The organism is Rugamonas aquatica (genome assembly GCF_009380215.1).
GTDB lineage: Bacteria > Pseudomonadota > Gammaproteobacteria > Burkholderiales > Burkholderiaceae_D > Rugamonas > Rugamonas aquatica_B.
Window position 1 is genome coordinate 57,672 of record NZ_WHUG01000019.1, and the last position, 57,671, is coordinate 115,342.

Sequence of the window (57,671 nt, forward strand, 5' to 3'; positions counted from 1 at the left end):
CTAGACGGGTCGGTTCAAGAATACCGTTCATAGCCATTAAATTTGCCTCCAAGTCATTTAACGTCTTCGGGGAAAATCGTAACCTCGATATCTCCCATTTCCTTACCGGTCGCAAGGCTAGTCTTACCTTGCCCATCAGTGACACCGTCGATAGTGCTGCCATCTGGAAGGGTCAGCCGATAGCGGCGGCCGACAACCGGCTCACCGTTCTGAGAGTGGAACAGGATGACGCGCTCATCTGTTTCAATTTCGGTGCTGGGGAACTTGATCTCACCAACGTCGCCACCGCCACCTGTTGTGTGAACGAATTTTGAAGACTTGATCGTATGTGTACTTTTGCTCTGTTGAGTGATCTCACCATTACCTAAATTAACTTGGGCCCCTTGAGCTGCAATTTTCACTTCTGGGGACATCAGCTCAATTCCCTTGCCTGCGCTGATTCTGATCCGACCAGTTGCAGTTAGATCGATATCTCCGTTGTGAGCCTGAACCAGCACATTGCCGCTGGCCGCTATTAGTTTCATTCCCAAGCCGTGAGCGAACATGCTTATGCTCTTCAGCGCTCGAACAAAAATATTCTTTCCAGCCGAAAGTTGGAGACATTGAGCACAGACCAAATCCAAGTTGGTCTGTGCTCCGATTGCGATATTCTTTTCGCTCCCCAGGAGCAGCCCATCAGGCGCACTGCCAGCAATAACTCCGAGCTTCGTTCCCGCATTCCAGCTTCGCACGCGAGAAATCAAGTCCGATAGTTGGGGACTCACGTCTTCGTCAGAAGCGTGAGTTTTTGCGAGGGAAGCGAGTTGATCTGCGATGCTGTTCAGCAGTTCTGAGGTAGCGATCAATTCCGTTCTGGCCAATTGGGCGCCAGAATCATCAAGCTTTGCTGTTAGCAAAATCCCGTTTCCGGCTCGGACCGATATGGATTCTGCAGTAACAAGTTCGGCACCTTCACCTCGGGTGGAGTCAGCACCTTTCTTACGGGTACCCGTAAGAAAACCTAAATTCAGTTGCGTGCCAGCGTGATCGCTTGATAATTGCGCATTAATTTTCCCCTTAGTATCATCCAACCGCAATTGGTTAGCCCGGCTGCCGTGAACTTCACGACTCTTGATTCCAGATAAGTAACGATTTTCCGGCAGATCGCCAGCGTTGTTTAGCGCAGGTGGCTGCGCTTGCTGATTGTAGAGTTGACCTACGATGATCGGTTTGTCCGGGTCGCCTCCCAGAAAATTGACCAACACTTCGGTGCCAATGCGTGGCAGGCCGATAGTGCCGCATTGTTGTAGGCTGCCAGGGCCGTTGCCGGCCCAGTTTGAGGCTACGCGTACCCAGGCGGAGTCGGTTTCCGTATCCGATGCACCTGCATTCGCGGCCTCTTCATGATCCACCGCGCGCGTGCCGGGGAAGCGGATCTTTACGCGGCCCATTTGGTCACAGTGGACTTCTTCACCCTCCGGTCCGACGACAATCGCACTTTGCATCAACGCCTGCGGCAGGTCTGTACGCGGATCGTAGGCCGGGACGATAACCACCCCACGCCGCACAGCAGTGAACTGGATATGCATGCGCAGCGGTCCCGACGCTACCTTGTCCGCCACATCCCTCTGCATCTGCAACTCCTGCGCACCCTGCATCCAGCGGCTACGGGCGAACAGCCGTTCCACGCGCGCGGCCAGCGCCTTGGGCAGGTTGTTCTGCGCGTTCACCTGTAGGGCAGTGACCACAAAATCCCGCTCCTCTGCCGGATGCTCATCCACCTCTGGATGCTCGGCAAGCGTGAAATACTCCCCCGCGCACAGGTCGCGTACGCTGCCTTCGCCGTGGAAGCATTTCGTCTCGTAATCGTGCCGCTGCATGCGCAGTTTGCCCAGGCGGCACAGGTCCTCATTGTCATCGCCCGCATGCGGCGCCAGGATCTGATAATCGTCCAGACTCGCTGCCAGATCGTTGCCGCTCACGCCCTGGTCCACGCCACTGGTGGCATCCGCCATCATGAAGTCGCGGCCTTGTGAATTGCGATAGTCCCAGCTATGCCTCGTGACCACGCCCGGTTGCAGGCTGCGTACCGCGCTCCAGGATGTGATCGTATCGCGCTCCTCGGTCGCTGCATCGCGGTGATAGCGGATGGTGCCGGCGGCGTTCTGGCGCAGGCTGTCTGCGTTGTTGAACAACACCAGCGTGTGCATCGGATACTCTCCGCCTTCCGCGCGCACGTACCAGCCTATTCCCCTCCGCTTCAACAAGCGCCGGATGAACGCCGCATCCGATTCATTGTGCTGCATGGTGAATTCGCGCTTCGGATACTCGCGCTGGCTGAAGGCCTCGTCCACCTCGTGCTTGAAGCACACACCCAGGATGGAACTTTTCTGTCTCCATTCATTCAAAATGCGCTGGACAATCTCCACCTCGTCCATGTTGCGGAATACTCGGGTGTTGATGCGCTTTTCCAGTATCGACAACGCATCGCGCAGCACCAACTGGTAGCTGGCCAGGCCGCCGTCACTGTCGCCCGAGCTGGCCTCGGTGACGATGCCGCAGACGCTGCGCAAGTCTCCCCGATCCGTAACGAATTCCAGCGCTGCCGGCACGGCGATCAGCTCCTTCAACGGCAGGCTGGCATTGGACGACACGCACAGCACGCGATACTCAATCCCGCCGCACAAGGCCTCCGTTCCGAACACCCGCTGCGGCAGCAGCATGTCGTCGTTGACGCCGCCCGGCAAATCCAGCCGCAAACGCAAAGGCCGGTTGCTGGTGACCAGTTCCTTGGCCAGGCCCATGAAGCTGAAGAAGTCATTATCGCTTTCCACAATCGCTCCTCAGGTATGCAACAGATACATCAGTTCTTCGCGGTCCTGCGGCTGCGGTCCATCGACCAAACATGTGTTGACGCCCAGCCTGCAACCACCATCCAGGCCCGGAGCGCGCACATCGTCCGCCCGCTGGATCAGGTACACCTCATACGTCATGCCCACTCCGCAGTGCAGACCCAGCATCGATTCGAGCCGTAGAGCAGCGCAGCGGCCGGGCAGGAAGTCTTCATAGGCATCACGACCCAGCGGACCGATACGCAGGCGCACGCGTGCATCGCAGCTGTAGATGCGCTCCCCCAGCATCACGCCCGCGCCAAGGTCCACGTGCGCCTTGCCCAGCTGCGCCTGGTCCGCGTCTGTCAGCGGCAGCCACTGGCCGATCAACTGCTCCACGACAAAGCGCACGCTGAAGTACTCCGAATAGATCCCCGCAATCAGCGGCGCCGACACGCAGCGGCTCCTGATCTGCATCGCGTAACGCGCCAGGGTCTCGCGATCAACCGAACCATCTGGATGCGTACCGGACAGAGCAAGCAGCATCGCGAGAAAACCATCCTCGCCGGCCTGCGTCGCCATGCATTCCGGTCTATGCTTGGACCACGCCAGATAGAACATGCCCAGCGACCGGTGCGACAGCATGTCCAGGAACGCACGCGGGCCGCCGTCGTTGTGAGTCCGCTCGTAACGGTTGATACGCTCCGAGTAGTGCAGCGGCAGCACCCCATGGCTGCCCAGCAGTCCCATGAAGGCGGGCGTGAGACGAATCACACCCTCTCCGTCGTCGCTGATGTTCTCGATCTGATTCGGCGGGAACGCCAGCGACAGCCGGTTGCGGTAGCGCAGCCGGCGCGGCGGCCGCGTCTGCTCAACCAGGCGCACCGCCTGGAAGAACTCGAAGCCCTGCGGCTCCGCCAGCAGTTCGCCGATCAGGCCAGCGTCAGCGCGCCGTTGCGAGGCAGGCATCGCAGCAACTCCTTTCCGCTGACATGGGACAACATGACCAGTTGCGTAAAACTATTCAAATGCACGTGCAGGCCGAACAGATGATCGAGCAATTGCGCGAACGCGTGCAGGCCGGTACCCGCATAAGCCTCCTCGTCCAGCGACACCCGCACCTCCACGCCACGCAGATACGCACTGCCCCGCGCCTGCCGCACCCACGCGGTAGCCGGCTGGTGCGACAGCGCCATGATGCCGTCGATCTGCCGCTGCGAGACGGCGCTGTCCTGCTGCGCGTAAAGACGCAGCATGACGCTCAGCGCCGGCAAGCCCTCCTGCGTCAGCGAGCGGTGATTGAGCGCCAGTTGCGTGATCAGTCCCCATTGATTGCCGCCGCTCCCCTGCCGGTACGACTGCGTAGGCCGCCGAAGCATGCGGATCGGCAGGCTGCCGGCGGCCGCCTCGGTACTGAGATCGCCGGTGGCGCGGCCATATTCCAGGCCGTGCGGCAAGTTGCGGTTGGTGCAGGTGAGGCGCACCGAAGCCGTTCCCTCATCCAGCTTCAACGGCGAAAAATCGCGGTCCACCAGCGTGAGCGAATACTCGTGGCCCGCCGCCGCATCGGCCAGCTCCTCGTCGCGATGAGCAAGCCAGTAGTGCCCCTTGCGGCTGGCCTCCTCGCCGTGGCGCAGCGAATAATAGGGAAAGAATTCGGTGATCGAGCTGCCTTGCGGCGTCTTGCGCAGCAGCTGCACCGTGTCGATGCTGTAGATCTCGCAGGCGCTACCCGGCATTTCATCCGGCATCAACGGGTAGCTGCTGCGGCGATGGTTCACGCGTATCGGCGTAGCCGACTGCGTGTACAGGTTGATGACCGGCGTACAGCCCAGCACCAGGTTGTCTTCCGACAGCGTGCGCAGGATGCGGGCGGACGGCGCATCGGGCCGCAAGTCGGACAAGGCAATACGCAACGTCAGGCGCGAACAACCGTCGGAAGCGGCAGCGAGCAACGCACGCAGGTCGATATCGAAAAAGTCGAACTTCTCCGGAAAGGCGAAGTACTCGCTCAACAGCCTGTAGGCGCTGTGCTCCGAAGGCGCAGCGGGCAGCAGGGCTTCTTCGGCGGCGAAACCGGCCGGTGCAATCGGCAAGCGATCCAGCATGCGCCACTGGCCGTCCGCCTCCACGCAGGCGCAGGCTGCGCGCATGAAGAGCGTATCGCGCAGATTGGCCCGCAGCGACGCCTCGCCGTCGATGAACACGCGCAGCGTGGGCAAGTCCAGCGCAGCCAATCCCCGCGCAGCAGCGGTACTTTCGATGGTGATGCAAATCGCCGACCCGGCCTCCCCTGGCAACGGCAAGGTCGATGGCGCCTGGATGTACGGCTCGAACCACGCAGCGCTGATCGTCACCGGCGCCACCGTCACATCGTAGACTGTGCGGAAGCGGCATGTCACCGCGCTGCGCCCCAGCGACTTCATCGCCGTGCCACGCGGCAGCGTGGTGACGCTGCTGACTTCATTGGTCCTGGCGCCGCTGTAATCGATGCGGGCGATGGAGCAGGAAGGAATCGGCCGCAGATAATGCGGGTACAACATACCCAGCAGCGCTTCGGTGAAGTTGGAATAGCCGTCATCCAGCAGCTTGGCGACGCGGGCGTTGAGAAACGCCGAAGCCTGGATCAAGCGCTCGACGTGGGGATCGGCGCAGGTTTCACCGCTCATTTGCAAACTGCCTGCCAGCTTGGGGTAGCGACTTGCAAACTCGGCGCCAGTACGCCGCAGCATGCTCAATTCGCGTTCGAAGTAAGGCAGCAGTTTTTCCATCGTGGCATCCGTGGCAAATTGCACGGTCCACAGAGATTTGTGGACCGCACAGGTTGCCGATCATGTCACGACAGCAGACTCTCCAATTTGATCTTCAGCAACGCAACCTACTTCGTCACCCGCTCCCAACCGGTACGTACCGCATCCTTGAACTTCTCCCAACTCGACTGCGCGTGCTTGCTCTCCCAGTTGCTGCGCAGTTCAGGCTCAACCTCTTCCCAAGGCTTATCCCTGTAACCCGGATTGCCGGCCATCGATTCGCCATAGCGGTACGCCGGATCGAACTCCTGATAGGTGTTGCCGCCATAGGACATGGTCTTTTCCCAATGCGTGCGGAAGTACACGGCATCGTCGTCGGTGTCGTCGCCGCGCAGGATGTTCAGGCTGTCCTGGTTGGGCGCACCCGTCTCGCGCGGATAGATGCGCATGCCGCTGCGCTGCACCGTGCTCTGCTCCGAAATCGGCACGTTCACCGCAGGAACGGCCGGCGCCGCCGTCTCGCCGCGCTGCATCGAACCCGGCGTCAACAAGCCCTGCTCGGAGCGGGCGAAGTCCACCGCCTCCTCGCGCGGACGGATGCCATGCTGCACCGGCGCACTTTGCTGCGCGCCCAGCGCCGTCTGCGACGTGCCGGCGCCGCTGTGCAGCACCTCGGCGCCGGTCCAGCCGCTGGCGCGCCACATGGTTTCATGTTCGTCGATGTCGATCGGATTGAAGTCGTCGACGATGTCCGCAGCGCGGTCGGCCGCTTCGAGGCCGTTGGTCTGGATGGTCAGCACCACGTGGCCGCGGTTCAGCGCTTCCGCATAGATGTGGCGGTCAGCATGCTCGCGCCCCAGCAGGCCGCTGAACATCTGCTTGATGCCGCTGAGGATGGACTCGTCGTCGTTGATGCGCGGCGTACCAGCCACGCTTCCGGAATCGGTCACGCTGATGCTCTCGGCGGCATAGCCGCTGTGGACCAATTCGTCCTTGGCTCGGTTGGCCTCGGCGCGGGTTTCAAATACGGCTGCCAATGTATGTGTCATGATGGGCTCCTGGTTGAAGACGAGACAGAGTTCAATTCCAGTCTACGTTCTATGCGGCGAGGGTAGCGCCCGTTTGCCAACAGGAAATCCGCAGACTGGGAAGGCAAGGATGCATCCGTTCAGCCAGCCAACAGCTGTTGCTGCAACGCCTGGTTGAAGGCGGGGATGTCATCCGGCTTGCGGCTGGTGATCAGCTGGCCGTCGACGATCACCTGCTCGTCGCTCCATTGCGCGCCGGCGTTGCGCAGGTCGGTCTGCAGGCTCGGCCAGCTGGTGACGCGCTTGCCTTTCACCAGGCCCGCGTTGATCAGCGTCCACGGGCCGTGGCAGATGGCGGCGATGGGCTTGTCCAGGCTGCCGAAGTCGCGGATGAAACCGATCGCTTCCTCGTGCAGGCGCAACTGGTCGGGGTTCGATACGCCGCCCGGCAACACCAGCGCGTCATAGTCGCCCGGCTTGGCATCGCGCACGTTCAGTTCCACGTCGAAGCGGTCGGCCGGATCGGCGTGGTTGAAGCCTTGCACCTGTTCGCCCTTGGCCTTGGTCGAGATCAGCGTCACCTGCGCGCCGTGCTCTTCAAGGAAGCCGCGCGGGCCAGTGTATTCAACCTGCTCGACGCCGTCCGTCATCAGTATCGCGACGTGCTTGCCTTTTAATTGGGAATTGTCCTGGTTGGCCATGGTGCCTCCTGTCTGAATGTGAACGGGAAGCGTGCCACACCCGCGCGGCAACGCATGTGCGTGCACGAACATAGCGGCATGGCGAATCGCGTACCATACACATGCCTTTTCACGGAATCGACAGATGGGAATCAACAAAAAATTGAAACATGCGGCGGCAGGATTGGCGGGCAGCTTCGTCGGTCGCAACAATGACGTCGGCGGTTACTGGGCGCCGGGGCTTTTGTACCGCGACGCCGCCGCAGACCTCACCGTTCAACTGCGGTTGGAGGACTGCACTGCAACGCCATCCACTCCGGCCACGATGCTGGTGGCACGCACCTATGCGGATTTTCTGCGGCGCGCCTTGCGCAGGCTTGGCGTCGGCTGGGAAGAGCTGGCACTGGCCACGGTGGACCTGCGTTTCAATGCGCCCCACACCGGGCCGCGTCTTGCCTGCGGCGAGCCCTTCACCTGCACCGTGAGCCTGGCGTCGAAAACGGACAGCGTCGTCACCGCCACCGCCGCCTCTTATTGCCAGCGATATGAAGCGGGCCGGTTCACGGCCAGGGGAGGCAGCGACGCATCCGTCATCGCCTCCCTGGTTTGAAAATCAGCCCTTGTTTTCGATAGCCTGGGTCAACTCCCCAGCCTTCATCGCACTCATCAGGCCCATCAGCGTGCCGAAGGCGTTGCTGTCGCCGCCGCCCATCTGCACTTGCGGCACTAGCGGCACCTTGGCCGTTTCAAACGCTTCGGCCAGGCGCAGCATCACGGTCTGCATCAGCTGCTTGTCCGCGCCCTCGCCCTGCATCGCCTCGGACTTGGCCTGGATCGCCGCCGCCTCCGCCTCACCCACCGAGCGGATCGCCGATGCGCGGCCAGCGCCTTCCATCTCCTGACGGAACTTGTCGGCCTGCGCCAGCGCTTCGATTTCCTGACGGCGTTTCTCGGCAGCCTTCACATTGGCCGAACCCTGGTTCTCCTTGATCGAGATATCCACCAGCGAACCGGTCAGCTCCTTCTGCTTGGCGGCGCGCTGCTCGGCCTCGTTCAGCTCGCGCTGCTTGTCGGCCGCGATCTGTTTCTGCGCGAAGGTTTCCACCTGCTCGCGGGCGATCTGACGGTCGCGCAACTGCGCCATGATGTCCTCGATCTTGTTGTCGCCAGGCTGAGGTTTCGGCGTGCCGATCAACACCTCCTGGAATTCCAGCGAGTACGCCTGGAAGCGCTGCTTCATATCGCTCGACGCATTGTTCTGCAACTCGCTGCGCGACTGGATCAGGTCGATGAAGGTCTTGGTCTGCGAAACGTTTTTAAAGTACGACGACACCATCGGATCGAGCGTCTGCTCGACCAGCTGCGCCACGTTGCCGAAGCGCTGCACCACCATCGGCGCCTTGCGGTAGTCGATGTGCACCACCACCGACAGCGGCAGCTGCGGCTCGAACGCATCCTTGGTAATCAAGGTAATCTCGCGCAGATTCTTGTCGAAGCTGGAGCCGCTCTCGCCGGACTTCCACATCAGCACGAAGTTAGTGGTCGGCACCAGTTCGATCTTGCCGGCATAGGTGTTGAACGCGTACTTGCCCGGCATCAGCGCATCGCGCCACACGCCGCGACAACCGGTTTCCACTAGCTCGCCGTGCGAGTAGTCGTTGCCCGACAAATCCGCGCCGGTACGGCCCGTGTACGACACCACCACGCCGACAAAGCCGACCGGAATGATGGTCTTTTTGATGAACTCCACCGTCGCAAACAGGCGGTTGATGAAGTAGGTACCCTCCACCAGCACGCGCTCCTGACGGCCGCGACGGCCACCGGCGGCGAGGAATTTCTCCGGCTCCTGGAAGGCGTTGTGCGTGTCGCCGACATCGGGCGCCAGCAGCTCGTCCTTCAGCAGGCCGGGGCCGTCCTGCACCGTCACCACGGCCAGCTGGTCCGAGTCATGCGAACCGGTCACTTCCTTGATAACCACCGGCTTGAAGCCGCCGCGCTCGTCGAGCACGCCGCGCATCTGCTGGTAGTAGGCTTTTTCCAGCGCATCGAGCGACATCGAATACGTCGTCTCTTCCGTCATCACGACGAACAGCGCGGGATTGATGATGTGGGTACCTTCACGCAGCACCATGCGCTGCGGGCCTTTCTGGCCGCCGTCGCGCAGGAAGTCGCGGACGTTGCGGAAGTCGACGATGCGCGAGTTATCGGCCAGCGTCTGGCCGGCCGGCAGGTCCAGGCCGTCGCGGGCGAACACGTAGGCGATGGTGCCTTGCGTGACCGACACCATGGGATGGATGTGCACCCGATACTGGAACGGTGCGAAGAAATGGAAACCGCCACGGCGCAGATCAGGCTGCAAACCGGCCTCGCCGTTCAAGGCCAGCAGGCCGTTCTGTACCGAACCGGACGAGCTCCATAGTTTTTCAATGACCCCGACACGGTCGTTGGGGATGTACTTGATGGCCCCGGAGAGCTTGATTAAGGCGGCGATCACAATCAATAAGACGACAACGGTCACTTCACTGCCAAGCAGGGTAAACATACAAACCTTTCGGTTGTGGAAAAAGCTGTGGATGCAGATGTAGCGTGTGCGGTCTGGCGAAGCTAGCGCGGCGGGCTGGCAAAGGTCAGGTTGGCGTATGGGGGAGTTGCTGCGGTTGCCGCGAGGGCACTGACGAGTGGGGTGAACACGATGTTTTTGTTATTACCGTTCAATGAGTTCGTGCTGCTCATTCTTGCACAACGCCGTCAAAGGTAAAGGTGCTGCGCCGCGATTAGAGCGCCGGCTCTAATCGCGGCGGAAGCCTTTAACCGTAAGGGGTATAGTCGAAACCCTTGCCGATCAGCGGCAGCAGCGCGGCCTGGTTCTCCGCGCTCTCGCTGAAGCTGAGCAGCAGCTGGGCACGCTCCACGCCGTTGTGCAGATCATTCATCCAGTAGTCGAAACCGGCCTGGTCCGGCGCGCGGTGCAGCACGTTGCTGTACAGGCTGGTGACGAAGTCCTTGTCGCTCGGCGCGGCGCCGTATTTGGTCTTGAATTCCGCGCTGTCGAGGAAGTTCTGCGCTACGCCCTTCAGGCCATAGCCGGAGTCGAGCGCGCGTATCCAGAAGCCCAGTCCCACGCTGTCGGGCGCGCGGTTGAAGGCGGCCTGGTACAAGCGATACGCCTGGCCGCCGGCGCCGTCGATATCGAGCGCCATCACGCGGTCGTTGAACATCAGGCGTTCGATGCCGGTCAGCGTATCGCCGGTCGCCGCGCCGTAATCCTTGACGTTCAAGCTGCCGTCCGCATTGCGCGTGATGCTGATCTGGTAGGCGCTCTGCGAGTAGTAAGCAGTATCGAGACCGGCGCCGCCGTTGAGCTTCAAGCCGCTGCCCGTGCCCAGCAGATAGTCGTTGCCGTCGGTGCCAACCGCCACCGGCTGCACCGTGGTGAAGGTATAGCTCTGCGCGCCGGCGTAATGATTGCCGGCCAGGTCGAGCACGCTGCCGTCGGGCAGGTTCAGCGTGTAGGTGCCGCCAGGCTTGAGGTACTGATGCGGATCGATGACCAGCGTGTGTCCCACCGCCGACGCCAGCGTGCTGCTGTAAGGCGCCAGCACCGCGCGGCCGAGGCTGTCCGTCAGCGTGATGCCGCTGCCCAGCATGATGGTCTCGTTGAACGTCAGCGTGATATGCGGCGACAGCGGCACATCGACCGCCCCCGACGCCGTCGACGCCGACAGCAGCAGTGGCGCGGCCACGTCGCCGCTGGTCTGGGTGGCTTCCACCGTGTAGGTGCCGGTATGGTCGCTGCTGCCGCGCACGTCCAGATAGAAATCGCCGGTACTGGCGGCGATGTAGGAAATCCGCTGCTCGCCGCCGACGCTGACGCCGTACGCCAGGCTGCCGCCGTTGTTGCCGAGGAGCGTCATGCCGGCAGACGAGGTGCTGGTATCGAGGCTGCCGCCGCCGCTGGCCTTGCCATGCAGGTCGAACACATAGGTGCGGCCCGCTTCCAGGCGCACCTTGACCCAGTCGTGGTCGTCGAATACGCCGATGTTGCCGCTGAACGTGGCGCCGGGCGCCACGACGGCCGTGGTCTGCGCCGAGGCCGCGTAATCGTCGCGCCCCACGTCGGTGGCGATCAGCTTGTAGCCGCCGGCCTGGCCGTTGCCGGCCAACGACGCGCCCACCGTCAGGTAGTAGTCGCCCGACTTGCTGGCCTCGAACAGCTGATAGATCTTGTTGTTGTTCGAATACTGGCCGCGCGTGTACACAGAGGCGCCGTTGCCATCGGTAACGCCGAGCGTCGTATAGAAGTTCCAGTTGGCGCTGCTGACATCGGTCGGCGTCATCTCCAGCGCATAGGTTTCGCCGGCGACCACGCTCAGCTTGAGGACATCGCGGTCGCTCGGCAACTCCAGCCTGCCCGTCAGCGGGATGCCGACCTGGAGCACGCCGGCGTGGGCGGCATCGTTGCCGTAGTCATCCTTCTGGCCCAGCTGCGCCGCCACCGTGTATGTGCCGGCCAACTGCGGCGCCGATACTTCAAGGTAGTACGTGCCTTTGACGGCGGGCGTAAACGGCATGATCGCCACGGTGGCGCTGGAGCCGCCGTTATCGGCCACGGCCACCACCTTGCCTGCGCCATCGATCAGTTTGTACACCGCGCTGCCATAGCTGCCGTTCAGCGTGCCGGCGCCTTCCTTGGCCGCCTTCAGCGTGAACCAGTAGGTCTGTCCGGCGTCGAGCGCGACGGCGAACCAGTCGCGGTCGCCGCCGCCGGGCTCCAGCTCGGCCTTGATCGAGCTGCCGATCGCCAGCTTGCCGGCGGTGGCGGCGCTGGCGCCGTAGTCATCCACCGTCTTGCTGGCGGTGACGCTGTACGAGCCGCCGTAGGGCGACACGCTGCTGTAGCCGGATGCCTGCAGATAGTAAGCGCCGTCCTTGGTCGGCGTGTAGCTGAAGCTGTTGCCGGAGTCGTAACGCGGGAAGTACAGCACACCGCCTTGTTCATCCTCCAATTGCAGTTGCTGCGTGCCTTTGGGCAGCGAGCTGTCCACGTCCATGTTGAACGTGTAAGTGACGCCGGCGGCCAGATCGATCTTGAACATATCGACGTCACCCTGCGCTTGCACCCGGCCGCTGATCGGCACGTCCAGCTCCAGCGCTTGCGCGGTGGCGTGCGTGTTGCCGTAGTCGTCGGACTCCGGATAGCCCAGGCGCACCGTGTACTGCAGGGCGCTGTTCATATCGGAAGAACCGTCGATGCGCAGCAGGTAGGTATCGGCCTTGTCCGCCAGGAAGCGTATCACCATCTGGTTGTTGACCAGTTGGCTGCCGTAGGAATGCGGGTAGCCCGTGCTGTCGACCAGGTAGGCGGAAATGCTGCGGTTGTCGCCCGGTTGCGTGTTCAGGGTCAAGGTATAGACCTGCCCGGCTTCGACATCCATGGTGAAGGAGTCGGTGTCGCCGCTGTAATCGAGCGCGCCGCTCACGGCGCCGCCGGTGGTGAGCTTGCCGGGGCTGCTGGTCGGGAAATCGTCGGTCAGCACGCGCATGGTCTCGGTGTAGCTGCCGACGTAGCCTTTGCTGGCGACGGCCAGGTAGTAGTCGCCGCTGGCGGTAATCTTGACCGGAGTGTTCGATGCATAGGCGACATAGCGGCCGTTGGCATCGTACACCGAAGTGTCGGCGGGCATCGCGCCGGCGCCGCCGGAACTGAAGCCCAGCAACTGCCCGGCCTCGGCATGAAACTTGAACCAGTCGACATCGGTGCTGCGCTCGAACACGCCGCTGACGCTGTCGCTGCCGGCGAAGTTGCCGCTGCTGCCGGTATCGGCGCGGAAGTCGTCCGCCGCCGGCAGCGACGCCCTGACCGTATAGCTGCCGGCGGCGTTGGCGCCGCCATTGGCCCCCGCCGCCAGGTAGTAGGTGCCGCTGGTGGCGGCCGTGTAGGTCAGCGCCGGCCCGATAGTGGCCGTCCCGCCAAGATTCATCATCCATTGCCCCTGGGCGCCATACAGGGTGAGCGAAGTCGCGCCGAAATCGGTCAGCGTGCCGCCGCCTTGCGCCGCTCCGTCCAGCGTGAACACATACGTCACCCCCGCCGTCAGCTGGATGCGGAACCAATCGCTGTCATAGGAGGTCTCAAAGTTAGCGCTGGTGCCGGAGCCTGCGGCCAGGCGGCCGGTGGTGTTGATGTCGTTGCTGAAATCGTCGCTCATGGGGAGGTGTATGAAAAGGGACGGGGGTAACATCCTACCAATATTTCACAGGAGACAAACTATTCAATTGTCACCTGCGGCGGCATTGCGCGCAGCGTCTATAATTGGTTTCCACGCCAGTAATGGAAAGTGCATATGCCCAAGCTCCTGCCGTCCTTGTCAGCGATTGTGCTGGCGGCCCTGCCGCTGGCGGCGCGGGATGCACCGGGAGAACTCGTGATGCTGGCGCCGCTGGACCAAACCATGCCCATCGTCCGCTTCAGCAACGGCGTGCTCACCGGCGGCATCATCAAGGATGTCGGCGACGCCCTGGCCCAGCGGCTGGGCCGCCGCGCCGTCTACCTCAACGTCGACGTGGCCGGCGTCACCCCGGCCCTGAGCAGCGGCCGCGCGGACGCCATGTGCTACGTGCTGCCGTTCTGGATAGACGGCGACTACGACTGGACCATACCCCTGCTGCCCGATACCGAAATGGTGGTGGCGCGCGCCGACGCGCCGCGCCTGCGCTCGCTCAAGGATCTCAAGGACACGCCGATCGGCACCGTCGCCGGCTACCGCTATCCGCGCGTCGAGCGGGTGCTGGGCAAGCAGTTCGCCCGCCGCGACGCCGCCACCATGGACCTGAACGTGCAGCAGATGATCGCCGGCACGGTGCAATACACGCTGGCCGGCGAGAGCACGCTGTTCTACCTGCAACGCATCCACCCACAACTGAAGCTGCGCCCCGAGCTGGTATTCTCCTCGTTCAAAGCGCAGTGCGCGTTCTCGCGCAAATCGCAAGTCCCCTTCAACGACGCCAACCGCGCGATCGACGCCTTGCTCAGGGAAGGCGTGATCGACCAGATCCTGGCGCGCTACCGTTAGGAGTCCACCATGTCCGCTGCAGCACTGATCACCGCCCTGCAAGTCCACAATGCCGGCCGCGAGCCGGGCCTGCTGCGCCAGAAGTACCTCAAGATGGCGCAGAACGCCTTCCTGTTCCTGCGCGGCGCCGACCACCTGTTCTACGACGCCCTGCCCGACCATCCGCTGTTCCGCGAAGCGCCGCTGGCCTGGAGCTGCGGCGATCTGCACGTGGAAAACTTCGGCAGCTACAAGGGCGACAACCGCCAGGTGTATTTCGATATAAACGATTTCGACGAAGCGGCGCTGGCGCCGGCCAGCTGGGATCTGGTGCGCCTGCTGGCCAGCATCCAGTGCGGCGCCGAGTCGCTGCGCGTCACGGCCGACGACGCCGTCAAGCTGAGCCGCCGCTGCCTCGATGCCTACCGCGCCGCGCTGGCGGAAGGCAAGCCGCGCTGGGTCGAACGCGAAACCAGCGTGGGCCTTATCAACGAACTGCTGTGCGACCTGCAAGACCGCAAGCGCGCCGACTTCCTCGACAAGCGCACCACGCGCAAAAACGGGCGCCGCACCCTGAAGCTCGACGGCGAGAAAGCGCTGCCGTTGCTGCCCGGCCAGGACGAATTGCTGACCACCTTCATGCAGAACTTCGCCGCCACGCAGGACAAGCCCGGCTTCTACACCAAGCTGGACGCGGCCCGCCGCATCGCCGGAACCGGCAGCCTGGGATTGATGCGCTTCGTGGTGCTGGTCGAAGGCAAGGGCTCGCCGGACGGGAACTACCTGCTCGACATCAAGGAATGCAAACCGTCGGCGCTGGCGCCGCGCCTGGCCGCGTGGAAGATCGAACAGCCGGCCTGGCCGGACCAGGCCAGCCGCGTCGTGGCGGTGCAGAAGCGCATGCAGGCGGTCGATCACGCCTTCTTGCGCGCCGTCGCGCTGAACGGCAGCTCGTGCGTGCTGCGCGGCCTGCAACCGTCGGAGGACCGCGTGGCGCTAGACGCATGGGGCAAGAAGCTGGAACGGCTGGAAGAAGTCATCGCCACCATGGGCTGCAACCTGGCCTGGGACCAGCTGCGCGCCTCGGGCCGCGCCGGCGCCGCCGGGGCGGACGCGCTGATCGCCCACGGCCAGGACGACAGCTGGCGCAACGCCATGCTCGAAGCGGCCGCCGACATGACAGCGAAAACGCGGGACCAGTGGCAAGCCTGCACGGCGTGGCTTGCCAAGGCTTGATGCGTCAGTAACGGGTCAGCACGCCCTGCGCCAGCCAATGCTGTAGATAGCCAGCCAGCGCCAGCATCGCTTCCTCGCCGGCCGCCGCGCATACTTCGCCGAAGCTCGCCCCTTCGGCGATGCGGTACAGGGCGTCGGCCTCGGTCGCCGGCAGCGAGCGGAAATGCGGCTGCTCATCCTGCCGCCATACCAGCCAGTGCTGGACCGCGTCTGCCTCCACCGCTTCCGGCGGATCGCCCTCCACGGCCAGCGCCTGCCACAGCGCGACGGCGTTCCAGCGCAGGTCCAGGATATGCACCGATGGATGCAGATGGAATTGCAAATCGCCCCACAACTCGGGCGCGATGGCTTGCATGTCGGCGGCCGTGAGCGGCGCGACATCCTCCGCATCGAAGGCCAGGCCGAGCGCCCATTCCAGGCTCGCCAGCTCGGCGATGAAGGGATAGTCGTCCAGCGCCAGCGCCGCATGCGCGGCCAGGCCGCCGCCGAACCAGCGCAGGTTGGCGTGCCGCGACGGATGCGCGGCGATGTAGCTGTTGGCCAGGTCGGCGAACATATCGTCGCCGATGAAGGTCCAGGTCTTGTCGTAGGCTTCGCACAGCGCCTGCCGCAGACGGCTGCGGTAAGCGCGGTGATAAATCGCCAGCCGCGCTTCGGCACTCAGGCCGTATTGCTCGCGCACGGCGGCGTGGATCGCGGACGGCGCTTCGTCCGCCAGGATGTAGTGCTGGAAGTCGCGTTGCAGATGATCGAGCGCGCTCATATCGCCTCCGCAAAAGTGCGCGCGCGCCGCAGCTCGGCCGACAGCTCGGACAGCGGCGGGATATTGTCATCGCGCTCTATCATCGTCGCCACCTTGCCGAAGCGGCGCAAGGCTTGCGCGTACAAGGCCCACACCGGATCGGCTACCGCCTGGTCATGGGTGTCGATGATGCAGCCTTCCTGCACGCTGTGCCCGGCCAGATGGATCTGCTGCACGCGCCGCGCAGGCAGCGCATCCAGGTAAGTGATCGGATTAAAACCGTGATTGACGCTGCTGACGTAGACGTTGTTCACGTCCAGCAGTATCAGGCTGTCGGATTCCTCGGCCACGGCGGCGACGAAATCCCATTCCTGGAAAGTGTCCGATTCAAAGGACAGGTAGCTGGACACATTCTCCAGCAACAGCGGGCGTTCCAGGTAATCCTGCACGCGCCGCACATTGCGCACCACGGTGGCCACGGCCTCCTCGGTGTACGGCAGCGGGAACAGGTCGTGCATATTGGCGCCGTGCGTGCCGGTCCAGCACAGATGATCCGACACCCACAGCGGCTCCACGCGCCGCATCAGTTTTTTCAGCTCGCGCAGATACTCGTCGGACGGCCCCTGCGGCGTACCGATGGACATCGACACGCCATGCATCACCACCGGATAGTCGCGGCGTATGCGGTCCAGCATCGCCAGCGGTTTGCCGCCGGGGACCATGTAGTTCTCGGACAGGATCTCGAACCAGTCGATGCCCGACGCCGCAGGCGGCGTGGCGATGATGTCGTTGTAATGCGCGGGGCGCAGACCGAGTCCGAAACCCGGCGATGGCAGTGTAGTGGTCATGGTGTGCATGGCGCCGGACATGCCGGCGCCATATCGAAGATTACTTGTCCAGATCGACGATCTTGCCTTTTTTGGCGAAGCAGGCGCCGGCCTTGGTGGCCAGGAAGCCGTGGCCCTTGCAGGAGTTCTGGCCCTTGCAGGCGTTTTCCGCGGTGGCGCAATCGCTAGTGCCCTTGCAGCTGTTGATGCCGGCGCAGTGCACGGTGTCGTCGGCGCTGATGGTGGTGGTGGCGGCGATGGCCGATGCCGACATGGCCATGGTTGCGACGGTTGCTGCCATTGCTGCGATACGGGTGATGTGGTTCATGTGATTCTCCAAAAAAGGTAAGTTGGGTTGGTGCTGCATGACTCTGTCGCGGCCACTTCGCGATTACTTACACGTTTTTAAAAAATATTTTGTCTTTTGACTTGGATCAAAGTTTTTACTGCACTGCATCAATAGACTTCACTCCGTTACTTAACGACGACAAAAGAGGAAGTGAAATGAGCAAGTCTTTAGCAGCAGCAGTGTTGGCCACCCTGAGCCTGGTAGCAGGCAGCAGCGCGATGGCGGAAGAAAGCCCATGGCTGGTGCGCGTGCGCGCGGTGCATCTGGACCCGGCCGACAAATCCGACCAGGTAGGCGGCGTCGGCGCGTCCGACCGTCTGACCATCAGCAGCAAGACCATCCCGGAATTCGACGTTTCCTACTTCTTCACGCCGAACATCGCGGCGGAACTGATCCTGACCTACCCGCAACGCCACGACGTGATGCTGGACGGCGCAAAAATCGGCAGCTTCAAACACCTGCCGCCTACGCTGCTGCTGCAATATCACTTCGTGAACGACTCGCCGTTCAAGCCTTACCTCGGCGCGGGTGTGAACTACACCACCATGTCCAAGGTCGACATCCTGGGCGGCAAGGCCGGCCTGGAACATGACAGCGTCGGCTTCGCGCTGCAAGCGGGTCTCGACTACGCCATCGATAAAAAATGGTCGGTCAACTTCGACGTGAAGAAAGTGCAGATCCGCAGCGACGTCATGATCGGCGGCGCCAAGGCCAGCCGCGTCAAGGTTGATCCGCTGCTGGTCGGCGTCGGCGTCGGCTACCGCTTCTAAGTCACACCGCTGAATAGCGTTTCGCCAGCCCCCGCTGGCGGAACGCGCCGGTGACGAAATCCACAAAGGCCCGCGTCTTCGCGGGCAACAGTTTCTGGCTCGTGAAGTACAGCGAGATCGGACCGGCATCCTCATACCAGTCCGGCAGCACGCGTTTGAGCGCGCCGCTTTCCAGATGCTCCACCACATCGGCCACCACCAGCGTGGCGATCCCCATGCCCATCAAGGCCGCGCTGCAGATCGCATCCGGGTCGTTGATGAACACGCGCGGCCGCAGCTGCGCCGCCATCTCTTCGCCGTGACGGTTGCGCATCTTGCGCACCTTGACCTTGCCGCTTTCCGGCGAGCGCATCGCGATCGCGTCGAGCTGCGCCAGGTCGGCCGGCGTGGCGGGCCGCTTGCGGCCCTTCAGATACGACGGCGCGGCCACCACCACGATGTGCGCGGGCACCAGCTCACGCGCCACCACGCCGGGCGTCAGCTCGAAGCCGCCGCCTATCGCCGCATCGTAGCCGCCGGCGATCAGGTCGGCCGGGCGGTTGTCGAAACTCAGGTCCAGCGTCACGCCCGGATAGCGCGCCAGGAAGGCCGGCATCAGCGGCAGCACCTGCTTGCGGCCGAAACGCGGCGCCACGCTCAGTTTCAGCACGCCGGCCGGTTCGCCCGCCTTGGTCGTCACGTCGGCGATGGCGCCCTGGATGCTGTCCAGCCCCGCGCCCACCGCATGCAGGAAGCGTACACCCGCCTCGGTCAGCGTCAGGCCGCGCGTGCTGCGCTGGAACAGGCGCACGCCCAGGTTGCGCTCCAGCTGCGCCACGTTGCGGCTGACCGCCGCCGGCGTCAGCGCCAGCCGCCGCGCGGCGGCGGAAAAGCTGGCCGCTTCCGCGCTGCGCACAAACGATTCGAGATTCGACAGGGTTTCCATGCGTGGAGCCTTCAACGTTTACTTGAAAGTGATGTTATCCGGCTGATACTACCCCTATCGGATGCCAGTGACCATACTTGGTTCATCTCAACCACATCAGAGTGATCTACATCATGAACATCTCCATCATCGGCGCAGGCGCCATCGGTTCCGCCATCGCCCGTTTGCTGTCCCGTGCCGGCATCGCCGCCTCCATCGCCAACAGCCGCGGCCCGGCTTCGCTGGCCGCGCTGACCAAAGAACTCGGGCCGCACATCACCGCCGTCAGCGTCGAAGAAGCGGCCAAGGCCGATGTGGTCTTCCTCGCCGTCCAGTGGGGGCGCCTGGCCGACGCGGTGCGCGGCCTGCCCGCATGGAACGGCCGCATCGTCATCGACGCCAACAACGCCATCGAGGCGCCGTCGTTCCAGGCGGTCGACCTGGACGGGCGAGCTTCAAGCACCGTCGTTGCAGGGCTGCTGCCGGGGGCGCGCGTGGTCAAGGCCTTCAATCACCTGGTCGCCGCGCTACTGGCCACCGATCCGCAGGCGGAGGGCGGACGCCGCGTGCTGTTCTACTCGGGCGACGATGCCGACGCCAAGCACACCGTCGCCAGGCTGATCGAACAACTGGGCTACGCCGGCATCGACCTGGGCACGCTGGACGGCGGCGGACGCCTGGCGCAATTCCCCGGCGGGCCGCTGCCGGTGCTGAACCTCGTGCGTCACGCTTAACTTCGCATCAACGTTGCGGCATCGCGACAGACCCAGCATTCCAGTGACACGGACGGGTGTTTGAGGAACAATCAAGTTCCTTGAACACCCGTTTTTTGCTTTCCACGGAAGGAATACCGTTATGTCGTTCGACCACGTAAAAATCGGAACCCGCCTCGGCGTCGGCTTCGCCATCGTCCTGGCGCTGCTGGTCGCGGTGATCGTGCTGGGGCTCAGTTCCATGACCCGCATCGGCAACCGCACGCACGACATCATCGACGACAAGAACGTCAAGATGGAGGCGGCCAACCGCATGGTGGACAACGTGCGCAACATCACGCTGTCGCTGACCAACATCGTGGTCGTGCCGAGCATGGCGGAAGTCAATGCGGAGCTGGAGAAGATCGGCGAGTCGCGCAAGAAGTACGGCGAAGCGAAGAAGGTGCTGATGGAGCACATCGCCGACGACAAGGAAAAAGCCATGCTGGCCACGCTGGACGGCCTGCTGAAGGAAGGCGCGGCCAAGAACAACAAGGTGATCGAACTGCGCAAGGAAGGCGAGATCCAGGACGCCACCACCCATCTGACGCAAGTCGCGGCGCCCAGCCTGAAAGGCGTGCTGAAGGCGCTCGACGATATCCTCGTCTACGAAACCGCGCAGGCCAGGCAGGCCGGCGATGACGTCGAGGCAGTGCTGCGCAATGCCCAGATGGTGCAGCTGGCCCTGGGCGCGCTGGCGATGGCGCTGGGCTGCGGCGTGGCCTGGTTCATCACGCGCTCGATCACGGTGCCGCTGAACGCGGCGGTGGACGTTGCCGAGACGGTGGCGTCGGGCGACCTGTCCTCGCACATCGACGCCAGCGCCACCGATGAAACGGGCCGCCTGCTCAGCGCCCTCAAGTCGATGAACGACAGCCTGCTCACCGTGGTGGGCAAAGTGCGGCAAGGTACCGACACGATCGCCACCGCATCCAATGAAATCGCCGCCGGCAACCTGGACCTGTCCTCGCGCACCGAGGAGCAGGCCAGCTCGCTGGAGGAAACCGCATCATCGATGGAGCAGCTGACCTCCACCGTCAAACAGAACGCCGACAACGCGCGCCAGGCCAACACGCTGGCGCGCAGCGCGTCGGAAGTGGCGACCAAGGGCGGCGCCATCGTCGCCCAGGTGGTGGACACCATGGGCAGCATCAACGCCTCGTCGCGCAAGATCGTCGACATCATCGCGGTCATCGACGGCATCGCCTTCCAGACCAACATCCTGGCCTTGAACGCGGCGGTGGAGGCGGCGCGCGCGGGCGAACAGGGGCGCGGCTTCGCGGTGGTGGCGTCGGAGGTGCGCAACCTGGCGCAGCGCAGCGCGGCGGCGGCCAAGGAAATCAAGGAGTTGATCTCGGCCTCGGTGGCCAATGTGGACGACGGCTCGCGGCTGGTCGGCGAGGCGGGTCAGACCATGGGCGACATCGTCGACAGCATCCGGCGCGTGACCGACATCATGGGCGAGATCACCTCGGCCAGCCAGGAGCAGACCATGGGCATCGAGCAGATCAACATGGCGATCACGCAGATGGACGAGGTGACGCAGCAGAACGCGGCGCTGGTGGAGCAGGCGGCGGCGGCTTCGCAAAGCATGCAGGAGCAGGCGGCGACGCTGGCGCAGGTGGTGGGCTTCTTCAAAACCGGCGCGGCGCCGGGGACCGCTATAATGTTACGCAATCGATAGCATTCATCACCAACGGAAAGCCCCGGCCCATGCGCAAGATCCTGATAGTCCTGACCTCCCTGCTGCTGACCGCATGCGTCGACGACACGGCCTCGTACTATGCGGACGGCAGCACCGGCAATCACGCCCTGACGCTGCACCGCGCGCAAAAGCACTTCTGGAGCAAGAACAGCAGCGTCGAGCTAATCATGCAGCGGCTGCCGGAATGCCTGCGCCGCATCGAGTTGACCGACATGCCGGCCGATGACGTGGAGATCGAACTGCTGTCCGGAGGCGACAACGTCTGGACGCTACGCGCCGGCAAGGAGATGTGGCAGGTTGAAACCCAGAGCTGCACGCAATATCCGGACGTCAAGGGCGACGGCGGCGAGTTGATCGGCGTGTTCCGGGTCGATGGCAACAAGCTGGTGTTCGAAGCGGCAGTGCTGGAACCGGCCGGCTCCGACACTACCGCTCCCAGCAAATAAACCGCAAGTCGTTCCCGCGCAGGCGGGAACCCATAGAACGCGTCCGAAGCAGACGCTGTATGGATTCCCGCCTGCGCGGGAATGACGGCACTTAGCGGCTGAGCGCCAGGCGGCTGGAGCGCTTGCCGCTGGCGGCCTGATCGCCGCTCAGCTTGAACCGGCTGACCAGCTCGGCCAACTTGCCCGCCTGCTCCTGCATGCTGCCGGCGGCGGCCGCAGCCTCTTCCACCAGCGCGGCATTCTGCTGCGTCACCGAATCCATCTCCGTGATCGCCATGTTGACGTGGCCGATGCCCGTGCTCTGCTCGCTCGACGCCTCGGTGATCGCCGACATGATCTGCGTCACCCGCGACACGCTGGCCACCACCTGATCCATCGTCGTGCCGGCCTCCGCCACCAGCGCGCTGCCGGCGTTGATGCTTTCCACCGACGCGTTGATCAGCTCCTTGATTTCCTTGGCCGCGCCGGCCGACCGCTGGGCCAGGTTGCGCACCTCGGACGCCACCACCGCGAACCCGCGTCCCTGCTCGCCCGCCCGCGCCGCTTCCACCGCCGCGTTCAAGGCCAGGATGTTGGTCTGGAAGGCGATGCCGTCGATCACGCTGATGATGTCGACAATGCGCGTGGCCGAGGCGTTGATGGTATCCATGGTCTGCACCACCTGCGACACCACGCGCCCGCCCTTCTCCGCCACCGACGAAGCCGACAGCACCAGCTGGTTGGCCTGCACCGCGTTGTCGGCGTTCTGGTTCACGGTCGAGGTCAGCTCTTCCATCGAAGCGGCCGTCTCTTCCAGCGAGCTGGCCTGCGATTCGGTGCGCGCCGACAAATCCATATTGCCCGAGGCGATCTCGCCCGACGCAGTGGCGATGGTGTCCGCGCTGCGGCGGATCTCGCCAATGGTGTCGGCCAGCCGCGCCTGCATGGACTTCATGCCGTACAGGATGCTGGCGCGATCCGATTCATGGGTCTTGATGCTGGCGCTGAGGTCGCCGCCGGCGATCTGCTGGGCGATCTCGCTGACATACTCGGGATCGCCGCCGATGGTGTGGCGCAAGCTCTTGTTGACCAAGCTGACGATCGCCCACAGCACCAGGCACACCACCGCCAGCACGCCGGCCGATTTGTACAGCGACTGGTAGAAGGCGTTGTCGATGTCGTCGATGTAGGCGCCGGTGACCAGGTCCCAGTCCCACTGCGCGAAGTGCACCACGCGGCTCATCTTCGGCACCGGATCCTTGGTGTTGGGCCGGGTCCAGGAATAGCGCACGAAGCCGCCACCTTCCGGCTTGGCGCCTGCGGCCGCGATGTCGCGGTACAGATAGACGCCGTTCGGATCCTTGAAGTCGACCATGTCCTTGCCGTCGTTTTCAGACTTGAAGGGATTCATCAGCGAGCGCGTGCCCTGCGTGATGGTGATGTAGCCGTCCTTGCCGAAGCGCAGGCCCTTGATGACGGCCATCGCCTGCTTCTGTGCGTCTTCCTTGCTCAGGGCGCCGGAAGTGGCCTTGTCGCCGTACAGCTTGAGGACGCTGAGGCCGGCGTCATCGAGGTTCATCAAGTCGATCTTGCGTTCCTCGATGCGGACGTCGCGCATCTGCATGGTTTGATAGATGAAGATGGCGGTGATGCACAGCAGGCTGCAAATCAACGGTACCCAGAGCTTCTGTTGGAAGGACAACTTATTCATGGTACAGGGTCTCCGTATTGTCTTGTGGAAACCAGAATACCTGAATTGTGACGTGCAACTGTCGTTTATTTGCAAATTCAGCATCAAAAAATGCTAACGGGCGCCGCGATCTGCATCGCGGCGCCCGTGTTGGCTACAGCGCCGGCTTACTGCGCGCTATTGCCTTTGACAGCCTTGGCGGCCAGTTGCGCGTCGACATACGGCGTCTTGGCGCGTGGGGCCAGGTAGGCGATGTCGGCGGTGGCTTCGTTGCGCTCCAGCGCGCCGGCCTTGATCGCGGCCAGGGTCTCGGACTTGACCTGGGCGCGGGTGACGGTGCTCGGGGCCGGGTTGGTGTAAGCGATGTCGGCGGTGGCCTCGTTCTGTTCCACAGGGCTCTGGGCGTAAGTTGCGCCCGCAGCCAGCAACAGGGAAAGCGATGCGATGATGGATTTGGCGTTCATTTTGATGCTCCTTGTCAGATGAAGTGTGGCGCCCAGTTCTGAGTGCCAACCGGCTTTGCGTCGTCGATGGAGTCATATTAGGATTAATTTTTCAGATATAAAAGCGCAAATATCCGCACAAATCAATTCGATTACCAGATCAGTCGGCCAGGTCTTTCCCGCGAAAGCGGGAATCCATGCTGAGCTTGTCACACGGCCGCCGTATGGATTCCCGCTTACGCGGGAAGGACGGCATCTCAGCCGCGTTCGCTGTCCAGGGACGAGGCCGAATGCGCGCCGTAGCGATCACCCGCCGCCGCGTCGGCCGGCACCGCCTGCTCCAGCCGGGCCAGGTCGGTGGCCGACAGTTGCAGCCTGGTCGAGGCCAGCGCTTCCTCCAGCCGCACGCGGGTGCGGGCGCCGACCAGCGGCACGATGTCCTCGCCCTGCGCCGCCACCCAGGCGATCGCCACCTGCGCCACCGACACGTTCAGCTCGCCGGCGATGGCGCGCAGCTTCTCCACCAGCGCCAGGTTGCGGTCCAGGTTCTCGCCCTGGAAGCGCGGGCTGGCCAGGCCGCGGAAATCGGCTTCGCCTTCGCGCTGCTTGCTCCAGTGGCCGCTGATCAGGCCGCGCGACAGCACGCCGTAGGCGGTGATGCCGATGCCCAGCTCGCGGCAGGTTTGCAGGATGCCGTTCTCGATGCCGCGCGAAATCATCGAATACTCGATCTGCAAATCGGCGATCGGATGCACGGCGTGGGCGCGGCGCAGCGTCTCGCTGCCGACTTCGGACAGGCCGATGTGCTTGACCTTGCCGGCCTGGATCAGCTCGGCGATGGCGCCGACGGTGTCCTCGATCGGCACGTTCGGGTCCAGGCGGGCCGGGCGGTAGATGTCGATGTGCTCGACGCCCAGGCGCTTCAGCGAATACGCGGCGAAGTTCTTCACCGCCGCCGGGCGGGTGTCGATGCCGATCCAGTTGCCGGACGGGTCGCGCATGGCGCCGAACTTGACGCTGATCTGCACCCGGTCGCGGCCGCCGGCGGCCAGCGCTTCATTGAGCAGCAGTTCGTTGTGGCCCATGCCGTAGAAATCGCCGGTGTCGAGCAGGGTGACGCCGGCGTCCATGGCGGCGCGGATGGTGGCCAGGCTTTCGCTGCGGTCGGCCGGACCGTACAGATCGGACATGCCCATCAGGCCCAGGCCCAGTTGAGCGACTTGCGGGCCGGTATGGCCAAGTTTGCGGGTTTGCATCATGAATCTCCAAGGTGGTGAACGAGTGGATTCAGTATGCTATTATCGATTGCAACAATAAATACCGTAAAACCTATTACTTTATTCGACCATAGCTAACAATCATGGACCAATTCAAGGCCATGCAGATCTTCCGGGCGGTGGCCGACTGCAAAAGTTTTACGCAGGCCGCCGAGCAGCTGGACCTGCCCAAGCCCACCGTCACCAACGCCGTGCAAGCGATCGAGCAGCAGCTGGGCGTGCGCCTGCTCCAGCGCACCACGCGCAAGGTCAGCCTGACGGTGGAAGGCGCGCAATACCTGGAGCGCTGCGCCGCCCTGCTCAACGACCTGGAGAACCTCAACGGCCTGTTCGCCGGCGACGGCCGCCTGCTCAGCGGCGCGGTGCGGGTCGACCTGCCGGAGCGGCTGGCGCACCTGTACGTGATCCCGGCGCTGCCGGAGTTTTTCCAGCGCCATCCGCAGATCCAGGTGCGGCTCGGTTCGAACGACCGCTTCGTCGACCTGGTCGGCGAAGGCATCGATTGCGTGGTGCGCGGCGGCACGCTGCGCGATTCCACGCTGGTGGCCCGCCGCATCGATGCGATGGAACAGATCAACGTCGCCTCGCCCGCCTACCTGGCCCGCCACGGCCGGCCGCAGACGCTGGACGACTTGCGCCAGCACACGGCGGTCAACTTCTTCTCCAGCCAGAGCGGGCGCGACCTCGACTGGGAATACGTCGACGCCGACGGCGTCGCGCGTACCCTGCCGATGCGCAGCCAGGTGTCGGTCAGCGGCACCGAGGCTTACCTGGCCGCCTGCCTGGCCGGACTGGGCCTGATCCAGATGCCGCGCCGGGGCCTGGGCACGCTGCTGGCCACGGGCCAGCTGGAGGAAATCCTGCCCGCATGGCGGCCCGCACCGCTACCGCTCAGTATCATTTATGCACACAACCGCCACCTGTCGCCACGGGTGCGGGTGTTTGTCGACTGGCTTGCTAGTGTTCTTGAGCAACAAAGTGTGTCAGAATGAGGCATTCCTTCTTAACAATCATTTCCACATGAAATTCTTACTGTCGATGGCGCTGCTGGCGTTAAGCAGCGGCCATGTCCACGCCGCCCCACCCAAGACCGGCAAGCCGGCCGAGGCAGCGATGGCCAACATCGACGGAGAACGTCTGCTGGAGCACATCACCATGCTGGCCTCCGACGAGTTCGAAGGCCGGGCGCCGGGCACGCGCGGCGAAACCGTCACCCTCGACTACCTGCAGCAGCAGTTCAAGAAACTGGGGCTGGAACCGGGCAACCCGGACGGCACCTATTTGCAGGCGGTGCCGCTGGTGGCCATCTCCAGCCATCCGACACTGAGCTACGTCAAGGACGGCCAGGTCAAGCAGCTGACCTTCGGCGACGATTACGTCGCTTGGACCGCGCGCACCGAGAAAAAAGTCGAGGTCGTCAATTCGGAGCTGGTGTTTGTCGGCTACGGCGTGCAGGCGCCGGAATTCCAGTGGGACGACTACAAGGGCGTCGACCTCAAGGGCAAGACGCTGGTCATGCTGATCAACGACCCGCAGGTGGCCGATCCCAAGCGCCCCAAGCAGCTGGACCCGGCCATGTTCGGCGGCAATGCGATCACCCGTTACGGCCGCTGGAACTACAAGTTCGAGATGGCGGCCAAGCTGGGCGCGGCCGGCGCGCTGATCGTGCACGAGACCAAGCCGGCCACCTATCCGTACGAAGTGGTGCGCAACAGCTGGGGCCGCGAGAATTTCGCCATCAAGAGCAAGACGCCGGACCCGGCCTTCCCGGCCATCCCCGGCTGGCTGCAGGGCGACCGCGCGCGCGAGCTGTTCAAGGCGGCCGGCCAGGATTTCGACGCGCTCAAGCAGCAGGCGCTGCAACGCAACTTCCATCCGGTGCCGCTGGGCGTCAAGCTCAACGTCACCGCGCTCAATGCCTGGCGCGAAGTCGCCTCGCACAACGTGGTGGCCAAGATACCGGGTTCCGATCCGCTGCTGAAGAATGAAGTGATCGTCTACACCGCGCACTGGGACCATTTCGGCGTCGACGAAAGCCTGCCGGGACCGCGTACGCAGCAGATCTTCCACGGCGCGATGGACAACGCCACCGGCGTCGCCGCGCTGCTGGAAATCGCGCGCGCCTACAAGGCCTTGCCGGTCGCGCCCAAGCGCACCATCGTGTTCGTGCTGACCACGGCCGAAGAACGCGGCCTGCTGGGCGCGCAATTCTATGCGCGCAATCCGCTCTACCCCTTGAGCAAGACGCTACTGAACATCAACGTCGACGGCTTGAACATGTGGGGCCGCACCCGCGATGTCGAGCTGAGCGGCATGGGCAAATCCAGCGCCGACGACATCGTCGCCGGCATCGCGCGCAGCCAGGGACGGAGCGTGCGGCCGGACAGCAACGCCGACTATGGCAGCTTCTACCGTGGCGACCAGTTCGAGTTTGCGCGTGGCGGCGTGCCGGTGGTGTATCTGCGCAGCAGTTCCAACTTCATCGGCAAGGCGGCCGGCTACGGCCGTGAGAAACTGCTGAACTACAGCGCCCACCAGTACCACACCGTCAACGACACCGTGCAAGCCAAGTGGGACACCAGCGGCGCGGTGGAAGACATCGAACTGCTGTTCAAAGCCGGCTACCAGACCGCCCAGGGCAAGGACCGCCCGCAGTGGAAAGACAACGCCGAATTCAAGCGCTAAAACGGCTGGGGTCAAGTCTGACATTTGGACACGAACTCTGCCGTAGCTGAGCAACAAAGGCAGCTACGCGCGGCTGAGACTGCGACGACTTCTGCGTTGCGTCAGCGCCGCGCCATGGCGCACCCGCTACATTGCGGAGATGGCCCGCCCTCTCAGACTCGAATTTCCCGGAGCACTCTATCACGTCACTTGCCGCGGCAATCGACGTGAACCTGTCTTTCGCGATCGCACGGATCGCCTGACCTGGCTCATGGAAATCGAGCGCGTCTGCCGCCGTTTTCATTTCGTCGTCCACGCGTTTTGCCAGATGACGAACCACTATCACATACTCATCGAGACGCCCGAAGGCAATCTTGGGCAGGGCATGCGTCAATTGAATAGCGCGTACTCGCAGTATTTCAATCGCCGCCATGAACTGGTCGGCCACGTGATGCAGGGCCGTTACCACGCCATCCTGGTTCAGAAAGAGACCTACCTGCGCGAGCTGGCACGCTACATCGTCTTGAATCCCGTGCGCGGCGGCATCGTGGAAGCTCCCGGGGATTGGGAGTGGAGCAGCTACCGCGCCATGACCGGCGAAACGCCTGCTCCAGGCTGGATGGCGACAGAATGGCTGCTGGCCTGCTTCGGCCCGGACCCGATGGCGGCGCGGGTAGCCTATCAACAGTTCGTCATGGCAGGCATGCGTTCGGACAGCCCGCTGAAGAACCTCAGCTTCCGATGCATTTTGGGGGATGCGACGTTCATCGCACGGCACAGAGAATCTGCGAAGGAAGCCAAGTCGGTGGAAATCGCGAGGGTGCAACGCCGCGCGCTGGCGATGACGCTTGAGGAATACGCACTGACATTCGCGCGACGCCAGGTCGCCATGGCAGAAGCCTATCGCTCCACCGCGTTTTCGATGCAGCAAATCGCCGCGCATTTCGGCGTGTCATTGAAGACGGTGAGCCGCGCCGTCGCCGCATTGGAACAAACTGAACTCACCGATGATCGACACGAGTGATGAGCTCGTGTCCAAATGTCAGACTTGACCCCGGAGTTTTTGTAGCTGGGCCAGGTTGCGCTGTTGGTGGGCGTCGGCGCCGGCGATTTCGATGTCGGCGCGCAGGCCCTGCCGGGCTTGCTCGATGCGGGCGCTGTCTTGCGGCGCCAGTTCCAGCAGGCTGCTCAGATAAGTGGCGCCCCATTGCAGGCGCGTCGCCGGGCCTGACGCCGCTTGCCACGCTTTGCCGTACCAGTCCAGCACAGCTGCCGCATCGCCGCGCCGCTTGGCGCTGGATGCCAGGCTCAACATGAAGTAGTACGGTGCATGCGAACGCGGCAGTTCTGCCAGCAGCACCTGCTCGGCCTGCGCCGACAAGCCCGCGTCGTTCAGCGCGCTCACCGCCGTGTTGACCAGCGTGTGACGTTCATACGGATCGGTCGATGCGGCCAGGGCCTCTTCCACCCGCAGTTTCACGAGTTCCTGCAAGCCTTGCGTCGGCGCCAGCAGGCGGCCCAGGCGCATTTGCAGACGCACCGCCGTCAAGCGATCCGGTGCGCTGAGCCAGAAATCGTCGGCCCATTGCGCGGCCGCGCCGCCCAGCGCCGCCACCAATTCTTCGCGGCGCGTGGCGTACTTGATCAGGTTGATGCCGCTGTTGCCGAGGATGTCCATGTTGGAGCGCGCCAGACGCGCATCGCCAAACACCTTCAGCAGCAAGGCGGCGTTGGCCGCCGCATCGATATCCTTGCCGGCCGTGGCCAGCTGCGCGTGCAGTTGCAGGCGCACCGATGCGTCGGCGTCATCGCAGGCATGCACCAGCGCCAGCAGCGTCGGCGCCAGCGCGCGCGTACCCAGCAGGCGGCCTTCGTCGGTATCCCAGGAATAATGGCTCAGCAGCGACCACTCGCCGGCGCTGAGCTTGCGCTCACCGGACAAGGCAGCCGCCAGCGCCGCCGCAGCCGACGAGCCGGCCGCATGCACGGCCAGCGCCGTGTCGAAGGCGGCCACGAACAGCTCACCGTCCAGCTCGCACGGCAGGCGCGTGATTTCGCTGCCGTCCGGCGCGTACAGCACCAGCGTCGGATAGCTGCGCAGGCCATGGCGCGCGGCCAGGCCTTGCGCGCCGGCGCTGTCGCCGTCGAGGTGGTAGCACACCGCCGCCGCCGAGCGCTGCACGAACTCGTCGCGCGCGAAGATGTCGGATTTGACGCGGTTGCAGGGCGGGCACCAGACCGCGCCCCAGTACAGGAACAGCGGCCGCTGCTGCTGGGCCGCCAGTGCGAAAGCGGCGTCGAGGCCGCCGTGCTGCCATGCGATCGCCGCCATGCCGCCTAGTTCTCGCGCGCCAGGGCCAGGAACTCGGTGCGCATCGCCAGATTGGGCTGCAGCTCGCCGAGCATGGCCGAGGTGACGGTTTCTTCGCCCGGCGTGCGGATGCCGCGGCTTTCCATGCACAGGTGGCGGCACTTGACCACCACGCCGACCGCTTTCGGCTCCAGCACTTCCATCAGCGCGTTGGCGATCTGCATGGTCATGCGTTCCTGCACCTGCAGGCGCTTGGCGAAGCAGTCCACCAGGCGGGTCAGCTTGGACAGGCCGACGATCTTGCCGTTCGGGACGTAGCCGACAGTGGCCTTGCCGAAGAACGGCGCCAGGTGGTGTTCGCAATGGCTGTAGACCGGGATGCCGCGCACCACGATCAGTTCGTTGTACTGCTCGGCGCCGTCTTCGAAGGCTTTCAGCAGCTCGACCGGGTCCTGGCCGTAGCCGGAAGTCCAGTGTTTCCATGCCTTGGTGACGCGGGCCGGCGTTTCCACCAGGCCCGGGCGGTCGGGATCTTCACCGAAACTGGCGATCAGGCGACGCCAGTCGCCTTCCGAGAATTCTTTTTGAGACATGATGAAACACCTTTTTTTTACGATTGCCGACAGTATATAGAAATCCGCGGCACCGCACCCGCTAGGCCCGCGGCCGGTAGGTCTTCAGCAGCTCGGCCGCGATCGACACCGTGGTGGTCATGTCCGGCCACTCGTCGCCCGGCCCGAACCAGCGGGCGTCGGCGATTTCGCTCGGATCGACGCGGATGTCGCCGTCCAGATACTCGGCCGTGTAGGCGATCATCAGCGAATGCGGGAACGGCCACGACTGGCTGCCGAAGTATTTCAGGTTGTGCACCCGCAGCCCGACCTCCTCGTACACCTCGCGGTGCACCGCCTCCTCGATCGACTCGCCGGCCTCCAGGAAACCGGCCAGCGCCGTGTAGCGCTTGTACGGCGCGTTGGCGTGCATGGCCAGCAGCACTTGCTCGCCCTTGCGTATCAACACCATCATGGCCGGCGAGATGCGCGGATAGGCGCTCATGCCGCAGTTCGGACACTGGTAGCAGCGCTCGCCCTCCAGCTGCCGCATCGGCGTCGCGCACACGCCGCAGTAGCGGTGCGTGCGCGCCCATTCGGCCAGCTGATAGGCGCGCCCGGCCAGCGCCGCGAAGCCTTCGTCGACCAGGCCGAACAGCGAGCGCAGGCCGTGATAGCCGTACTCCGGCCCCGGCACATCGGGCTGCTCGACCCACGCCAGCTGGTAGTAGCGGCCCTCCCACTCGCCCAGCGCATGGAAGCGCTCCGGCGGCAAATTGAGCGCGGCGAGCGCCTGCGCGTCGGGCAAGCCCAGAATTTCGTTGCGCAAAAGCAACTCTCCGCGATGGAACACGAAAGTTAGCGGATGGTCATGATTTTGCGGACGGATCAGCGGGGTAAATGTGGCGGGAGTCAGCAGCATGGCGGGGAAGCTCTGGTTGGATCGCAAAACATGATCTTACAGTGTTTCCTAAATGATTATTTTAGGCCGCTGCAATTGATGACACGGGGATGACAAAAAGCGCGCTAAGTCATTGTTTTCAGACCAAGATTTAAACTACTTTTGCCGCTGTACTCTCCGTATGAGTTCGTTTGGCGGTACTATATATTTCCGTAAGGAGAATACTTAACATGCCATCTATCGTACCTGGTTTAAACACCGACCAAATCGCCAGCCTGCAGACCAGTCAGATCGCTTTTCTGACGACTGCGGATATCGTGCTGCTCTCGACTTTGCAAATGACCGCATGGAGCACCACGCAGCTCGCCGCTTTTGGCACCAGCCAGTTACGAGCCCTGTCCACCCAGAACCTGCAAGCGCTCAACACGCAGCAGCTCGGTTATGGCTTCACCACCAAACAGATCGCCGCGCTGACCACGGGCCAGATCGTCAGCCTGAGCACCAACCAGCTGGTCCACGGCCTCACCACCGACCAGTTCGCCTCGCTGGCGACCGTGCAGGTGGCCGCGCTCGGCACCCAGCAATTGTCCATCGTCGGCACCGACGACATCGCCGCGCTGCGCAGCAGCCAGCTGGTGGCGCTGAGCACCGCGCAATTGCGCTCGCTGACCACCGACCAGATCGTCTCGCTGAGCAGCAGCCAGGCCGCCTCGCTGCAAACCCGCCAGATCGCCGCGCTGAGCAGCAACCAGCTGGCCGCGATCGACACCGACGACATCGCCGCGCTCAGCACGCAGCAATTGAACGCGCTGGCCACCAGCCAGCTGGGCGCGCTGACCACGGCGCAGATGGCCGCGCTGCGCACCGCGCAAAGCAGCAACCTGTCGACCCTGCAGATCAGCGCCCTCGGCACCGACCAGCTGGCCGCGCTGGGCACCGACGGCTTCGCCGCGCTGAAGACCGCGCAGATCGCCGCGCTGACCACCAAGCAGTTCGCCGCCCTCAGCACCGACCAGATCGTCGCGCTGACCACCGCGCAGACCGCCGCGCTGACCACGCTGCAACTGGGCCAGATGTCCAGCACCCAGCTGGCCGCGATGGAAACCCAGGACTTCGCCGCGCTCAAGAGCCAGCAGTTGAACGCGCTGAGCACCGCCACCACCGCCGTGCTCAGCACCGACCAGATCGCCGCATTGACCACGGCCCAGATCGCCGCGATGCGCAGCAGCCAGCTGCGCGGCCTGTCCACCGACCAGATCGTCGCGCTGACCACCGCGCAAGTGGCCGCGCTGGGCACGCAGCAAGTCATCGTGCTGACCTCCGACCAGGTGGCCGCGATTGAAACCCGCGACCTGGCCGCGATGAAGACGGCCCAGGTGGCCGCCTTCACCACCGCCCAGATCAACGCGCTGGGCACGGCCCAGCTGGCCGGCCTGACCACCGCGCAAGCGGCCGGCCTCGCCACGCAACAGCTGGCGGCGCTGAGCACCACGCTGCTGACCGCGATGGAAACGCAAGACCTGGCCGCGCTGCGCACCCAGCAGATCGCCGCCCTGGCCACCGGCGGCATCGCCGCGCTCGGCACCGACCAGATCGCCGCGCTGACCTCGCTGCAAATGGGCGCGCTGAAGACCACGCAACTGGCCGCGCTGGGCACCGACCAGATCGCCGCACTGAACACCGCACAAGTGGCCGGCCTGGCCTCGCAACAAGTGGCCGCGCTGTCGACCACGCAGCTGACCGCGTTCAGCACCGCCAACCTGGCCTCGCTCAAAACCCAGCAGCTGGCCGCCATGGGCACCAGCCAGATCGCCGCCCTCAGCACCGACCAGATCGTCGCGCTGAAAACCGCGCAAGCCAACGCCCTGAGCTCGCTGCAACTGTCGGCGCTGTCCAGCGACCAGTTGAACGCGATGAGCACGCAAGACCTGGCCGCCTTGCGCAGCCAGCAGCTGGGCGGCCTGAGCACCAGCAACGTCCGCAGCCTCACCACCGACCAGATCGCCGCGCTGACCACGGCCCAGCTGGCCGCGCTGAGCACCCAGCAGATCGTCGCCCTCGACAGCAACCAGATCGTCGCGCTGACCACCGGCCAAGCCACCTCGCTGACCACGCGCCAGGTCGCCGCCCTGAGCAGCAGCCAGGTCGCCGCGCTGGAAACCCGCGACCTCGCCGCGCTGAAGACCGCGCAGCTGGCGGCGCTGAGCACCGCCCAGTTCTCCGCGCTGGGCACCGACCAGATCGTCGGCCTGAGCTCGCTGCAAGTGGCTGCGCTGGCCACCCAGCTGATCGCCGCGCTGAGCACCGACCAGATCGCCGCGATGGAAACCCAGGACCTGGTCGCGCTGAAATCGCAGCAGGCCGCCGCGCTGAACACCAGCGCCGTCGCCGCGCTGACCACGGCGCAGTTCGCCGCGCTGTCCAGCGTCCAGCTGAGCAACTTCACCACGGCCCAGGTCGCCGCGCTGACCACCGACCAGATCGTCGCGCTGACCACCGCGCAGGCCGCCACGCTGAGCACGCGTGAAATCGCCGCGCTGTCGTCCAACCAGCTGAACGCGCTGGAAACAGCCGACTTCGCCGCGCTGAAAACCGCGCAAATCGTCGCCCTGACCTCGGCCCAGGTGGCCTCGCTGAGCACCGACCTGATCGTCGCCCTGACCACCGCCCAGGCCGGCGCGCTGACGCCGGCGCAACTGGGCGCCCTGAGCAGCGACCAGCTCAACGCGATGGAGACCCAGGATTTCGCCGCGCTGCAGACCAGCCAGCTGCTGGGCCTGGGCACCAAGGCCATCGCCACGCTGACCATCGGCCAGGTGGCCGCGCTGAAAACTTCGCAGATCGTCCAGCTGACGTCCGACCAGATCCGCGTGCTCAACTCGGCCCAGCTGGGCGCACTGAACACCGCGCAAGTGAACGCCTTCACCACCGCCCAGATCGGCGCCCTGCTGACCGAACAAGTGGCCGTGCTGACCACCACCGACTGGGCGTCGCTGAAATCGACCCAGCTCAACGCGCTGGGTTCAAACCAGCTGGCCGCCGTCACCACCGACCAGATCGTCGCGCTGACCTCGCTGCAAGCGGGCGCGCTGGCGACCCAGCAGATCGCCCAGCTGTCCACCGACCAGATCGTCGCGCTGGAAACGGCCGACCTGTCGGCGCTGAAGACGCAGCAAGTGCTGGCGCTCGGCACGTCCGCCGTGGCCGCCATCACCACCGCGCAACTGCAAGCGATGAAGACCCAGCAGCTGGCCGCCCTGAGCAGCAAGCAGCTGGCCGCGCTCAGCACCGACCAGATCGTCGCGCTGACCACCGCCCAGGCCAGCAACCTGGGCAGCCAGCAACTGGCGGCGCTGTCCAGCGACCAGCTGCTGGCCATCGAAACCGAAGACCTGGCCGCGCTGAAGACCGCGCAACTGGCCGCCCTCGGCACCGGCCAGGTCAGCCTGCTGAGCACCGACCAGATCGTCGCGCTGACCAGCGCGCAGTTCGCCAGCCTGAGCACGCGCCAGCTGCAGTCGCTGAGCACCGGCCAGATCGTGGCGATGGAAACCCGCGACCTGGCCGCGCTGCGCACCGCGCAGATCGCCGGCCTGAGCACCGACCACCTGAACGCGCTGACCAGCACCCAGCTGCAAGCGCTGACCACGGCCCAGCTGGCCGCGCTGGCCAGCAGCCAGCTGGCCGCGCTGTCCACCGCGCAGATCGCCAACCTGAGCACCGTCCAGGTCAGCAGCCTGGTGACCGCGCAAGTGGCCATGCTGAGCAGCGACCAGCTGGTCGCGCTCGGCACGCAAGGCTTGTCGCTGATGAGAACCGTGCAGATCGCCGCGCTCAAAACGGCGCAGATCGCCACGCTGAACAGCGACCAGATCGTCGCGCTGACCACCCTGCAGGTCAGCAACCTGGGCACGCAGCAAGTCGCCGCCCTCAGCAGCGACCAGTTGAACGCCATGGAAAGCCAGGACTTCGCCGCGCTGAAAACGGCGCAGTTCGCCGCGCTGGGCACCGACGTCATCGCCAGCCTGACCACCGCCCAGATCACCGCGCTGACCACCACGCAAGTGTCCAGCCTGAGCACGCGCCAGCTGGCCGCGCTCGGCACCGCGCAATTGCAGGCGTTCTCCAGCGCCGACATCGCCGCGCTGCGCACCGCGCAAATCCTGGCCCTCAGCACCGACCAGCTCGACGCGCTGGGCAGCGACCAGTTCCGCGCCCTGAGCATCGCGCAATTGGCGGCCCTGAGCAGCGCCCAGTTCCAGGCGCTGACCACCGACCAGATCGTCGCGCTGAGCACGCAGCAGGCCGCCAACCTCGGCACCGCCCAGGTGCGCGCGCTGAGCGCCACCCAGCTGGCCGCGCTGGAAACGCAAGACCTGGCCGCCTTCAAGACGCAGCAGGTCGCCGCGCTGAGCACCGCCCAGTTCGTCCTGCTGAGCAGCGACCAGATCGCCGGCCTGAGCGCCGCCCAAGTGGCGTCGCTGACTTCGCAGCAATTGACGGCGCTGGCCACCGACCAGGTGCGCGCGCTGGAAACCCAAGACCTGGCCGCGCTGCGCACCGCGCAGCTGCAATCGCTGAGCACCGACCAGCTCGACGCCATCAGCACCGACCAGCTGCAAGCGATGACGGCGGCCCAGCTGGCCTCGCTGAGCACCGCGCAATTCCAGGGCTTGCAGACTGCACAGATCACCGCGCTGACCACGGCGCAAGTGGCGGCGCTGGCCACCGGCCAGGTCGCCAGCCTGACCGCCGGCCAGCTGGCCGCGCTCAACACCGATGAAATCGCCGCGCTGAAGACGGTGCAGATCAACGCCCTGCGCACCGCGCAGATCACGCTGCTGAGCACCGACCAGATCATGGCGCTGACCAGCAACCAGGTCGGCTCGATGACCACCGCCCAGCTGTCCTCGCTGTCGTCCGACCAGATCGGCGCGCTGGGCACGGCCGACTTCGCCGCGCTGAGCGCCGCCCAGCTGGCCGCGCTGGGTGCGCTGAGCAACCTGAGCACCGACCAGATCCAGGCGCTGACGCTGAACCAGATCGCCGGCCTGACCACCGACCAGATTGCCGCCTTCACCACCAACCAGATCGTCGCGCTGACCACGCGCCAGATCGCCAGCGTCAGCACCGCCGACCTTTCCGTGCTGAGCAGCGACCAGCTGCGCGCGCTGGAATTGCAAGACCTGGCCGCGATGAAAACCGCGCAGATCGCCGCGCTGCGCACGCTGCAGATCACCCAGCTGACCACCGACCAGGTGCAGGCGCTGACCACGGCCCAGGCGGCCGGCCTGACCACTGGCCAGATCGCGGCGCTGACCACCGACCAGGTGCAGGCGCTGAGCAGCGATGAACTCGCCGCGCTGAAGACCGCGCAGATCGCCGCCCTCAGCAGCGACCAGATCGCCGCGCTGGCGCTGGCCCAGCTGCAGAGCCTGGGCGCGGCCCAGTTGAACGCCTTCGGCAGCGCCCAGATCCAGTCGCTGAGCACGGACCAGATCGTCGCGCTGACCACGCAGCAATTCCAGGGCCTGGGCACGGCCCAGGTGGCCGCGCTGAGCACGCAGCAATTGGGCGCGATTGAAACCGAAGACCTGGCCGCGCTGAAGACCGCGCAGATCGCCGCCCTCGGCACCAGCCAGGTGCAGGCGCTGGCGGCCGACCGCATCGCCGCGCTGACCACCGCGCAGGCGCAGGCGCTGACCACCAACCAGCTGCTGGCGCTGAGCTCGGCACAGATCCAGGCCTTGAACACCGACGACCTGGGCGCGCTGAAGGCCGCGCAGATCGCCGCCCTCGGCAGCGACCAGCTCAACGCGCTGATCGTCGACCAGCTGCAGAGCCTGGGCTCGGCCCAGCTCAACGCGCTGACCACGGCGCAATTCCGCGCGCTGAGCACCACGCAGATCGCGCAGCTGACCACGCAGCAATACGCGCAACTGGGCACGGCGCAACTGGCCGCCCTCAGCTCCGACCAGCTGGCCACGATGGAACTGGAAGACCTGGCCGCGCTGCTGTCCAACCAGATCCTGGCGCTGGGCACCTTGCAGATCAGCCAGCTGGACCTGGCCCACATCAGCGCGCTGACCACGCTGCAGGTGGCCGCGCTGAGCAGCAACCAGCTGCTGGCGCTGTCGACCGACCAGTTGCAATCCATCACCACCGACGACCTGCAGGCGCTGAAGACCGCGCAAGTGCAGGCGCTCAGCACCAACCAGCTGATCTCGCTGACGATGGACCAGCTGCAAAACCTGACCACGGCGCAGATGGACGCGCTGACCTCGGCCCAGGCCGCCTCGCTGACCACCGCGCAGATCGCCGCGCTGACCACGCTGCAAGTCGACAACCTGGCGACCCGCCAGCTCGGCGCGCTGGGCAGCAACCAGATCGCCGCCATCAGCACCGACAACTTCGCCACGCTGTCGAGCACGCAGATCGGCGCGCTCAACGCCGCCCAGTTCGGCGCCATCACCACCGACCAGATCGTGGCCCTGAGCAGCATGCAGGCGGCCTCGCTGAGCACCGCGCAAGTGGCCGCCCTCAGCAGCGACCAGCTCGATGCGCTGGAAACGGCCGACTTCGTCGCGCTGAAATCGTCGCAGATCGCCGCCATCGGCAGCGCCAACATCGCCGCGCTGACCACCGGCCTGGTCAGCGCCCTGACCACCGCCCAGATCGTCGGCCTGAACAACGGCCAGATCGCCGCGCTGAGCACCGACCACATCACCGTGCTGGGCACCGCCCAGGTCGGCACGCTGAGCACCGCGCAGATCACCGCGCTCAGCACCAACCAGATCGTTGCCCTCAGCACCATGGACTTCGTGGCGCTGCGCAGCAACCAGCTGGCCGCGTTCAGCACGGCCCAGTTCGCCGCGCTGACCAGCGACCAGTTGAACGCGCTGTCGACCAACGCCTTCACCGGCCTGACCACGCAGATGCTGGCCTCGCTGACGGCCGCGCAATTCAGCCAGCTGAGCACCGCGCAGGTCGCCGCGCTGACCTCGCTGCAAGCGCCGTCGCTGAGCACCGCCCAGCTGGCCGCGTTCAGCACCGACCAGTTCGCCGTGCTGGGCACCAGCGCCATCAGCCACCTGCTGGCCGCGCAGTTCGCCACGCTGGGCACCGACCAGATCGTCGCCTTGAGCACCGCGCAAGTCCGCTCGCTGAGCAGCGTGCAATTGACCGCGCTGACCAGCAGCCAGGTCGGCGCGCTGGAAACGGCCGACCTGGCCGCGCTGAGCACCGCGCAAGTGAGCACGCTGGGCAGCGACCAGTTGCTGGCCCTGCTGACCGATCAGTTCGCCTCACTGAGCACCAGCCAGGTCGCGGCGCTGACGACCGACCAGGTCGCCGGCGGCCTGAGCACCGACCAGATCGTCGCGCTGACCACGGCGCAAGCGACGTCGCTGGCGACGCGCCAGGTGGCCGCGCTCACCACGGCCCAGATCGCCGCGCTGGAAACGGCCGACCTGTCATCCTTCACCACGCGCCAGATGGTGGCGCTGCGCAGCGACCAGATCGCCGTATTGGGCAGCGACCAGTTGAACGCGCTGACCACGGCCGAACTGGTGGCGCTGACCACCAGCCAACTCAGCAACGGCCTCAGCACGACCCAGCTGGCCGCGCTGGACAGCGCCCACATCACGGCGCTGGGCACGGCGCAGCTGGCCTACGGCCTGGGCAGCGACAGCATCGCCGCGCTGACCACCGACCAGATCGCCGCGCTGCGCACCGCGCAGACCGTCGCGCTGGCCACCAGCCAGGTGCAGGCGCTGACGACCGACCAGATCGTCGCGCTGAGCACCGCGCAAGTCTCGACGCTGAGCACGCAGCAAGTCGCGGCGCTCACCACCGACCAGATCATCGCGCTGGAAACCGTGGACGTGAACGCCATGAGCACGCGCCAGATCGCCGCGCTCGGCACGTCCCAGATCGCCTTCCTGGGCAGCGCCCAGCTCAACGCGCTGAGCCTGACGCAATTGGCCGCCTTCAGCACCGCCCAGCTGGCCAACGGCTTGCAGATCAACCAGGTGGCGGCGCTCGACACCGACCACATCGCCGCGCTCAGCACGGCGCAACTGGCCTACGGCCTGACCATCAACAACCTGCTGGCCCTGACCAGCGACCAGATCCGCGCGCTGAAAACCGCGCAGCTCGCCGCGCTGACCACCGCCCAGGCCAGCAGCCTGTCCACCGACCAGATCGCCGCCTTGCAGACGGCCCAGATCACCGGCCTGTCCACCGCGCAGATGCCGACGCTGACCGCCGACCAGCTGGCCGCGCTGAGCACCGCGCAAGTGGCCGCGCTGGACACGCAAGACCTGGCCGCGCTGACCGCCAGCCAGTTCACCGGCCTGTCCACCGACCAGACCGTCGCACTGACGACGGCGCAGATCCGCGGCCTGAAAACCGCGCAGATCGCCGCCATCGACGTGCCGCAGGTGAACGTCCTCAGCACCGACCAGATCGCCGCGCTGAGCACCGCGCAAGCGGCCTCGCTGAGCATCAACGCCATCGTCGCGCTGTCGACCAACCAGATCGGCGCCTTGCAGACGGCCGACGTGGCCGCGCTGGGCACGCTGCAGGTGTCCAGCCTCGATGTCAGCCAGTTGGCCGGCCTGAACACCGCGCAGATCCAGGCGCTGACCAGCCTGCAGCTGGGCGCGATGACGGCCGACCAGATGTTCGCGCTGAGCACCAGCCAGATCGCCGCGCTGCGCACCGCGCAGATCGGCTACCTGAACACCACGCAACTGGCCGCGCTGTCGAACACGCAGATCCAGGCGCTGACCACGGCGCAAGTCGCCAGCATCAAGCTCAGCCAGATCACCGCGCTGACGGTGGACCAGATCGCCGCGTTCAGCACCGACCAGCTGCAAGCCGTGACCGCTTCGCAGATCCAGACGCTGACCAGCACCCAGCTCAACTCGCTGACCGGCACGCAGGCCGCGGCGCTGACCACCACGCAGATGGCGGCGCTGAAAAACGCCCAGATCGCCGCGCTGACCATCGACCAGATCAACGCCTTCACCACCACGCAACTGGGCGCCTGGACCACCAGCCAGCTCGGTTCGCTGACGGCGACGCAGATCGGCTACCTGTCGACCACGCAGATCGCCGGCCTGACCAATGCGCAAGTGGCCGGCCTGAAAACCAGCCAGCTGATCGTCTTCACCACCGACCAGATCGCCGCGTTCACGGCCGGCCAGGTGCCATCGCTGACCACGGCCGGCCTGGCCGCGCTCAGCGTCACCCAGGCCAACGCCTTCACCGGCGGCCAGATCGGCGCGATGTCGGTCACGCAGACCATGGCGCTGAACGCTTCGTCGAGCAACTACGCCACGCCGCTGGTGCTGGACCTGGATGGCAACGGCGTGCAAACGCTGGGCATCGCGGCCGGCGTGCAGTTCGACATCCGCGCCGAAGGCAAGAAAGTCAACACCGGCTGGGTCGACGCCCACGACGGCTTGCTGGCCCTGGACCGCAACGGCGACGGCGTCATCAACGACGGCGGCGAACTGTTCGGCAGCGCCACCACCCTGGCGGACGGTAGTGCGACCACTGGTCGCACGGCCGCCGACGGCTACGCCGCGCTGAAGTCGCTCGACAGCAACGGCGACGGCCAGATCACCAGCGCCGACAGCGCCTTTGGCGCGCTGCGGGTCTGGGTGGACGCCAACTCCGACGGCGTCAGCCAGGCGGACGAGCTGAAGACGCTGGGTCAGCTGGGCATCGCCGCGATCGGCACCGACGCCAAGCACACGCTGACGCTACAGAACGGCAACGCCATCGGCATGACGTCGAGCTATACCGGCACCGACGGCAGCACCCACGCCAGCGCCGACGTCTGGTTCCTGGCGCAGAAGACCGCGACCACGGCCGCGGCCACGCTGCAGCAACAGGTGAGCGGCCTGAGCAACGCGATGGCGACGTATGCCAGCGCGGCCGCTGCGGCGCCCGCGCCACAGGCGGCGCTGACCAAGCCGAGCGATGCGGCAACAAGCGATGCCAATGCACAAGCACTGGCCGACGCCATGCAGCACTACCGCAGCCGCCAGGCGCTGCAAGGCGCCGCCGCGGCGCTGAGCAACCAGCACGAAGATGCCGCGCGCAACGCCGGCACCTGGTTCAGCGTTCCCAACCGCTAATCCGGAAACCGTCGTTCCCGCGCAAGCGGGAACCCATGCTGAGCCAGCTTCGGAGGCTCAGCATGGTCTCCCGCCTGCGCGGGAGCGACGCGGCGCTTGCCTATCTGTTGAGCAGGTGGGGTTTTACAGTCTTGCTCCTGTGCCAAAAGTTGCCCCTTACCCTGCGACAAAAAGGTATGATAGTGCGTACCTTTTATGGCTCATCCCATCCTAAGCCTAGCTATGACCGCACAAGTACCTGCCGCACCCGCTCCCATCGATAACAGCCCGCTGGGCACCGTTATGGCACTGGCCGTCAAAGGCGCGCTGTCCATCGGCGACCTGTTCGGCGCCGCCGCCGTGTTGCAGGAAAGTGGACAACTGCCCGCCGCCATCGCCCTGTACCGCGCCTGGATCGACCACACGCCGTCGCCGCTGGTCTACGCCGCCTGCTTCAACCTGGCCGTGGTGCTGTCCAATTCCGGCGACGACGCCGGCGCCGAAGCCGTGCTGCGCAAGGCCATCGCCCAGAACCCCGGCTTCGTCGAAGCCCGCCTCAACCTGGGCACGCTGCTGGAACGCACCGGCCGCCCGGACGACGCGCTGGCGATGTGGAAAACCATCCTTACCGATGAAGTGCAACCGGATATCAAGACCAATCCGACGCTGTACGTGCAAACCCTGAACAACCTCGGCCGCCTGCTGGAAATCCGCAAGCGCTATCCCGAGGCCGAAGCCATGCTGGCGCTGAGCCTGCGCGTCGATCCGCAACAGGCCAACGTCATGACCCACTGGGTCCACCTGCGCCAGAAACAGTGCGAATGGCCGGTCTACAGCGGCCTCGAACACATCTCGGTCGCTACCATGATGGACGGCACTTCGGCGCTGGCCATGCTCAGCGCCTCGGCCGATCCGGCCCAGCAGCTGGCCGCCGCGCGCCGCTTCGTCAACGAGAAAGTCAACGCCGCCGTCGCGCCGCTGACCGGCCAGCATGGCTACGGCCACGGCCGCCTGCGCATCGGCTACCTGTCGTCGGACTTTTGCTCGCACGCCGTGTCCATCCTGACCGCCGAACTGTACGAGCTGCACGACCGCAGCAAGTTCGAGGTCTACGCCTTCAGCTGGAGCCGCGAAGACGGCTCGCCGATCCGCGCCCGCGTGGTCAAGGCCATGGACCACTACATCCGCATCGACAAGCTGAGCGACGAGCAGGCCGCGCGCACCATCCGCGCCCACGAAATCGACATCCTGGTCGACCTGCACGGCCTGACCTTGGGCGCGCGCCCCAACATCCTGGCCTACCGCCCGGCGCCGGTGCAGCTGACCTACCTCGGCTTCCCCGGCAGCACCGGCCTGCCCGGCGTCGATTACGTGATCGCCGACGAATTCCTGATCACGCCGGAAATGACCAAGGACTTCACCGAGAAGCCGCTGTACCTGCCGGACACCTTCCAGATCAACGACCGCCAGCGCCTGATCGCCGCCAAGCCGAACCGCGCCAGCGTCAACCTGCCGGAAGACGCCTTCGTCTTCGTCTCGTTCAACAACAACTTCAAGTTCACGCCCGACCTGTTCACGGTGTGGATGAACATCCTGCGCCGCGTGCCGAACAGCGTGCTGTGGCTGGTGGCCGACTATCCGGAAGTGCGCGAAAACCTGTACCGCTACGCCGAGGAAGCCGGCATCGACCGCAACCGCCTGATCTTCAACAGCCGCGCCGTGCCGGCCGAATACCTGGCGCGCTACCAGCTGGCCGACCTGTTCCTCGACACCTTCCCGTTCAACGCCGGCACCACCGCCAGCGACGCTCTGTGGGCCGGCCTGCCGCTGCTGACCTGCGCCGGTCAGACCTTCTCGTCGCGCATGGCGGGCAGCCTGCTGCGCGCGGTCGACCTGCCGCAGCTGATTACCTACAACTTCGCCGATTACGAAGAGAAGGCCGTGGCGCTGGCCAACGACCCGGCCCGCATCGCCTCGATGAAGCGCCAGCTGGCCGCCAACCGCCTGACCTGCCCGCTGTTCGACAGCCCGCGCTTCGTGCGCAACCTGGAAGCGGCGCTGCAGAAAGTCGCCAAGCCGGCCGCGCCGCGCCTGGCCGCGCCGGAACACGCGGTGCGTCCGCAGGAGCCGTCGGAGCACACCCTGGCCGAACCGGTGCGCATCGCCGACATCCCCATCGTCACCGTGTCCTACAACGCGCCCGACCTGATCGAAGCGCTGCTGCGCACGCTGCGCCAGTTCTACGGCAACCGCGTGTACGTGATCGACGGCTCAAATCCCGACGTCGCCGAAAAAATCCGCGCCATCACCGACGGCTACGACAACGTCGAGTTCATTCCCTTCGGCTACAACATCCACCACGGCCCCGGCATGGCCTGGGCGCTCAGCCACCTGGGCCTGTCGGGCGAGGTGCTGTTCCTCGATTCCGACGTCGAGGTCCTCAAGGCCGGCTTCCTGGAATCGCTGCACAGCCAGCTGCGTCCGGAAATGTACGGCGTCGGCAACGTCCAGTGGGTCAACGAAGTGGGCCACAGCCGCGACGCCGACGGCATCCCTTATCTGCACCCGGCCTGCATGCTGGTGAACGCCGAAGTGATGCGCCAGTGGCCGCTGCCGATCAAGCACGGCGCGCCGCTGCTGCCGGCCATGCTGGCGATGCACCAGGCCGGCAAGAGCAGCCTGATGCACAGCGTCGACTGGGTGCGCAACGACTTCGCCCGCGAACCGACCCGCACCTACATCAAGCACGACTGGCAGGGCACGGTGATACGCACCGGCGGCTACCACTACGACCTGCCGAGCGCCACCAGCGAAGTCAATACCGACCTGCTGACCTTCATGCCGCCCACCGCCGGCAAGGTGGTGGAGCTGGGCTGCGGCGACGGCGCTTTCGCCAAGGCTTACCGCGCCCGCAACCCGCTGGCCAACTACACCGGCATCGAAGCCGATCCGGCGCCGGCCCAGGCCGCGCGGCCGCATTGCGACTTCGTGTTCAACCTCGACATCGAACACGCCGGCCCCGACCTGTGGGACCACGTGCGCGGCGCCGACTGCTGGGTCATGGACGAGGCGCTGGAAGCGACCGACGACCCGTGGACGCTGCTGCAGAAAGTGCGCACCAGCATCGCGCCGGGCGGCCGCATCGTCGCCACCATCCGCAACTTCCAGCACTGGAGCGTGCAGGCGCGGCTGAACGCCGGCGACATGCGCTACGGTCCTGGCGGCATTGAAAAATCGCGCAAGCGCATCTTCACCCGTGGCGCCATGCTGGAACTGTTCCAGCAGGCCGGCTTCCAGATCGCCGGCGGCAGCGCCCGCATCATCGACGAACCGGCGCGCGAAAAATACCTGCCGGCGATCCGCATGATGGCTGGCGCCAGCGGCCTCGATCCGGTGGTGGCGGTGGAAGACGCGCTGCCTTGGCAATACATCGTGGTGGCTGTCGCCGCCTAAGCCTGGAGCCTGACATTCTATGAGTTTGCCATTAGTTAGCATCGTTATCCCGTCGTACAAGCCGGGCCACTTCGAGGCCTGCCTGAAATCGGCGCTGGGCCAGAGTTATCCCAATATCGAGATCCTGGTCAGCGACAATTGCCCGACCGAGGCCATCAAGGACATGTGCGCCAAGTACAGCGGCCTGCTGATCTACCAGCGCAATTCGGCGCTGCGCGAGCAGAACGTGCTGACCGCGCTGTTCGCCGCCAAGGGCCAGCTGATCAAGCCGCTGTTCGACGACGACGTGCTGCATCCGTTCTGCGTCGAGCGCATGGTGGCGACGATGAATATGGACCCGGAAATCCAGCTGGTGTTCTCGTCGTCGCAGGTCATCAACGTCGACAACGAACGCACCGAGCTGCGCCGTCCCTACCAGGCCAGCGGCAGCATGACGGCGCGCGACATGCAGCGCAGCATGGTGCTGGGCATGCGCAACTTCGTCGGCGAGTTCAGCACCATCATGTTCCGCCGCGAGCGCCTGTGGGAAATCGGCCGCCACCTGTTCCGCTACCACAAGCACGACTGCACGCTGGGCCTGGCCGACGTGGCCGCCTACTTCAACCTGGCGCGCGACGGCAAGGTGTTCTACATCGACGAAGAACTGTCCTACTTCCGCCACGACCAGCGGCTGGAATCGAACAGCAACGTCAACAGCAATCCGAATTTCGGCTACTGCTTCTCCGACTACATCGACCTGCTGATCGAATCGTGCGACATCGGTCTGGTGGAGCCGGAAGAGCTGGTGGTGATGCAGCAGACGGTGGACGACGTGGCCGCCCGCCTGAGCGGCATCTTCCCCATGGTCGGCCGCTCGCAGCAGCGCTTCCACCAGGTGCTGGCGGCGCAAGGAGCAGCATCATGATGGACCAATGCAGGATGATCGAACTGCCGCCGCACCACGACGTGCGCGGCAACCTGTCGGTGATCGAAGGCGGCGTGCACATCCCCTTCGACATCAAGCGGGTCTACTACCTGTACGACGTGCCGGGCGGCTCGGCGCGCGCCGGCCACGGCCACATCGAACTGCAGCAGCTGTTCGTCGCCATGTCGGGCAGCTTCGACGTCATCGTCGACGACGGCTATGAACGCAAGAAGTTCCAGCTCAACCGCTCCTACTACGGCCTGTACGTGCCGGGCATGATGTGGCGCGAAGTGGAGAACTTCTCGTCCGGCGCGGTCTGCGTGGTGCTGGCCTCGACGCTGTACGACCCCAAAGACTACTACCACGACTACGATGAATTCGTGGCCGCGGCACACCAACCTAAGTGAGTTTTGCCATGAGCGTTCCCTTCCTCGACCTGAAAGCCATCAACCTGTCGCAAGCCGACGAACTGGAAGCCGCCTTCAAGCGCGTGCTGCATTCGGGCTGGTACATCCTCGGCGGCGAGACCAGCGCCTTCGAAGCGAGCTTCGCCACGTATTGCAAGAGCAAGCACGGCATCGGCGTGGCCAACGGCCTGGACGCGATCTTCATGATCCTCAAGGCTTACGGCATCGGCCCCGGCGACGAAGTGATCGTGCCGTCCAACACCTTCATCGCCACCTGGCTGGCGGTCAGCGACTGCGGCGCCACGCCGATCCCGGTCGAGCCGACCGCCGACGGTTTCAACATCGACCCGGCCCGCGTGGAAGCGGCCATCACGCCGCGCACCAAGGCCATCATGCCGGTGCACCTGTACGGCCAGACCGCCGACATGGACCCGCTGATCGCGCTGGCCGCCAAGCACGGCCTGAAGCTGATCGAGGATGCGGCCCAGGCCCACGGCGCGCTGTACCGCGGCCGCGTGGCGGGCCAGCTGGGCGACGCCGCCGCCTTCAGCTTCTATCCGGGCAAGAACCTGGGCGCGCTGGGCGACGGCGGCGCCGTCACCACCAGCGACGACGCGCTGGCCGACAAGATCCGCACGCTGCGCAACTACGGTTCCAAGGTCAAGTACTACAACGAAGTGCCGGGCTATAACTCGCGCCTGGACGAAGTGCAGTCGGCGCTGCTGAGCGTCAAGCTGCCCAAGCTGGACGGCGACAACGCCAAGCGCCGCGCCATCGCCGCCATCTACCAGCGCGAGCTGGCCGGCATCCCGGGCCTGGCGCTGCCGCACGTGCCGGAGTGGGCCGAGCCGGTATGGCACGTCTACGTGATCCGCCACGCCCGGCGCGACGCGCTGGCCAAGGCGCTGGCCGAACAGGGCATAGGCACCATCGTCCACTATCCGGTGCCGCCGCATCTGCAACCGGCCTACGCGCATCTGGGCTACAAGCCGGGCGACTTCCCGCTGGCCGAAGCCATCCACAAGGAAGTGCTGAGCCTGCCGATGGGCCAGACCATGACGGCCGAACAGGCGATGGAAGTGGTGGCGGCGGTGCGCAAGTTCTGCGCGGCATAAATTACAGGAAACGACATGATTCATCCGAGCGCCATCGTCTCGCCCAAGGCCAAGCTGGGGGACGGCGTCAGCGTCGGCCCGTTCACCATCATCCATGACAACGTGGAGATCGGCGCCGGCTCGGTCATCGACAGTTACTGCGAGATCGGCTACCCGACGCCGCTGGCCGACGGCCAGCCGCTGGTGATCGGCGCCGGCGCGCGCATCCGCTCGCACTCGGTGTTTTACGAAGGCTCGCGCTTCGGCGACAAGCTCGTCACCGGCCACCGCGTGGTGGTGCGCGAGAAAACCGTGGCCGGCATCGCCTTCCAGATCGGCACCATGAACGATATCCAGGGCGACTGCGTCATCGGCGACTACGTGCGCTGCCAGTCCAACGTCTTCATCGGCAAGATGTCCAAAGTCGGCAACTTCGTCTGGCTGCTGCCGTACGTGGTGCTGACCAACGATCCCCATCCGCCGAGCAATGTGCTGGTCGGCGCCACCATCGGCGACTATGCCGCCATCGCCGCGATGTCGGTGATCCTGCCGGGCGTGACCGTGGGCGAACGCGCGCTGGTGGCCGCGCACAGCAAGGTGCACCGCGATGTCGCGCCGCACACGGTGGTGGCCGGCAATCCGGCGCAGTTCCTGTGCGACGCCGGCAAGATCAAACTGAAGGATGGCAGCGGCGATCCGGCCTATCCGTGGACCACGCATTTCAAGCGCGGCTATCCGGCCGACATCACCGCCGGCTGGGACGCGGCCCAACCATGAACGTCGCCGGCACACCCTACGCCCAGTGGATCAAGCAGGCGGGACGCGGCAACATGACGATCCCGCAGCTGTTCGACGCCGCCGCCGCGCTGCAAAAGCAGGGCCAGCCGCAGCAGGCGATCGCCCTGTACCGCTGCTGGATCGAACACGGCGCGCGCCAGCCGCTGGCGTACGCGGCCTGGTTCAACCTCGGCGCGCTGCTGGCCGCCGACTCCGACGACGCCGGCGCCGAAGCGGCCTACCGCAAGTGCATCGCCCTGCATCCGCGCTTTGTCGAGGGCCGGCTCAATCTCGGCACGCTGCTGGAACGCCAGGGCCAGCCGGAGGAAGCGCTGGCGATGTGGCGCACCATCCTCGGCCCGGCCGTCAAGATCGACCAGAAAGCCAGCCGCACCCAGTACCTGCAAACGCTGAACAATCTCGGCCGCCTGCTGGAAATCCAGAAGCAGTATCCCGAAGCGGAAGCCATGCTGGCGCAAAGCCTGGTCGTGGAACCGGACCAGCCGCACGTGATGACGCACTGGGTGCACCTGCGCCAGAAGCAATGCCACTGGCCGACCTGGGCCGGTCTGCCGCACATCAGCCGCAAGCAGATGGAAGACGGCGCCTCGGCGCTGGCGATGCTGAGCCTGACCGACGATCCGGCCTTGCAGTCCGCTGCCGCCGCCCGCTTCGTGGCCGAGAAGATCGACACCACCGTGGCGTCGCTGACCGGCCCTGCGGGCCAGGGCTCCAGCTACGGCCATGAGCGCCTGCGCGTGGGCTATCTGTCGTCGGACCTGTGCTCGCACGCGGTCTCCATCCTGACGGCCGAGCTGTACGGCCTGCACGACCGCAGCAAGTTCGAGGTCTACGCCTTCAGCTGGAGCCGCGAGGACGGCTCGCCGCTGCGCGCCCGCGTCAAGGCCGGCATGGACCACTACATTCCGATACACGCGCTGAGCGACCAGCAGGCCGCGCAACTGATCCGCGCACACGAGATCGACATCCTGGTCGACCTGCACGGGCTGACGTCCGGCGCGCGGCCGCAGATCCTGGCCTACCGCCCGGCGCCGGTGCAGATGACGTGGCTGGGCTTCCCCGGCACCACCGGCCTGCCCGGCATCGACTACGTGATCGCCGACGAATTCCTGATCGCGCCTGAGATGCGGAAGGACTTCACCGAACAGCCGCTGTACCTGCCGGACACCTTCCAGATCAACGACCGCCAGCGCCTGATCGGTAACAAGCCGACCCGCGCCAGCGTCAAGCTGCCGGAAGACGCCTTCGTCTTCTGCTCGTTCAACAACAGCTACAAGTTCAAGCCCGAGCTGTTCGCGCACTGGATGAACATCCTGCGCCGCGTGCCGGGCAGCGTGCTGTGGCTGGTGGCCGACACGCCGCTGGTGGCCGACAACCTGAAACGCCACGCCGCCGAAGCGGGCATCGCTGCCGAACGGCTGATCTTCGCCGAACGCGCGCTGCCGGCCGACTACCTGGCGCGCTACCAGCTGGCCGACCTGTTCCTGGACACCTACCCGTTCAATGCAGGCACCACCGCGAGCGATGCGCTGTGGGCAGGCTTGCCGCTGCTGACCTGCGCCGGCCCGACCTTCGCGTCGCGCATGGCGGGCAGCCTGTTGCGCGCGGTCGACCTGCCGCAGCTCATCACCTACAACTTCGCCGACTACGAAGAGAAAGCGGTAGCGCTGGCCAACGATCCGGCCGTCATCGCCGCCATGAAGCGCCAGCTCATCGACAACCGCATGAGCTGCGCCCTGTTCGACACCCCGCGCCTGGTGCGCAACCTGGAAGCGGCCATGCAGCGCGTGGCGCGGCCCGGCAGCAGCCAGCCCACCGCGCCAACCAACACCACGAAAGCAGCCATGAATATCGACCAGATTCCGATGATCGCGGTGTCGTACAACGCCCCCGACCTGATCGCCTCGCTGCTGAGCACTTTCCGCCAGTTCTATCCGCACAACCCGGTCACCATCATCGATGGTTCGGCGCCGGAGATCGCCCAGCAGATCGCACCGATCGCCGCGCAGTACCAGGGCGTGCGCTTCATCCCCTTCGGCTACAACATCCACCACGGCCCCGGCATGGCGTGGGCGATCGAGAACCTGGAGCTGTCGGGCCGGGTGCTGTTCCTCGATTCCGACGTCGAAATCCTCAAGCGCGGCTTCCTCGAATCGATGGTGGAAAACCTGGAACCGCATATGTACGGCGTCGGCAACGTCACGCCCGTCAACGCGGACGGCCAGCCCTACGGCGAAGGCAGCATGCCGTATCTGCACCCGGCCTGCATGCTGACCAATATCGAGGTGGTGCGCCAGTGGCCGCTGCCGGTCAAGCATGGCGCGCCGATGCTGCCGTCGATGGTGGCGATGGCGCAAGCCGGCAAGAGCGACCAGCTGATGCGCAACATCGCCTGGGTCAACAACGATTTCAGCGACCAGCCGGCGCAGCGCATCTTCATCCGCCACGACTGGCAGGGCACGGTGCGCCGCACCGGCGGCTACCACTACGACAAGCCGGCGGCCACGGTGCAGATCAACCAGCAACTGCTGGACTTCGTGCCGGCCGCCGTCAAGGTGGTGCAGCTGGGCTGCGGCGACGGCGCCTTCGCCAAGGCCTACAAGCAGCGCCACCCGCTGTGCAACTACACCGGCATCGAGCGCGACGCCATCGCCGCCGAACAGGCGCGCGCGCACTGCGACTTCGTCTACAGCCAGGACATCGAAACCCCGGACCCGCAGCGCGAGCGCCAGCTGGCGCAGGCCGACTGCTGGGTGCTGGATGGCGCGCTGGAACGCGCGCGCGATCCATGGGCGCTGCTCAAATCCATCCGCGCCAGCATGGCGCCGGGCGGCACGCTGGTGCTGTCGGTGCGTAACCTGCAGCACTGGAGCACGCAGGTGCGGCTGAACATGGGCGACTTCCGCTACCGCGCCGACGGCGTGCTGCAGCAGGACGAGCTGCACGCCTTCACCCGCGGCTCGCTGCTGGAACTGCTGCAGCAGAGCGGCTTCAACCTCAGCGGCGGCATCCCGGTGGTGTTCAACGAGCCTGGCAGCGCGGTGTTCCTGCCCATCCTGCGCCAGCTGGCCCAGGCCAGCGGCAGCGATCCCGAGCTGGCCGTGCAGGATGCGCTGGCGCAGCGCTACATCGTCACCGCCGTGCCGGCCTGATCGCCATGAGAATACTGATCATCGGCGGTTCCAACTCGCTGCTCAAGGACGGCTACGTCACCCACCTGGCGCAATCGCTGCAAGGCTATGCGGAAGCCGAGATCGTGCAGATCTCGGTCGGCGCCACCACCTCGCTGTCGGCCATCGGCCGGCTGTACGAAACCTACGACGGCAAGCCGGTGGACGTGGTGCTGTACGAATACTCGATCAACGACACCGGCCACTTCGCGCCCCGCCCCGGCGGCGGCGATTCGTGGCTGTTCTGCTTCCACCTGCTGCTCAAGGCGGCGGCCCAGCTGTACCCGACGGCCACCTTCGTGCCGCTGGTGCTGGCGCAGCAGCAGCATTTCTCCTCGGCCGCGCCGCATCCGATCTACGATGCGCAGATCCGCGCCTTCAATGAACTGGCCCTGCCGGTGATCGACGTGCGCGCCGCGCTGTCGGCGCTGTTCCTGGGCCGCGCGCCGGCCTGGCTGTACCGCGACCAGGCCCACTACGACACGCCGCACGCCACCTCCATCGTCGGCGCCATCGTCGCGCAGCGGCTGCTGACGCTGAAGACGCAGAACGCCGAGCCGCTGACGGCCACCGTGGCGCGCCTGCAAAGCGTGTCGCCGTTCACGCGCCTGCAGGCGATGTACCTGCCCGGCGTCAACCTGGAGCAGTTCACCAGCGGGCCGGTGCAGCGCGCCCACACCGGCAACCGCCTGATGCAGCTGGACTACCTGCGCATGCTGCCGGGCAGCCGGCTGGAGCTGAACAGCGAGATGTTCCCGCTGGCGCTGTTCCTGAAATCCGATCCGCAGCACGATGCGCTGCAACTGGAGCTGAGCAGCGACGACGGCCTGGTCTTCAACTCGCGCGTCGCCACCCGCCACGCCGATACCGAGACGCTGCCCTTCGTCTACTCCAGCATCCCGCTGCCGCTGCTGTGGAGCCACAGCCTGCTGCGGCGCTACGGCGCCAGCCGGCTGGCAGTGTCGGTGCCGGAGCAGGCCGGCGGCGCCCAGAGCGGCTTCGACTGCTATGCCGGCGGCCGGCCCGATGCGCCGGAACGCCATCTCGACCTGGTCGGCGTGCTGATGCTGGTCGAGCAGCAGTCTTAACCCTTCCCCGCCACCGGCCAGGAACCCGCCCATGTCCCAGCAACTGCACAAAGCCATGGCCGCCGGTAACCTGGCCGAAGCCGGAACGCTGGCACTGGCGCTGGCGCAGTTGGGCGAGCTGGCCATCATCGACCTGATCGGCCTGGCCAGCCTGCTGTCGGCACAGGGCAAGACCGAGCAAACCATCTCGCTGTACCAGCTGTGGCTGGAGCATTGCGATTCGCCGCTGGAATACGTGGCCTGGTACAACCTGGCCGTGGTGCTGCTGCAAACGGGCGACGAAGCCGGCGCCGAACGCGGCTACCGCCAATCGCTGAAGCTGCATCCGGGCTTCACCGAAAGCCAGCTGGGCCTGGGCGGCCTGCTGGAGCGCCGCCGCCAGCCGGAAGCGGCGCTGGCGCAGTGGCGCGCAGCGCTCGACGATCTCGACAACGCCTCGGCCGCCTCGCCGGCCTTGCAGATACGGCTGTACAACAACATCGGCAGGCTGGCCGAAGCGCAGGGCGACCTGCCGCAGGCCGAGCAGGCGCTGCTGCACAGCCTGCAACTCGACCCCAGGCAAACCCTGATCGCGCCGCTGTGGCTGAACCTGCGGCTGAAGCTGTGCGCGTGGCCGGTGTATGGCTTCGTGCCGGGCCTGAGCGAGAGCGCGCTGCGCCACGCCACCTCGGCGCTGGCGATGCTGAGTTTGAGTGACGATCCGGCCCGGCAGCTGGCGGCGGCGCAGCGCGAAGTGCGCGCCACGCTGCCGCCGGCCCCGGCGCCGCTGGCCGACGGCGACGGCTACACCCATCGCAAGCTGCGCATCGGCTATCTGTCCAACGGCTTCGGCGCGCAGCCCATCGGCCGCATGCTGGCGGAGCTGTTCGAGCTGCACAACCGCGAGCAGATCGAAGTCTACGGTTTCTGCTGGACGCCGGAAGACGGCTCGGCGCTGCGCCAGCGCCTGCTGCGCGGCATGGACTTGCACGTGCCGATCGCCACGCTGAGCGATGCGCAGGCGGCGCAGGCGATCCGCACGCACGAGATCGACATCCTGGTCGACCTGCACGGCCGCCTGCCCGGCGCGCGGCCCGCCATCCTGCTGCAGCGGCCGGCGCCGGTGCAGATCGCCTGGCTGGGCCAGCCCGGCACCAGCGCCATGGCCGCCATCGACTACGTGCTGGCCGACGCCGTCACGCTGCCGCCGGAACTGGCGCCGCACTACACCGAACAGCCGCTGTACCTGCCGCACTGCTACCAGCCGCAGGACCGCCTGCGTCCGCTGCCGCCGCCCGCACCCGGCGCGCGCGCCGCGTACGGCCTGCCGGAACCGGGCTTCGTCTACTGCTGCTTCAGCGCGCCCGAGCAGATCACGCCGGAACGCTACGCCACCTGGATGCGTATCCTGCATCAGGTGCCGGACAGCGTGCTGTGGCTGCAAGCGGCCGGCGAGCAGGTGCGCGACAATCTGCGGGTGGCGGCCATGCAGCGCGGCATCCCCAGCGAGCGGCTGTGCTTTGTGGATCCGGCCGCGCCGGAGCAGCAGATGGCCCGCTACCAGGCCGCCGACCTGTTCCTCGACACCGCGCCCCATGCGGCGGGTGCGGTGGCCGGCGAAGTGCTGTGGGCCGGCCTGCCGCTGCTGACCAGCACCGGCCACGGCAGCGCCAGCCGCACCAGCGCCAGCCTGCTGCACGCGGCCGGGCTGCCGGAACTGGTGACGGCCAGCGAGAAAAAATACGAAGCCAGGGCGGTGCGGCTGGCCGAGCGGCCCAAGGAACTGGCGCGGCTGCGCAACCGCCTGCGCAAGCACCGCGACACGGTGCCGCTGTTCGATACGCCGCAACTGGTGTGCGACCTGGAACAGCTGTACCTGCGGGTAGCCAAGGGAAACCAGCGCGTCATTCCCGCGCACGCGGGAATCCATACGTCGCGTGCCGGCCAGCGCAGCATGGACCGCAGCGGCGGACCGTCCCGCCTGCGCGGGAATGACGCATTGGTCAGCATCCTGATCGCCGCCGACGACCCGCTGCCGCTGGAAACCACGCTGCTCAGCGCACTGGCGCAAACCTGGGCCAACTGCGAAATCATCGTCAGCGACAGCAGCCCCGACGGCGCCTGCCGCGCCCTGCTCAAGCCGCACCTGAAAGCCCACCGCCGCCTGCGCTACGCCCACGCGCCCGGCCTGGCCCCGCTGGACAACCTCAACCACTGCCTGGCCCTGGCGCTGGGCGCCTACGTCGCCGTCGCCCCGTCCGGCGACACGCTGGCGCCGGACAAGATCGCCGTCATGCTGCCCTACTTCCTCGACCATCCGCAGATCAGCCTGGTGGCCAGCTGGCGCCAGCCGCGCGCGCCGGACGGCCAGGCGCTGCCGGTGGCGCCGCTGTTCGCCACCGAAATCGTGGTCGGCGGCGGCTCGCTGGCCAACCTGCTGCTGAGCGGCGACAGCGGCGGCGCCGCCACCGTCTGCGCCCCGGGCGCCCTGCTGTTCAAGCGCGCCAGCATCGGCCTGGCCTTCGGCCACTATCATGAGCGGCCCTACACCGACCGCGCCAACGTCGCCACCGCACTGACCGCACTGGCCGGCGGCGACTACGTTTACCTGCCGCAGCCGCTGTCGAGCTACCGCGCCGCGCCCGCCGTTGCGGCCTCGCCGCTGGCGCAACTGGAAGCCGGCATCGAGGCGCTGGAACTGCTGTACCAGGCCCACGCCCACGGCCACCGCTTCGAGCCGCCGGAACGCTTCCGGCAACTGCTGTCGGCCCGGCTGGCCGAATTGAACACCCTGGTCCTCACCCACTACGCACAACTGGCCGCCAACGCCGCCCATCGGATCGACGCGCTACAACGCACGATGCGCGTTGGCTACCAGCTGCTGCTGACCGCGTAAGCCTATGCGCGCTTGCGGCGAGCCATCAGGCCCATGACGGCCAGGCCGCCGAGCAACATGCCATAGGTTTCCGGTTCAGGCACGGCGCTGACCGAGCCCCGGGTATCGATGCCCAGCGCGATCGAGCCCTGGCCGCCAGGCACATTGTTTTTCACCACCAGCGCCAGCGAATTGAATTCGCCCCCGACCGCGCCAAAGCTCAAGCTCAGATGGCTGATGCCGGTGCCGTCGCCCTGGGCCACGTTCCAGTCGCCGACATCCTGGCCGTTGACCAGCACATCCCACTGCACGCTGGCGCCGCTGTTCAGCGTATTGCGGGTGACGTTCAGGTCCAGTTCCAGATTGGTGGTGCCGAATACGCCGCTGCCGGCATAGCCTTGCGTGACGCTGTCGCCGCGGCTCATCGACCAGAAATAGCCGATTTCCGTCGGGGTCAGGAAGCCCACCGATGACACCACCGTCGAACCGGCGGTCGGGAAGCTGAAGGAATACGTGTTTGCATGAGCTGACGCGGCCAAAACGGCGCCAATCAGAACAACGGACCGCAGGAAGTTTTTAGCTTTCATTTTGTAGATTCTTTCGGGAGGTGGTTTAGCTTCTGAATTACACGTCGGAAGTCGATCTTACATCTCTATCAGGAAAATTTGTTGTAAATTTTTCATTGATTTTATCTGTCGAGCATCGATTCATGCCCCATGAAATTGCTATCGACAGCCACAATCGCAATAACTGTGGTAAATCGCCATCGCACGGTCTGTGGCACCAAATAGCCCCTGCTTTTCGTTTAAAATAGCCCGGGCGCAATAGATAATGTAGCCTGCGTCAACTCAAAATAATCGGGGATAGCATGAAAGCAGTCATACTGGCTGGTGGACTGGGCACACGGCTCAGCGAAGAGACCACGGTCAAGCCGAAGCCGATGGTGGAAGTCGGCGGCAAACCTATCCTGTGGCATATCCTGAAGAGCTACTCCGCTCACGGCATCAACGACTTCGTCATCTGCTGCGGCTATCGCGGCTATGTCATCAAGGAGTTCTTCGCCAACTACTTCCTGCACACCTCGGACGTCACGTTCGACCTGCAAAAGAACAGCATGGAAGTGCACGAGCGCCACGCCGAACCCTGGAAAGTCACGCTGATCGACACCGGCGCCGACACCCTGACCGGCGGCCGCCTCAAGCGCGTGCGCCAGTACGTCGAAAACGACGAAGCCTTCTGCTTCACCTACGGCGACGGCGTGTCCGACATCGACATCGCCGCCTCGATCGCCTTCCACAAACAGCACGGCAAGCTGGCCACGATGACGGCCGTGCAGCCGCCGGGCCGCTTCGGCGCCATCGACATCGACGGCCAGCGCATCGTCAGCTTCAAGGAAAAACCGCAGGGCGACGGCGCCTGGATCAACGGCGGCTACTTCGTGCTGTCGCCGAAAGTGATCGACTACATCGCCGACGACAGCACCACCTGGGAAAAAGAGCCGATGGAAAAACTGGCCAGGGAAGGCCAGATGGACGCCTTCCACCACCACGGTTTCTGGCAGCCGATGGACACGCTGCGCGACAAAATCCTGTTGGAAGACCTGTGGGAAAGCGGCAAGGCCCCGTGGAAGCGATGGCCATGAATCCATCCTTCTGGCACGGCAAGCGTGTATTCCTGACCGGGCACACCGGTTTCAAGGGGAGCTGGCTGAGCCTGTGGTTGCAGCAACTGGGCGCCCATGTCACCGGCTACGCCCTCGAAGCACCGAGCAAACCCAGCCTGTTCGAAACGGCGCAAGTCGGCGCCGGCATGACCTCCATCATCGGCGATATCCGCGACGGCGCGGCCCTGCGCGAGGCGATGATGAAGGCGCAGCCCGAAATCGTCATCCACATGGCGGCGCAGGCGC

The 57,671-nt window shown here is 65.4% G+C and carries 40 protein-coding genes (2 of these 40 cut by a window edge); 21 read left to right on the top strand and 19 right to left on the bottom strand.

Annotated elements, in window-relative coordinates; all coding sequences use genetic code 11:
• The 6 genes from GEV02_RS29475 to GEV02_RS29500 form a co-directional block, all read right to left on the bottom strand.
• Positions 1-37: the beginning of a PGAP1-like alpha/beta domain-containing protein gene (locus GEV02_RS29475; RefSeq protein ID WP_174999402.1), read on the bottom strand. 1,607 nt of this gene lie to the left of the window's left edge; the window shows 37 of its 1,644 coding nt (coding positions 1-37); it begins with the start codon at positions 35-37; its stop codon lies off the left edge, out of view.
• Between the two features lie 16 nt (positions 38-53).
• Positions 54-2,813 (bottom strand): type VI secretion system Vgr family protein, encoded by a 2,760-nt coding sequence (locus tag GEV02_RS29480; protein ID WP_328595950.1) that lies wholly within the window; start codon positions 2,811-2,813, stop codon positions 54-56.
• Between the two features lie 9 nt (positions 2,814-2,822).
• Complete coding sequence (tssG, locus tag GEV02_RS29485) at positions 2,823-3,779, bottom strand: type VI secretion system baseplate subunit TssG (RefSeq protein WP_152841389.1); 957 nt, start codon at positions 3,777-3,779, stop codon at positions 2,823-2,825.
• Complete coding sequence (gene tssF, locus GEV02_RS29490; protein ID WP_152841390.1) at positions 3,743-5,581, bottom strand: type VI secretion system baseplate subunit TssF; 1,839 nt, start codon at positions 5,579-5,581, stop codon at positions 3,743-3,745. The genes tssG and tssF overlap by 37 nt, the downstream gene beginning before the upstream one ends.
• A gap of 107 nt (positions 5,582-5,688) precedes the next feature.
• Positions 5,689-6,609 carry a hypothetical protein gene (locus tag GEV02_RS29495; protein WP_152841391.1) on the bottom strand — a complete coding sequence of 307 codons (921 nt, stop codon included), beginning with the start codon at positions 6,607-6,609 and terminating at the stop codon, positions 5,689-5,691.
• 119 nt (positions 6,610-6,728) lie between these two features.
• The gene (locus GEV02_RS29500) at positions 6,729-7,289 is read right to left on the bottom strand and encodes a type 1 glutamine amidotransferase domain-containing protein (RefSeq protein ID WP_152841392.1); all 561 of its coding nucleotides are present in this window, start codon (positions 7,287-7,289) and stop codon (positions 6,729-6,731) included.
• Between the two features lie 124 nt (positions 7,290-7,413).
• Between GEV02_RS29500 and GEV02_RS29505 the strand changes: the two genes are divergently transcribed.
• Positions 7,414-7,878, top strand: a complete 465-nt coding sequence (locus GEV02_RS29505; protein ID WP_152841393.1) for a hypothetical protein — start codon at positions 7,414-7,416, stop codon at positions 7,876-7,878.
• Positions 7,879-7,881: 3 nt separating this feature from the next.
• On the opposite strand, the gene GEV02_RS29510 is transcribed toward GEV02_RS29505, so the two are convergent.
• The gene (locus GEV02_RS29510; protein WP_152841394.1) at positions 7,882-9,810 is read right to left on the bottom strand and encodes an SPFH domain-containing protein; all 1,929 of its coding nucleotides are present in this window, start codon (positions 9,808-9,810) and stop codon (positions 7,882-7,884) included.
• Positions 9,811-10,075: 265 nt separating this feature from the next.
• The gene (locus GEV02_RS29515; protein ID WP_152841395.1) at positions 10,076-13,477 is read right to left on the bottom strand and encodes a DUF4214 domain-containing protein; all 3,402 of its coding nucleotides are present in this window, start codon (positions 13,475-13,477) and stop codon (positions 10,076-10,078) included.
• Positions 13,478-13,612: 135 nt separating this feature from the next.
• Between GEV02_RS29515 and GEV02_RS29520 the strand changes: the two genes are divergently transcribed.
• Positions 13,613-14,341 (top strand): substrate-binding periplasmic protein, encoded by a 729-nt coding sequence (locus tag GEV02_RS29520; protein WP_152841396.1) that lies wholly within the window; start codon positions 13,613-13,615, stop codon positions 14,339-14,341.
• Between the two features lie 9 nt (positions 14,342-14,350).
• Positions 14,351-15,556, top strand: coding sequence for a DUF2252 domain-containing protein (locus GEV02_RS29525; protein ID WP_152841397.1), 1,206 nt, complete (start codon positions 14,351-14,353; stop codon positions 15,554-15,556).
• 4 nt (positions 15,557-15,560) lie between these two features.
• On the opposite strand, the gene GEV02_RS29530 is transcribed toward GEV02_RS29525, so the two are convergent.
• The 3 genes from GEV02_RS29530 to bufA2 are packed head-to-tail and all read right to left on the bottom strand — an operon-like array spanning position 15,561 to position 17,453.
• Complete coding sequence (locus GEV02_RS29530) at positions 15,561-16,319, bottom strand: HvfC/BufC N-terminal domain-containing protein (RefSeq protein ID WP_152841398.1); 759 nt, start codon at positions 16,317-16,319, stop codon at positions 15,561-15,563.
• A complete protein-coding gene (bufB, locus tag GEV02_RS29535; protein ID WP_174999404.1) occupies positions 16,316-17,167 on the bottom strand; it encodes an MNIO family bufferin maturase in 852 nt (283 codons plus the stop codon). Before bufB ends, GEV02_RS29530 begins: the two co-directional genes overlap by 4 nt.
• Before the next feature lie 19 nt (positions 17,168-17,186).
• Positions 17,187-17,453 (bottom strand): BufA2 family periplasmic bufferin-type metallophore, encoded by a 267-nt coding sequence (bufA2, locus tag GEV02_RS29540; RefSeq protein ID WP_008453189.1) that lies wholly within the window; start codon positions 17,451-17,453, stop codon positions 17,187-17,189.
• A 176-nt stretch (positions 17,454-17,629) separates the two neighbouring features.
• Here bufA2 and GEV02_RS29545 point away from each other — a divergent pair, with 176 nt between their 5' ends.
• Positions 17,630-18,244: an OmpW/AlkL family protein gene (locus GEV02_RS29545; RefSeq protein ID WP_152841400.1), complete on the top strand. Its 615-nt coding sequence runs from the start codon at positions 17,630-17,632 to the stop codon at positions 18,242-18,244.
• A 1-nt stretch (position 18,245) separates the two neighbouring features.
• On the opposite strand, the gene GEV02_RS29550 is transcribed toward GEV02_RS29545, so the two are convergent.
• Entirely contained in the window at positions 18,246-19,169 is a 924-nt protein-coding gene (locus GEV02_RS29550) for a LysR family transcriptional regulator (RefSeq protein ID WP_152841401.1), read from the bottom strand.
• A gap of 113 nt (positions 19,170-19,282) precedes the next feature.
• On the opposite strand from GEV02_RS29550, the gene GEV02_RS29555 reads away from it, so the two are divergent.
• The 3 genes from GEV02_RS29555 to GEV02_RS29565 all read left to right on the top strand — a co-directional run bounded on the left by GEV02_RS29555 (position 19,283) and on the right by GEV02_RS29565 (position 22,051).
• A complete protein-coding gene (locus GEV02_RS29555) occupies positions 19,283-19,882 on the top strand; it encodes an NADPH-dependent F420 reductase (protein ID WP_152841402.1) in 600 nt (199 codons plus the stop codon).
• Positions 19,883-20,003: 121 nt separating this feature from the next.
• Entirely contained in the window at positions 20,004-21,584 is a 1,581-nt protein-coding gene (locus GEV02_RS29560) for a methyl-accepting chemotaxis protein (RefSeq protein WP_152841403.1), read from the top strand.
• Between the two features lie 29 nt (positions 21,585-21,613).
• Entirely contained in the window at positions 21,614-22,051 is a 438-nt protein-coding gene (locus GEV02_RS29565; protein WP_152841404.1) for a hypothetical protein, read from the top strand.
• A gap of 91 nt (positions 22,052-22,142) precedes the next feature.
• Here the strand turns inward: GEV02_RS29565 and GEV02_RS29570 are convergent, their stop codons facing one another.
• The 3 genes from GEV02_RS29570 to GEV02_RS29580 all read right to left on the bottom strand — a co-directional run bounded on the left by GEV02_RS29570 (position 22,143) and on the right by GEV02_RS29580 (position 25,419).
• Complete coding sequence (locus GEV02_RS29570; RefSeq protein WP_152841405.1) at positions 22,143-23,741, bottom strand: methyl-accepting chemotaxis protein; 1,599 nt, start codon at positions 23,739-23,741, stop codon at positions 22,143-22,145.
• A 146-nt stretch (positions 23,742-23,887) separates the two neighbouring features.
• Positions 23,888-24,184: a DUF4148 domain-containing protein gene (locus tag GEV02_RS29575; protein ID WP_152841406.1), complete on the bottom strand. Its 297-nt coding sequence runs from the start codon at positions 24,182-24,184 to the stop codon at positions 23,888-23,890.
• A gap of 236 nt (positions 24,185-24,420) precedes the next feature.
• Positions 24,421-25,419: an aldo/keto reductase gene (locus tag GEV02_RS29580; protein WP_152841440.1), complete on the bottom strand. Its 999-nt coding sequence runs from the start codon at positions 25,417-25,419 to the stop codon at positions 24,421-24,423.
• A 104-nt stretch (positions 25,420-25,523) separates the two neighbouring features.
• Between GEV02_RS29580 and GEV02_RS29585 the strand changes: the two genes are divergently transcribed.
• The 3 genes from GEV02_RS29585 to GEV02_RS29595 all read left to right on the top strand — a co-directional run bounded on the left by GEV02_RS29585 (position 25,524) and on the right by GEV02_RS29595 (position 29,128).
• Positions 25,524-26,432: a LysR family transcriptional regulator gene (locus GEV02_RS29585; RefSeq protein WP_152841407.1), complete on the top strand. Its 909-nt coding sequence runs from the start codon at positions 25,524-25,526 to the stop codon at positions 26,430-26,432.
• Positions 26,433-26,460: 28 nt separating this feature from the next.
• Positions 26,461-28,125 (top strand): M20/M25/M40 family metallo-hydrolase, encoded by a 1,665-nt coding sequence (locus GEV02_RS29590; protein WP_152841408.1) that lies wholly within the window; start codon positions 26,461-26,463, stop codon positions 28,123-28,125.
• A gap of 139 nt (positions 28,126-28,264) precedes the next feature.
• Positions 28,265-29,128 (top strand): REP-associated tyrosine transposase, encoded by an 864-nt coding sequence (locus GEV02_RS29595; protein WP_152841409.1) that lies wholly within the window; start codon positions 28,265-28,267, stop codon positions 29,126-29,128.
• Positions 29,129-29,146: 18 nt separating this feature from the next.
• Here GEV02_RS29595 and GEV02_RS29600 read toward each other — a convergent pair whose 3' ends face one another.
• The 3 genes from GEV02_RS29600 to nudC form a co-directional block, all read right to left on the bottom strand.
• A complete protein-coding gene (locus GEV02_RS29600; protein WP_152841410.1) occupies positions 29,147-30,436 on the bottom strand; it encodes a thioredoxin family protein in 1,290 nt (429 codons plus the stop codon).
• A 5-nt stretch (positions 30,437-30,441) separates the two neighbouring features.
• The gene (gene folE, locus GEV02_RS29605; RefSeq protein WP_008453206.1) at positions 30,442-31,008 is read right to left on the bottom strand and encodes a GTP cyclohydrolase I FolE; all 567 of its coding nucleotides are present in this window, start codon (positions 31,006-31,008) and stop codon (positions 30,442-30,444) included.
• Between the two features lie 61 nt (positions 31,009-31,069).
• The gene (gene nudC, locus GEV02_RS29610; RefSeq protein WP_152841441.1) at positions 31,070-31,888 is read right to left on the bottom strand and encodes an NAD(+) diphosphatase; all 819 of its coding nucleotides are present in this window, start codon (positions 31,886-31,888) and stop codon (positions 31,070-31,072) included.
• Positions 31,889-32,097: 209 nt separating this feature from the next.
• On the opposite strand from nudC, the gene GEV02_RS29615 reads away from it, so the two are divergent.
• The 9 genes from GEV02_RS29615 (at position 32,098) to GEV02_RS29655 (ending at position 55,783) form a co-directional block, all read left to right on the top strand.
• Positions 32,098-42,015, top strand: coding sequence for a beta strand repeat-containing protein (locus GEV02_RS29615; protein ID WP_152841411.1), 9,918 nt, complete (start codon positions 32,098-32,100; stop codon positions 42,013-42,015).
• A 222-nt stretch (positions 42,016-42,237) separates the two neighbouring features.
• The gene (locus GEV02_RS29620; protein ID WP_152841412.1) at positions 42,238-45,447 is read left to right on the top strand and encodes an O-linked N-acetylglucosamine transferase family protein; all 3,210 of its coding nucleotides are present in this window, start codon (positions 42,238-42,240) and stop codon (positions 45,445-45,447) included.
• 19 nt (positions 45,448-45,466) lie between these two features.
• Entirely contained in the window at positions 45,467-46,351 is an 885-nt protein-coding gene (locus tag GEV02_RS29625) for a glycosyltransferase (protein ID WP_152841413.1), read from the top strand.
• Positions 46,348-46,758 carry a sugar 3,4-ketoisomerase gene (locus GEV02_RS29630; protein WP_152841414.1) on the top strand — a complete coding sequence of 137 codons (411 nt, stop codon included), beginning with the start codon at positions 46,348-46,350 and terminating at the stop codon, positions 46,756-46,758. The genes GEV02_RS29625 and GEV02_RS29630 overlap by 4 nt, the downstream gene beginning before the upstream one ends.
• Before the next feature lie 8 nt (positions 46,759-46,766).
• The gene (locus tag GEV02_RS29635) at positions 46,767-47,873 is read left to right on the top strand and encodes a DegT/DnrJ/EryC1/StrS family aminotransferase (RefSeq protein WP_152841415.1); all 1,107 of its coding nucleotides are present in this window, start codon (positions 46,767-46,769) and stop codon (positions 47,871-47,873) included.
• A 15-nt stretch (positions 47,874-47,888) separates the two neighbouring features.
• Complete coding sequence (locus GEV02_RS29640) at positions 47,889-48,629, top strand: N-acetyltransferase (RefSeq protein WP_152841416.1); 741 nt, start codon at positions 47,889-47,891, stop codon at positions 48,627-48,629.
• Complete coding sequence (locus GEV02_RS29645; RefSeq protein WP_152841417.1) at positions 48,626-51,802, top strand: O-linked N-acetylglucosamine transferase family protein; 3,177 nt, start codon at positions 48,626-48,628, stop codon at positions 51,800-51,802. The genes GEV02_RS29640 and GEV02_RS29645 overlap by 4 nt, the downstream gene beginning before the upstream one ends.
• Positions 51,803-51,807: 5 nt before the next feature.
• A complete protein-coding gene (locus tag GEV02_RS29650) occupies positions 51,808-52,908 on the top strand; it encodes an SGNH/GDSL hydrolase family protein (protein ID WP_152841418.1) in 1,101 nt (366 codons plus the stop codon).
• 31 nt (positions 52,909-52,939) lie between these two features.
• Positions 52,940-55,783, top strand: a complete 2,844-nt coding sequence (locus GEV02_RS29655) for an O-linked N-acetylglucosamine transferase family protein (protein ID WP_152841419.1) — start codon at positions 52,940-52,942, stop codon at positions 55,781-55,783.
• 2 nt (positions 55,784-55,785) lie between these two features.
• Here GEV02_RS29655 and GEV02_RS29660 read toward each other — a convergent pair whose 3' ends face one another.
• Positions 55,786-56,301, bottom strand: coding sequence for a PEP-CTERM sorting domain-containing protein (locus tag GEV02_RS29660; RefSeq protein ID WP_235923045.1), 516 nt, complete (start codon positions 56,299-56,301; stop codon positions 55,786-55,788).
• Positions 56,302-56,630: 329 nt separating this feature from the next.
• Between GEV02_RS29660 and rfbF the strand changes: the two genes are divergently transcribed.
• Complete coding sequence (rfbF, locus tag GEV02_RS29665; RefSeq protein ID WP_070272165.1) at positions 56,631-57,404, top strand: glucose-1-phosphate cytidylyltransferase; 774 nt, start codon at positions 56,631-56,633, stop codon at positions 57,402-57,404.
• Positions 57,401-57,671: the start of a CDP-glucose 4,6-dehydratase gene (gene rfbG / locus GEV02_RS29670; RefSeq protein WP_174999406.1), read on the top strand. It continues 812 nt past the right edge of the window; only the first 271 of its 1,083 coding nucleotides appear in the window; the start codon lies at positions 57,401-57,403; its stop codon lies beyond the right edge, outside the window. Before rfbF ends, rfbG begins: the two co-directional genes overlap by 4 nt.

Excerpts from the sequence above, each read along its gene's own strand:
- tssF (WP_152841390.1), bottom strand. The coding sequence starts at position 5,581 with ATGGAAAAACTGCTGCCTTACTTCGAACGCGAATTGAGCATGCTGCGG.
- GEV02_RS29600 (WP_152841410.1), bottom strand. The coding sequence starts at position 30,436 with ATGGCGGCGATCGCATGGCAGCACGGCGGCCTCGACGCCGCTTTCGCA.
- GEV02_RS29525 (WP_152841397.1), top strand. The coding sequence starts at position 14,351 with ATGTCCGCTGCAGCACTGATCACCGCCCTGCAAGTCCACAATGCCGGC.
- GEV02_RS29575 (WP_152841406.1), bottom strand. The coding sequence starts at position 24,184 with ATGAACGCCAAATCCATCATCGCATCGCTTTCCCTGTTGCTGGCTGCG.
- GEV02_RS29495 (WP_152841391.1), bottom strand. The coding sequence starts at position 6,609 with ATGACACATACATTGGCAGCCGTATTTGAAACCCGCGCCGAGGCCAAC.
- GEV02_RS29565 (WP_152841404.1), top strand. The coding sequence starts at position 21,614 with ATGCGCAAGATCCTGATAGTCCTGACCTCCCTGCTGCTGACCGCATGC.
- GEV02_RS29630 (WP_152841414.1), top strand. The coding sequence starts at position 46,348 with ATGATGGACCAATGCAGGATGATCGAACTGCCGCCGCACCACGACGTG.
- GEV02_RS29615 (WP_152841411.1), top strand. The coding sequence starts at position 32,098 with ATGCCATCTATCGTACCTGGTTTAAACACCGACCAAATCGCCAGCCTG.
- GEV02_RS29635 (WP_152841415.1), top strand. The coding sequence starts at position 46,767 with ATGAGCGTTCCCTTCCTCGACCTGAAAGCCATCAACCTGTCGCAAGCC.
- folE (WP_008453206.1), bottom strand. The coding sequence starts at position 31,008 with ATGTCTCAAAAAGAATTCTCGGAAGGCGACTGGCGTCGCCTGATCGCC.
- GEV02_RS29625 (WP_152841413.1), top strand. The coding sequence starts at position 45,467 with ATGAGTTTGCCATTAGTTAGCATCGTTATCCCGTCGTACAAGCCGGGC.
- GEV02_RS29595 (WP_152841409.1), top strand. The coding sequence starts at position 28,265 with ATGGCCCGCCCTCTCAGACTCGAATTTCCCGGAGCACTCTATCACGTC.
- GEV02_RS29640 (WP_152841416.1), top strand. The coding sequence starts at position 47,889 with ATGATTCATCCGAGCGCCATCGTCTCGCCCAAGGCCAAGCTGGGGGAC.
- GEV02_RS29655 (WP_152841419.1), top strand. The coding sequence starts at position 52,940 with ATGTCCCAGCAACTGCACAAAGCCATGGCCGCCGGTAACCTGGCCGAA.
- GEV02_RS29510 (WP_152841394.1), bottom strand. The coding sequence starts at position 9,810 with ATGTTTACCCTGCTTGGCAGTGAAGTGACCGTTGTCGTCTTATTGATT.
- GEV02_RS29550 (WP_152841401.1), bottom strand. The coding sequence starts at position 19,169 with ATGGAAACCCTGTCGAATCTCGAATCGTTTGTGCGCAGCGCGGAAGCG.
- GEV02_RS29500 (WP_152841392.1), bottom strand. The coding sequence starts at position 7,289 with ATGGCCAACCAGGACAATTCCCAATTAAAAGGCAAGCACGTCGCGATA.
- nudC (WP_152841441.1), bottom strand. The coding sequence starts at position 31,888 with ATGCTGCTGACTCCCGCCACATTTACCCCGCTGATCCGTCCGCAAAAT.
- bufA2 (WP_008453189.1), bottom strand. The coding sequence starts at position 17,453 with ATGAACCACATCACCCGTATCGCAGCAATGGCAGCAACCGTCGCAACC.
- GEV02_RS29585 (WP_152841407.1), top strand. The coding sequence starts at position 25,524 with ATGGACCAATTCAAGGCCATGCAGATCTTCCGGGCGGTGGCCGACTGC.
- GEV02_RS29530 (WP_152841398.1), bottom strand. The coding sequence starts at position 16,319 with ATGAGCGCGCTCGATCATCTGCAACGCGACTTCCAGCACTACATCCTG.
- GEV02_RS29545 (WP_152841400.1), top strand. The coding sequence starts at position 17,630 with ATGAGCAAGTCTTTAGCAGCAGCAGTGTTGGCCACCCTGAGCCTGGTA.
- GEV02_RS29590 (WP_152841408.1), top strand. The coding sequence starts at position 26,461 with ATGAAATTCTTACTGTCGATGGCGCTGCTGGCGTTAAGCAGCGGCCAT.
- bufB (WP_174999404.1), bottom strand. The coding sequence starts at position 17,167 with ATGTCCGGCGCCATGCACACCATGACCACTACACTGCCATCGCCGGGT.
- tssG (WP_152841389.1), bottom strand. The coding sequence starts at position 3,779 with ATGCCTGCCTCGCAACGGCGCGCTGACGCTGGCCTGATCGGCGAACTG.
- GEV02_RS29505 (WP_152841393.1), top strand. The coding sequence starts at position 7,414 with ATGGGAATCAACAAAAAATTGAAACATGCGGCGGCAGGATTGGCGGGC.
- GEV02_RS29645 (WP_152841417.1), top strand. The coding sequence starts at position 48,626 with ATGAACGTCGCCGGCACACCCTACGCCCAGTGGATCAAGCAGGCGGGA.
- GEV02_RS29650 (WP_152841418.1), top strand. The coding sequence starts at position 51,808 with ATGAGAATACTGATCATCGGCGGTTCCAACTCGCTGCTCAAGGACGGC.
- GEV02_RS29555 (WP_152841402.1), top strand. The coding sequence starts at position 19,283 with ATGAACATCTCCATCATCGGCGCAGGCGCCATCGGTTCCGCCATCGCC.
- rfbF (WP_070272165.1), top strand. The coding sequence starts at position 56,631 with ATGAAAGCAGTCATACTGGCTGGTGGACTGGGCACACGGCTCAGCGAA.
- GEV02_RS29620 (WP_152841412.1), top strand. The coding sequence starts at position 42,238 with ATGACCGCACAAGTACCTGCCGCACCCGCTCCCATCGATAACAGCCCG.
- GEV02_RS29520 (WP_152841396.1), top strand. The coding sequence starts at position 13,613 with ATGCCCAAGCTCCTGCCGTCCTTGTCAGCGATTGTGCTGGCGGCCCTG.
- GEV02_RS29560 (WP_152841403.1), top strand. The coding sequence starts at position 20,004 with ATGTCGTTCGACCACGTAAAAATCGGAACCCGCCTCGGCGTCGGCTTC.
- GEV02_RS29515 (WP_152841395.1), bottom strand. The coding sequence starts at position 13,477 with ATGAGCGACGATTTCAGCAACGACATCAACACCACCGGCCGCCTGGCC.
- GEV02_RS29570 (WP_152841405.1), bottom strand. The coding sequence starts at position 23,741 with ATGAATAAGTTGTCCTTCCAACAGAAGCTCTGGGTACCGTTGATTTGC.
- GEV02_RS29580 (WP_152841440.1), bottom strand. The coding sequence starts at position 25,419 with ATGCAAACCCGCAAACTTGGCCATACCGGCCCGCAAGTCGCTCAACTG.